The sequence below is a fragment of the Acidobacteriota bacterium genome (assembly GCA_004299485.1).
Lineage (GTDB): Bacteria > Acidobacteriota > Terriglobia > Terriglobales > SCQP01 > SCQP01.
In genome coordinates this window covers 230,687-287,785 of the sequence record SCQP01000008.1, presented here as the reverse complement: position 1 = coordinate 287,785, position 57,099 = coordinate 230,687, and the positions used below count along the sequence as shown (strand labels likewise).

52 protein-coding genes, 1 tRNA gene and 1 pseudogene (2 of these 54 only partly in view) are annotated in these 57,099 nt (G+C 63.4%); 22 read left to right on the top strand and 32 right to left on the bottom strand.

Annotated elements, in window-relative coordinates:
• The 9 genes from EPN33_07690 to EPN33_07650 form a co-directional block, all read right to left on the bottom strand.
• Positions 1-380 carry the 5' portion of a PIN domain-containing protein gene (locus tag EPN33_07690; protein ID TAN22802.1) on the bottom strand. Its footprint begins 25 nt before the window's first position, so only the first 380 of its 405 coding nucleotides appear in the window; its start codon is at positions 378-380; its stop codon lies beyond the left edge, outside the window.
• Positions 370-675 (bottom strand): AbrB/MazE/SpoVT family DNA-binding domain-containing protein, encoded by a 306-nt coding sequence (locus EPN33_07685; protein TAN22801.1) that lies wholly within the window; start codon positions 673-675, stop codon positions 370-372. The genes EPN33_07690 and EPN33_07685 overlap by 11 nt, the downstream gene beginning before the upstream one ends.
• Positions 676-736: 61 nt before the next feature.
• Entirely contained in the window at positions 737-1,213 is a 477-nt protein-coding gene (locus EPN33_07680; GenBank protein TAN22800.1) for a PIN domain-containing protein, read from the bottom strand.
• Entirely contained in the window at positions 1,171-1,404 is a 234-nt protein-coding gene (locus tag EPN33_07675; protein TAN22799.1) for a hypothetical protein, read from the bottom strand. Before EPN33_07675 ends, EPN33_07680 begins: the two co-directional genes overlap by 43 nt.
• A 42-nt stretch (positions 1,405-1,446) precedes the next feature.
• Positions 1,447-3,750, bottom strand: a complete 2,304-nt coding sequence (locus EPN33_07670) for a TonB-dependent receptor (protein ID TAN22798.1) — start codon at positions 3,748-3,750, stop codon at positions 1,447-1,449.
• Positions 3,747-5,639 carry a pyrroloquinoline quinone-dependent dehydrogenase gene (locus tag EPN33_07665; protein ID TAN22797.1) on the bottom strand — a complete coding sequence of 631 codons (1,893 nt, stop codon included), beginning with the start codon at positions 5,637-5,639 and terminating at the stop codon, positions 3,747-3,749. The genes EPN33_07670 and EPN33_07665 overlap by 4 nt, the downstream gene beginning before the upstream one ends.
• Before the next feature lie 55 nt (positions 5,640-5,694).
• Positions 5,695-6,378 carry a response regulator transcription factor gene (locus EPN33_07660; protein ID TAN22796.1) on the bottom strand — a complete coding sequence of 228 codons (684 nt, stop codon included), beginning with the start codon at positions 6,376-6,378 and terminating at the stop codon, positions 5,695-5,697.
• A complete protein-coding gene (locus EPN33_07655; protein ID TAN22795.1) occupies positions 6,375-7,547 on the bottom strand; it encodes a hypothetical protein in 1,173 nt (390 codons plus the stop codon). Before EPN33_07655 ends, EPN33_07660 begins: the two co-directional genes overlap by 4 nt.
• A gap of 6 nt (positions 7,548-7,553) precedes the next feature.
• A complete protein-coding gene (locus EPN33_07650) occupies positions 7,554-8,573 on the bottom strand; it encodes a tetratricopeptide repeat protein (GenBank protein ID TAN22794.1) in 1,020 nt (339 codons plus the stop codon).
• 63 nt (positions 8,574-8,636) lie between these two features.
• Between EPN33_07650 and EPN33_07645 the strand changes: the two genes are divergently transcribed.
• Genes EPN33_07645 through EPN33_07625 form a run of 5 tightly spaced genes read left to right on the top strand, consistent with a single transcriptional unit; the run spans position 8,637 to position 14,084 of the window.
• A complete protein-coding gene (locus EPN33_07645; GenBank protein ID TAN22793.1) occupies positions 8,637-9,320 on the top strand; it encodes a response regulator transcription factor in 684 nt (227 codons plus the stop codon).
• Entirely contained in the window at positions 9,317-10,888 is a 1,572-nt protein-coding gene (locus tag EPN33_07640) for a HAMP domain-containing protein (GenBank protein TAN22792.1), read from the top strand. The genes EPN33_07645 and EPN33_07640 overlap by 4 nt, the downstream gene beginning before the upstream one ends.
• Entirely contained in the window at positions 10,696-11,673 is a 978-nt protein-coding gene (locus EPN33_07635; GenBank protein ID TAN22791.1) for an MBL fold metallo-hydrolase, read from the top strand. The genes EPN33_07640 and EPN33_07635 overlap by 193 nt, the downstream gene beginning before the upstream one ends.
• The gene (locus tag EPN33_07630; protein ID TAN22790.1) at positions 11,670-12,869 is read left to right on the top strand and encodes an aminotransferase class I/II-fold pyridoxal phosphate-dependent enzyme; all 1,200 of its coding nucleotides are present in this window, start codon (positions 11,670-11,672) and stop codon (positions 12,867-12,869) included. The genes EPN33_07635 and EPN33_07630 overlap by 4 nt, the downstream gene beginning before the upstream one ends.
• Before the next feature lie 48 nt (positions 12,870-12,917).
• Positions 12,918-14,084 (top strand): alcohol dehydrogenase, encoded by a 1,167-nt coding sequence (locus tag EPN33_07625; protein ID TAN22789.1) that lies wholly within the window; start codon positions 12,918-12,920, stop codon positions 14,082-14,084.
• A gap of 250 nt (positions 14,085-14,334) precedes the next feature.
• Here the strand turns inward: EPN33_07625 and EPN33_07620 are convergent, their stop codons facing one another.
• From EPN33_07620 to EPN33_07605, 4 genes are all read right to left on the bottom strand, one after another.
• The gene (locus EPN33_07620) at positions 14,335-15,186 is read right to left on the bottom strand and encodes a pantoate--beta-alanine ligase (protein ID TAN22788.1); all 852 of its coding nucleotides are present in this window, start codon (positions 15,184-15,186) and stop codon (positions 14,335-14,337) included.
• A complete protein-coding gene (gene panB, locus EPN33_07615) occupies positions 15,177-16,046 on the bottom strand; it encodes a 3-methyl-2-oxobutanoate hydroxymethyltransferase (GenBank protein ID TAN22787.1) in 870 nt (289 codons plus the stop codon). Before panB ends, EPN33_07620 begins: the two co-directional genes overlap by 10 nt.
• Before the next feature lie 156 nt (positions 16,047-16,202).
• Positions 16,203-16,853 carry a deoxynucleoside kinase gene (locus tag EPN33_07610; protein TAN22786.1) on the bottom strand — a complete coding sequence of 217 codons (651 nt, stop codon included), beginning with the start codon at positions 16,851-16,853 and terminating at the stop codon, positions 16,203-16,205.
• A gap of 36 nt (positions 16,854-16,889) precedes the next feature.
• On the bottom strand, positions 16,890-18,032 hold the full coding sequence (locus EPN33_07605; protein TAN22785.1) for an acyl-CoA dehydrogenase: 1,143 nt from the start codon (positions 18,030-18,032) through the stop codon (positions 16,890-16,892).
• 323 nt (positions 18,033-18,355) lie between these two features.
• Here EPN33_07605 and EPN33_07600 point away from each other — a divergent pair, with 323 nt between their 5' ends.
• On the top strand, positions 18,356-18,589 hold the full coding sequence (locus tag EPN33_07600) for a hypothetical protein (protein TAN22784.1): 234 nt from the start codon (positions 18,356-18,358) through the stop codon (positions 18,587-18,589).
• Between the two features lie 192 nt (positions 18,590-18,781).
• On the top strand, positions 18,782-19,378 hold the full coding sequence (locus tag EPN33_07595) for a hypothetical protein (protein ID TAN22783.1): 597 nt from the start codon (positions 18,782-18,784) through the stop codon (positions 19,376-19,378).
• On the opposite strand, the gene EPN33_07590 is transcribed toward EPN33_07595, so the two are convergent.
• Together EPN33_07590 and EPN33_07585 are read right to left on the bottom strand one after the other, a co-directional pair.
• A complete protein-coding gene (locus EPN33_07590; GenBank protein TAN22782.1) occupies positions 19,375-20,442 on the bottom strand; it encodes an ATP-dependent Clp protease ATP-binding subunit in 1,068 nt (355 codons plus the stop codon). The two genes, EPN33_07595 and EPN33_07590, sit on opposite strands and share 4 nt — an antisense overlap.
• A 134-nt stretch (positions 20,443-20,576) precedes the next feature.
• Complete coding sequence (locus tag EPN33_07585; protein ID TAN22781.1) at positions 20,577-22,994, bottom strand: FtsX-like permease family protein; 2,418 nt, start codon at positions 22,992-22,994, stop codon at positions 20,577-20,579.
• Between the two features lie 92 nt (positions 22,995-23,086).
• Here EPN33_07585 and EPN33_07580 point away from each other — a divergent pair, with 92 nt between their 5' ends.
• A complete protein-coding gene (locus EPN33_07580; GenBank protein TAN22780.1) occupies positions 23,087-24,319 on the top strand; it encodes an ATP-binding protein in 1,233 nt (410 codons plus the stop codon).
• Here EPN33_07580 and EPN33_07575 read toward each other — a convergent pair.
• Complete coding sequence (locus EPN33_07575) at positions 24,316-25,731, bottom strand: M28 family peptidase (GenBank protein TAN22779.1); 1,416 nt, start codon at positions 25,729-25,731, stop codon at positions 24,316-24,318. The two genes, EPN33_07580 and EPN33_07575, sit on opposite strands and share 4 nt — an antisense overlap.
• Positions 25,732-25,766: 35 nt before the next feature.
• A complete protein-coding gene (locus tag EPN33_07570; protein TAN22778.1) occupies positions 25,767-26,774 on the bottom strand; it encodes an acetamidase in 1,008 nt (335 codons plus the stop codon).
• A 31-nt stretch (positions 26,775-26,805) separates the two neighbouring features.
• On the opposite strand from EPN33_07570, the gene EPN33_07565 reads away from it, so the two are divergent.
• The 6 genes and pseudogenes from EPN33_07565 (at position 26,806) to EPN33_07540 (ending at position 31,596) form a co-directional block, all read left to right on the top strand.
• Positions 26,806-28,239: an amidohydrolase gene (locus tag EPN33_07565; GenBank protein TAN22777.1), complete on the top strand. Its 1,434-nt coding sequence runs from the start codon at positions 26,806-26,808 to the stop codon at positions 28,237-28,239.
• A gap of 9 nt (positions 28,240-28,248) precedes the next feature.
• Positions 28,249-28,467, top strand: a complete 219-nt coding sequence (locus EPN33_07560; GenBank protein TAN22776.1) for a hypothetical protein — start codon at positions 28,249-28,251, stop codon at positions 28,465-28,467.
• Positions 28,445-28,686 (top strand): annotated as a pseudogene (locus EPN33_07555) (hypothetical protein). Before EPN33_07560 ends, EPN33_07555 begins: the two are co-directional and overlap by 23 nt.
• A 119-nt stretch (positions 28,687-28,805) precedes the next feature.
• On the top strand, positions 28,806-28,988 hold the full coding sequence (locus EPN33_07550) for a DUF3311 domain-containing protein (protein ID TAN22775.1): 183 nt from the start codon (positions 28,806-28,808) through the stop codon (positions 28,986-28,988).
• A gap of 1 nt (position 28,989) precedes the next feature.
• Positions 28,990-30,525, top strand: coding sequence for a sodium:solute symporter family protein (locus EPN33_07545; GenBank protein TAN22774.1), 1,536 nt, complete (start codon positions 28,990-28,992; stop codon positions 30,523-30,525).
• A 9-nt stretch (positions 30,526-30,534) separates the two neighbouring features.
• Positions 30,535-31,596 carry a DUF4424 domain-containing protein gene (locus EPN33_07540; protein TAN22773.1) on the top strand — a complete coding sequence of 354 codons (1,062 nt, stop codon included), beginning with the start codon at positions 30,535-30,537 and terminating at the stop codon, positions 31,594-31,596.
• Here EPN33_07540 and EPN33_07535 read toward each other — a convergent pair.
• Entirely contained in the window at positions 31,574-31,792 is a 219-nt protein-coding gene (locus EPN33_07535; GenBank protein ID TAN22772.1) for a hypothetical protein, read from the bottom strand. The genes EPN33_07540 and EPN33_07535 overlap by 23 nt on opposite strands.
• Before the next feature lie 154 nt (positions 31,793-31,946).
• Positions 31,947-34,646, bottom strand: a complete 2,700-nt coding sequence (locus EPN33_07530; GenBank protein ID TAN22771.1) for a serine/threonine-protein kinase — start codon at positions 34,644-34,646, stop codon at positions 31,947-31,949.
• A gap of 86 nt (positions 34,647-34,732) precedes the next feature.
• Between EPN33_07530 and EPN33_07525 the strand changes: the two genes are divergently transcribed.
• Complete coding sequence (locus EPN33_07525; protein TAN22770.1) at positions 34,733-35,263, top strand: PIN domain-containing protein; 531 nt, start codon at positions 34,733-34,735, stop codon at positions 35,261-35,263.
• A gap of 5 nt (positions 35,264-35,268) precedes the next feature.
• Here the strand turns inward: EPN33_07525 and EPN33_07520 are convergent, their stop codons facing one another.
• Entirely contained in the window at positions 35,269-35,769 is a 501-nt protein-coding gene (locus EPN33_07520; protein ID TAN22769.1) for a hypothetical protein, read from the bottom strand.
• A 98-nt stretch (positions 35,770-35,867) separates the two neighbouring features.
• Between EPN33_07520 and EPN33_07515 the strand changes: the two genes are divergently transcribed.
• The 6 genes from EPN33_07515 (at position 35,868) to EPN33_07490 (ending at position 44,293) form a co-directional block, all read left to right on the top strand.
• Entirely contained in the window at positions 35,868-36,116 is a 249-nt protein-coding gene (locus EPN33_07515) for a hypothetical protein (protein ID TAN22768.1), read from the top strand.
• Between the two features lie 82 nt (positions 36,117-36,198).
• Positions 36,199-37,515, top strand: coding sequence for an efflux RND transporter periplasmic adaptor subunit (locus EPN33_07510; GenBank protein ID TAN22767.1), 1,317 nt, complete (start codon positions 36,199-36,201; stop codon positions 37,513-37,515).
• Positions 37,516-37,522: 7 nt separating this feature from the next.
• The gene (locus EPN33_07505; protein TAN22766.1) at positions 37,523-40,729 is read left to right on the top strand and encodes an acriflavine resistance protein B; all 3,207 of its coding nucleotides are present in this window, start codon (positions 37,523-37,525) and stop codon (positions 40,727-40,729) included.
• A gap of 4 nt (positions 40,730-40,733) precedes the next feature.
• Positions 40,734-43,850, top strand: coding sequence for a multidrug efflux RND transporter permease subunit (locus tag EPN33_07500; GenBank protein ID TAN22765.1), 3,117 nt, complete (start codon positions 40,734-40,736; stop codon positions 43,848-43,850).
• A gap of 69 nt (positions 43,851-43,919) precedes the next feature.
• Positions 43,920-44,108 carry a hypothetical protein gene (locus EPN33_07495; GenBank protein TAN22764.1) on the top strand — a complete coding sequence of 63 codons (189 nt, stop codon included), beginning with the start codon at positions 43,920-43,922 and terminating at the stop codon, positions 44,106-44,108.
• Positions 44,105-44,293, top strand: a complete 189-nt coding sequence (locus EPN33_07490) for a hypothetical protein (GenBank protein ID TAN22763.1) — start codon at positions 44,105-44,107, stop codon at positions 44,291-44,293. The genes EPN33_07495 and EPN33_07490 overlap by 4 nt, the downstream gene beginning before the upstream one ends.
• Here EPN33_07490 and EPN33_07485 read toward each other — a convergent pair.
• The 6 genes from EPN33_07485 to EPN33_07460 form a co-directional block, all read right to left on the bottom strand.
• On the bottom strand, positions 44,290-45,750 hold the full coding sequence (locus EPN33_07485; protein ID TAN22762.1) for a c-type cytochrome: 1,461 nt from the start codon (positions 45,748-45,750) through the stop codon (positions 44,290-44,292). The two genes, EPN33_07490 and EPN33_07485, sit on opposite strands and share 4 nt — an antisense overlap.
• A gap of 12 nt (positions 45,751-45,762) precedes the next feature.
• The gene (locus EPN33_07480) at positions 45,763-46,308 is read right to left on the bottom strand and encodes a hypothetical protein (GenBank protein ID TAN22761.1); all 546 of its coding nucleotides are present in this window, start codon (positions 46,306-46,308) and stop codon (positions 45,763-45,765) included.
• Between the two features lie 38 nt (positions 46,309-46,346).
• Positions 46,347-46,709 carry a cytochrome c gene (locus EPN33_07475; protein ID TAN22760.1) on the bottom strand — a complete coding sequence of 121 codons (363 nt, stop codon included), beginning with the start codon at positions 46,707-46,709 and terminating at the stop codon, positions 46,347-46,349.
• Positions 46,699-49,167, bottom strand: coding sequence for a hypothetical protein (locus EPN33_07470; protein TAN22759.1), 2,469 nt, complete (start codon positions 49,165-49,167; stop codon positions 46,699-46,701). Before EPN33_07470 ends, EPN33_07475 begins: the two co-directional genes overlap by 11 nt.
• A 12-nt stretch (positions 49,168-49,179) precedes the next feature.
• On the bottom strand, positions 49,180-50,106 hold the full coding sequence (locus EPN33_07465) for a DmsE family decaheme c-type cytochrome (protein TAN22758.1): 927 nt from the start codon (positions 50,104-50,106) through the stop codon (positions 49,180-49,182).
• A gap of 248 nt (positions 50,107-50,354) precedes the next feature.
• Positions 50,355-50,717 carry a nuclear transport factor 2 family protein gene (locus EPN33_07460; protein TAN22757.1) on the bottom strand — a complete coding sequence of 121 codons (363 nt, stop codon included), beginning with the start codon at positions 50,715-50,717 and terminating at the stop codon, positions 50,355-50,357.
• A gap of 451 nt (positions 50,718-51,168) precedes the next feature.
• Here EPN33_07460 and EPN33_07455 point away from each other — a divergent pair.
• Positions 51,169-51,244 (top strand) — tRNA-Met (locus EPN33_07455).
• Position 51,245: 1 nt separating this feature from the next.
• Here the strand turns inward: EPN33_07455 and EPN33_07450 are convergent.
• The 6 genes from EPN33_07450 to EPN33_07425 all read right to left on the bottom strand — a co-directional run.
• Positions 51,246-52,406: a M20 family peptidase gene (locus EPN33_07450; GenBank protein TAN22756.1), complete on the bottom strand. Its 1,161-nt coding sequence runs from the start codon at positions 52,404-52,406 to the stop codon at positions 51,246-51,248.
• Positions 52,403-53,353: a serine hydrolase gene (locus EPN33_07445; protein ID TAN22755.1), complete on the bottom strand. Its 951-nt coding sequence runs from the start codon at positions 53,351-53,353 to the stop codon at positions 52,403-52,405. The genes EPN33_07450 and EPN33_07445 overlap by 4 nt, the downstream gene beginning before the upstream one ends.
• A gap of 34 nt (positions 53,354-53,387) precedes the next feature.
• Entirely contained in the window at positions 53,388-53,774 is a 387-nt protein-coding gene (locus tag EPN33_07440) for a type II toxin-antitoxin system VapC family toxin (GenBank protein TAN22754.1), read from the bottom strand.
• Positions 53,771-54,022 (bottom strand): type II toxin-antitoxin system prevent-host-death family antitoxin, encoded by a 252-nt coding sequence (locus tag EPN33_07435; protein TAN22753.1) that lies wholly within the window; start codon positions 54,020-54,022, stop codon positions 53,771-53,773. The genes EPN33_07440 and EPN33_07435 overlap by 4 nt, the downstream gene beginning before the upstream one ends.
• An 82-nt stretch (positions 54,023-54,104) precedes the next feature.
• Positions 54,105-54,683: a YihA family ribosome biogenesis GTP-binding protein gene (locus EPN33_07430; GenBank protein ID TAN22821.1), complete on the bottom strand. Its 579-nt coding sequence runs from the start codon at positions 54,681-54,683 to the stop codon at positions 54,105-54,107.
• A gap of 64 nt (positions 54,684-54,747) precedes the next feature.
• Positions 54,748-57,099, bottom strand: partial view of an endopeptidase La gene (locus EPN33_07425; GenBank protein ID TAN22752.1) — the 3' portion only. The gene runs 42 nt beyond the window's last position; the window shows 2,352 of its 2,394 coding nt (coding positions 43-2,394); the start codon falls outside the window, past its right edge — the gene reads right to left on this strand; the stop codon is at positions 54,748-54,750.

Below are 57,099 nucleotides of genomic sequence, written 5' to 3'. Positions count from 1 at the left end.
GGGGGCTGCAGCCGCGCGGCAACACTGAGCCAGGCAGTGTCGGCGGTGAGCGCTGTTCGGCCGAGGGCGCGCGCCAGCGTGAGGCAGGCGCGGTCACCCAGCGAAATGCCCGCGGTCCAGGCCAGGGGACTCAGGTCCAGGCCGGCCCAGACGAGATCGTCTGTCCACGGCTCGACCGTGAGCGGCAGCGCCCGCAGGCTGTGCTGGACTTCGACTGCTGAGCTACCGCGGCGGAGCAACACTGTGGCGGCCTCAACCAAATTCACGCTGGAAATTGCCGCGCCTGCCATGCGGCGGCGGACTTCATCTGCCCCCGGCTCTTCCCACATAAGGGCGATGACGGCGGAGCAGTCAAACACGTAGCCAGCCTCAGCCGCCATACTCGAGTTTGGCTTGTTCGTGCCGCTCGCGGATCAGCTCTTCGGATAGCAATTCGCCGGGTTTGTGGAATTGGCGGAAGTAGGCTTGCGCGTCGGCAATGATGGCGTCGAGGGAACGGATGGTCACGTGCTTGCCGTCAGCGGCGCGAAGCACCACGTCCGTTCCGGGCGCCAGGCCAAGTTCTTTGCGAAGGGCCGCGGGGATGAGGACGCGCCCGGCGCTATCCACCTTAGTGTGAAAGCGGCGCTGATCCTCCTCGGGTTGACGGCTTTTGCCCTGCTTGGGTGCTGCCATGACCTCAGGGTGGCATGATCTGACAGATTTTACAACTCTGACAGATTCGATCTCCCTGCACTCAGACTGTGGCGAAGGGGTTGCGGAGTTCGAGGCCGCGGAAGCGGGCGAAGTCGCGGTCGCCGCTGAGGAGTTCAGTCACGCCATGCTCGAGGCAGAGGGTCCAGATGTGGGCGTCGTGGATGAGATTGCCCGAGGCAGCGGACTGCTCGATTACGGCAGCGAGGGTGGCAGCATGGCGCGGAGTTTCGGAAAGGAGCATGAGGCTCGGCGAGGCGAGGAGAGCCTGCACGATGCGCCAGGCGACCACAGGGCGCAGGCGCCAGCGAGGAACTGCCGGATGAGTAGCGACGCGCAGAAATTCATAAACACAGGGCCAGGGCAAGGCCCAGGGAGCGGCTCCCTCGACTAAGGTCCGGAGCTCTTCCCGAGCGCACGCGTGGAACCCGCTTGCGGAATCGTGGGCGTAAATGAGGATGTTGGTATCGACTGCGGTCACTTGCCTTCCATGGCGCGGAACAAGGAGTTGCGGTCGCAGATGTCGACGCCGGGCTGCGGGGTCAGATCAAAGGTCTCCGGTTCCCAGTGGAATGGCTTCGCGGGCTTGGCATGCAGTGCCTGCCGTAGCAAGTGGTTGACTTCGGCTTGCAACGAAGAACCCTTTTTTGCGGCGCGCAGCTTGACTTCACGGAGCACGACGTCATCGATAGCGAGGGTCGTACGTTTCATACACGAAAGTGTAGCATGCAACGCACTTTGATGCGCAGCCGGTCACTCGGCGCCCCAGGTGAGGCGGAGGCCGGCGGTGACGGTGCGGGGGGCGTTGAGGACGGCATCGGGAGTAAGCTCGACCGCGTAGCGGCGGTTCCAGAGATTGGTCGCGGCAAGGTAGGGCGACCAGCGGCCGAAGGTGCGGCTGGCGAAGGCGTCGGTGGTCCAGAAGGAGGGCAGGACGAATTGGTTGCGATCGTTGTCGAAGCTGCGGCCGCCGAAGCGTTCCGTGGCGGAAAGCGTCCAGCCGCGCCAGTTGACCAGGGCGTGGGAGGAGAACGCGTTTTGCGGCACGTGGACGGCGGCGAGACCGACGAGGTTGGTCTGTGCGGCGCTCAGCACACGGGCGGCAATGTGGGTGTATCCGGCCCAGAAGGCGAGCGCGGCGCGTGGACGCCATTGCGCGCCGAGCGTTGCGCCACGCGGGCGGACGCGGCCAAGGTTTTGCCGCTGACGGGTGATCAAAGCAAAATCAGCGTTGGTGTATCCAGCATGGAGCAGGGGCGTGCGACTTTTTGAGATGTCAAAGTCGCAGGCGGTTCGGTCCGCCGGGCCACAGCGATGCTGATTTTGCTTCAGCGCGGATGTGGCGCTGAGGGTGACGCTGGTGACCAGATTGCTGACCGTGCCATCGAAGTAGGTCGCGTGCAGCGAGAGGCTGTGGGTGAGCTGGGCGACTACACCCGCCTGCGCGCCGCGATAACGCTCGGCGGCGAGCAGAGGGTTGGCTTCGGTGACGACGTTGCCGACGCGGAAGGGACGATAAAGCTCGTTGAGCGTGGGCGCGCGGAAGGATTCGTAGCCGGAGAGGCGCAGCGAAAGCCAGGAGCGCGCCTGCCAGACAGTGCCGAGGCTAGGACTCCAGGCGGTTTCGCTGCGATCGGGAAACGGCGTGAGACCGGTGGGGGTGTTCTGGGAGGCATCGTAGTCGGACCAGCCGTCGCGGCGCAGGGTGGCCGTCCAGGACCAGCGCGGGCGCGGCGTCCAGGTGGCTTCGGCGAAACCGCCGCCAAGACGCTGGCGTCCATTTTCCTGGCGCGCGGCGCGGTCGGCGTACCGAGGCGTGGTCTCATTGTCGACAGCGGTGACGTGGGTGTAGGAGCCTCCGGCGACGACGCTCCAGTCCGATCCGGCCTGCGACCAATCGAGCGCCGCGCCTTGGGCGAGGGAGGGGACCTGCTGCTGCAGGACGAGTTTTTCGAAGTTGCGATCGGGAGTGATGGACGAGAAGGTGGAATCGAAATCTTCCGATTGCGTGAAGGCGCTGCCGTTCCAGACGCCGTGATTGTCAATGATGCCGCGCAGGGCGAGCTGGCGCAGGCGCGTGCCGTTGACTTCGAGCATGGTGCCGTTGCGGCGATTTTCGGCGAAGTACTCCGAGGAGAGGCGGAAGAGCGCGTGGGGCGAGGCGGTCCAGGCGAGGACGGGCTGCCAGTCCTGGGCGGCCACGCCGGCATTGCGGTCCACGGCGCCGGGATTGGCCGCAGGTACGTAGCCGCCGACGCGGATACCACGGCCGCGCACGGCGAGGGCGAGCTTCGAGCCCACCACGGCGGCGGCGCCATCGGCGAGTGCGGTGCCCAGCCCGCCGCCGCCGGTGCGCAGGTCGAGATGGGTTGCCGATGCGGTGCGGGTCTGCAGGCCGATGACGCCGGAGAGGGCGTCGTTGCCATAGAGCGCCGAAGCACCGCCGGAGACGACACTGATGGAGGCCAGATCTTCATCGGGCACGCGCAGCCAATCGACCCAGCCGCCGTAGAAATCGTTAAGCGGCAAGCCGTCGAGCAGCACCAGGGCGCGGCTGGCGCCGCTGGTGCCGGTGCCCAGCAGCGAGACGCCCTGAGTGGTGGGGTGGGCGCTCAGCGAGCCGGATTCGCGGAAGGTATCGAGGTCGGTGAACTGGCGCAGCAGCGCATCCACGTTGGGCGGAGCAGCGGCTTGCAAGCGCGCCCGTCCCATGACGACAGTTTGGAGCGGAACCGCGGCCACGGATTGATTGCGCGCGGTCGCCGTCACGGTCACCGACTCGGTCATGGGCGCGGGATGCAGCAGGATGCGCAGTGGCTGTGCTCCGGCGGTTACGGTTGTGGCGGCGTAGCCGGGGGCGGTCACGACCAGCGTGGTGCCCTCGCCCACGGCCAGGGCGAAGCGCCCTTGCGCGCCGGTGCGTGTGTGCGCGGTACCTGCGGTGACGCTCGCGCCGGCAACCGGCAGGCCATTACCCGCTACCACAATACCGGTGGTGCGGGCGGCCTGCGCGGTCAGCGCGAGTGCAAAAGCAGCGAAGAGTGCAGCTAATCTCACCGCTTCAGAGTAGCCGAGGGCAATGCATAGGCGATGACGCTGTCGCCCAGCTTGGTGTGCAGTTTGCCGTGGCCGCCGGCGCAGATGACCACATACTGGCGGCCATCGAGCATAAAGGTCATGGGCGTGGCGTTGCCGCCGGCAGGCAACGCGGTCTGCCAGACGGACTTGCCGGTGGCGGAGTCGTAGGCGTGGAGGGTGTCATCCATAGCGGCGGCGGTGAAGACAAGGCCGCCCGCGGTGACGATGGGGCCGCCGAGGTTGGGCGAGCCAGTGTGCATTCCGGGGATGAGCGTGCCGAGAGGGACGCGCCAGGCGAGCTTGCCGGTGTACAGATCCTCGGCGACGACCATGCCCCAAGGCGGCTGATTGCACGGAACCTTACCTTGCCAAAGCAGGAAACCGCGGACCATGCCGTAGGGCGTTTGGCTTTGGCGGCCGAAGTCACTGTAAATGCGGTTGTGCAGGCCGTGATTGGCTTTGACGTATTCGGCGCGAGGGATCAGGCGCGCATAGGCGATGAGGTTATTGACATCGGCAATGTAGAGATGGCGGACGGGATCGTAGGCGGCGCTACCCCAGTTCACACCACCAACGTTGCCGGGCTCATAGAGCGAGCCTTCGAGACTCGGGGGAGTGTAGATGCCTTGATTGCGCACGCCCTGGAGGCGGGCTTCGCACCAGGCGCGATCCGCCGCGTTGATGGCGAAAATCGTTTTTGGGGTGAGCGGGGTTTGCGGCGCGAGTGGCGGGAGAGCGGAAAACGGCTGCGTGGACGAGGTCTGCTCGCCGGGCACATTGCTTTGCGGGACCGGGTGCTCGGTGACCGGGGTCAGCGGTTTGCCGGTGAGGCGGTTGAGCACGAAGACGTTGCCTGTCTTGTTGGTGACGGCAATCGCCGGCGTGCCATCCTTCCAGGTAAACAGCAGCGGCTCGGCGGCGACATCGTAGTCCCAGAGATCATGATGGGTGAGCTGAAAGGCCCAGATTTTTTTGCCGTCCGATGCACGGAGGGCGACGACGGAGTCAGCATCGGCATCATTGCCCAGGCGTTTGCCGCCGTAGTAGTCGGGGCTGGGGCTGGTACTGGGGACGAAAACGAGGCCATGGGCGGGATCGGCGGCAATGGTGCTCCAGGCGTTGGCCGCGCCGGTGCGGGGGTGCTGGTGCAGTGCCCAGGGGAGCGGGTCCCAGCTCCAGAGGAGTTTGCCGGTGCGGACGTCGTAGCCGCGGACCACGCCCAGCGCCAGCGTGACGGCACGGTTGTCACCCATGGAGGAGCCGACAACCACGCGGTTGCCAATGACGGTGGGCGCGGAGGTGATTTGATACTGGCCGGGATTGACAACCTGCACGCCTTGCGTGAGGTTCACCGCGCCGTCCGTGCCGAAATCGACGCAGGCTTTACCGGTACGCGCATCGAGGGCGATGAGACGGGCGTCGAGGGTGCCGATAAAGATGCGTTCGGAACAGGCGCCGTGGCCGGAGCCCTGCCAGAACGCGACGCCCCGCGAGGACATTTCGGAATAGTCGAGGTGAGAGAGATGAGGGTCGAAGCTCCAGATCTGCCTGCCGGAGCGGGCGTCGATGGCGAAGACCCAATCGAGCGGTGTGGAAAGGTACAGCACGCCGTGATGCAGGATGGGCGTGGCCTCGAACGCAGCCTTGGACTTCACGAATGCCTGCGCATTGGGATCGAGCTGGGCGACGCGCGCCAGCTCGCCGGTGTGAAACGTCCAGGCCACTTGGAGATGGGTGACGTTGGCCGGCGTGATCTGTTTGGCGGACGAGTAGCGGGTGCCGGCGACGGTGCCGCCGTAGGCGGGCCACCCTGCGGCTTGTGCCAGCGCGGTCAGCGAGAACAACAGGCAAGCGAGTAGGGTTCGCATAGGTTGATGATTACGGGAATAACGCCCGGGAGTTGGCCTTTTGGGACAGACAGGCTCAGGCTTGGGACGAACGAGGCCGGTAGCGGCGAGTCCAGACGTGCTCACTGCCGTCAACGAGGCGAATGCACGCTTCTCCGTGGCCGCGGGTGCGGGTTTCCGCGATAGCGGACTGGCGGACCAGGACCGAGCGGTTAATGCGGAAGAAAGTTTCGGCGCTGAGGCGCGCTGCGAAGGCATCGAGCGTGGTGCGGGTGAGGAGGGTTTTACCTTCGGTATGGATTTCGACGTAGTTGCGCGCGGCCTGGGCCCAGTCGAGCGCGTCGAGGGGGATGAAGACACGGCGATTGCCTAAATCGACCTCGAGGCGCTGGGGAGTGGCGGCGACGCGCTCGCGGGCGTGGGCGATTACGTCGTTAAGGCGGGCCTGATCGTAGGGTTTGAGCAGGTAGTCGCAGGCGTGGAGCTCGAACGCCTGCAGTGCGTGCTCGGCATGGGCAGTGACGAAAACGATTTGCGTGGGCTTGGGCGTAGCGCGGGCGACCTCGAGGCCGTTGAGACCGGGCATATCGATGTCCAGCAACGCGAGATCGGGACAGAGCGAAGCCAGTGCCTGGAGGGCGGCAGGCCCGTCAGGCGCTTCGCCGACCAGATCGACGCCGCCGAGGGCGGCGAGCATGCGGACGAGCTTGCGCCGCGCGGGCGCTTCATCCTCGGCGACCAGCACGCGTAGAGACTTCATGCAGACAGGGGCAGGAGCATGCGCACGGCAAAGCCGCCGCCAGGCTCAGGGCCGAAGCGAAAAGTATGAGCCGGGCCATAGGTTTGCTGCAGCCGCTGGGTGGTGCTGGAAAGGCCCAGGCCATGGCCAGCGGCGGCGGCGGCGGCGCGGGCCGAGTTGGATACCTCCAGCGCGAGGCGGCCGTGGTCGATGGAGGCGCGAACGAGGATTTGGCCGCCGCCGTGACGGACGGCGTTCTCCACGAGAGGTTGCAAGAGGAATTGCGGCACGCTGCTGGCCTCCGCCGCCGGTTCGACCTCGTAGCGAACGGCTAAGCCATGCTCGAAGCGGGCTTGCATGATTTCGGTGTAGAGGCGGCAGGTTTCAATCTCGTGGGCGAGGCTGACTTCACCAGAGCCTTCGGTTGGCGCCTCGAGCGTATGCCGCAGCAGCGCGCTCAGACGAGTGAGCATGGCATCGGCGCGGTCCACATCTTCGTACATGGCGGCAGAGATGGTGTTGAGGGTGTTGAAGAGAAAGTGCGGTTGCAGGCGCAGGCGCAGTTGCTCCAGTTGGGCCTGCGCCAGCTTTTCGCGCAACTCGGCGGAGACCAGCTCGCGCCGGCGGTTCTCACGGTAGAGATCGAACAGGCAAACGGCGCCCACCATGGTGAGGTAGATCGAAATCTGGTTGGCGAACTCCATCAGGTAGCGGAGTCCAAGCTCGCCGTTTTGGTAGGGGCCCATTCCCAGAATCGGCGACAACAGGTCGCGCGATTGCAGCATGAGGGTGGTGAACACCGCGCCGAAAAACGGCAGCGCGAGGAAGTAGACCGCCAGCGATTTGCGCCAACGGTGGCGGATCGTTGATGGGCGCGGGGCCTGGCGTGGCTGCGCCCGTAAACGACGCACTGTGTCGTTTACCCCGGCTTGACGCTCGGCCGGGCCGGGGGCCCCAGGATCCTCAGCGCGGCCCTCGCGTAGGGGCCAGCGCCGCACCATCCAGACCACGGCAAGGAACAGCAGCGCGGCGGTATAGGCGCCGGTGAATTCTTCCAGCGCGCGCACGCCAGCGGTTCCGGTGACGCCGCTTTTCAGATCATCCAGGTAGTGATAGAAGAAGCTCAACGTGCCGATCAGCGTGAAGGCTGCGAAGCCGGCGATCCATCGCGCTTGCGCCCAGCGCCGCATTCCGCCTTAGCTCCCGCTTTGGCTGAGGCTGGCCAGAAGTTTGCGTGCGTCGGCCGCGGTGGCCTGCTCGGGTTCGGGCGGGACTGCCAGGTAGCGAGCGAGCAATTGCTTCGCCCAGGCGAAGTTCTGGCCGGTATCCGCCAGCGCCTGCGCCGTGAGGAAATCGCCGAGCCGGCTGTCGGGATGCTGCTGCTGCGCGGTCTGGAGCACCGCCTGGGCCTGTTGCGACTGTCCCAGCCGCACCAGATCGGCGGCGTGATAGGCGCCATAAAAGGCCGAGGCGGGATCCAGTTTCCAAGCCCGGTCGAGCAAGCCGGCAGCGGCGGAGTAGTCTCCCTGTTGGTACAGGGCCTTGCCCAGTGCGAACAACGCTTGAGGATCATTCGGGTACTCCTGCGCGGCGGCACGATATTCGGCGAGGGCTTCCTGCGACTTGCCTTGGGAAGTGAATATCGAAGCGCGCGCCAGGTGGCCATCCACGGGATCAATTCGGCTTAGCACCGCGGCGTGCTTGAGAGCGTCTCCGCTGCCGCCGCCAAGAGAAGCCGGAACCGCGAGATCAAACCGGATCCAGCCCCACTGAACGTCGCCCATATGGGGGTCCAGTTGCTCCGCTTTTTGCAATTGCTTCTTGATGGCGTGCAATTTGAGCAGAGCGCGAAACTGACTGAGTGTTTCGGCATGACGCGCGAGGGCCTCGAAGCGGTACAAATGGCAACTGGCGCAGGCCTGGTCGAGCTTCAGCGCTTTATCCGTCAGCGCACGTGCCGCTTGCAAATTCCCGAACCGCGCCTCAATGTGGCCCAGATAGGCGAGCAGAGGCGCGTTACTCTGATTGCCGGCATCGTTGGTGGCCGTCTGCAAGAGAGATCGTGCCTGTTTCAGCCGCCCCCAGTCTACCAACCGCTCCGCTTGTGCCAACGTCGAGGTCTGCGCTGTGGGGTGGTTCGCCGCCCATGCTGCTAATCCCAGAACCAACACCGCTACAGCCACTCGCAGCCACCCTGTTCGTTCACCCTTTCGCATCTGGGTTGATTCTATACTGAGAACAGCGAAGCTGAGGGTTTCGGCTCAGGTTCAGGCAAGGCGATGCGCATTTTGCTGGTCGAGGACGAGCACAAGGTTGCTCAGTTCATCAAACGCGGGCTCCAACAGGAACAGTTTGCTGTCGATCTAGCGTCGGATGGCGAGGAGGGCCTGTTTCTGGCCGAGAGCAACGTCTACGACCTGATCATTTTGGATCTGATGTTGCCCAAAGTGAGCGGCTTCTCGGTGCTGGCGACGGTGCGGAAGAAAAACCCGAATGTCCCGATTTTGATTCTTACAGCCAGGGCCTCGGTGGAAGACCGGGTGCGCGGCCTGGAGATCGGGAGTGATGACTATCTCATTAAACCCTTTGCTTTCGCGGAGTTACGAGCTCGGGTGTGGGCTCTATTGCGGCGCGAGTGGCGGGAACTGAAGCTGCAACTCCAGGTGGCGGACCTGGTGCTCGACCCCGTCAAGCACAAGGCCTGGCGTGCGAATAGTGACTTGGAGCTGTCACCCAAGGAGTTTATGCTTCTTGAGTACCTCATGCGCAACGCCAACCAGGTGGTCACGCGGACCATGATTGCCGAGCACGTCTGGGATGCCAGCTTTGACAGCTTCACCAACGTGATCGACGTCTACATCAGCTTTTTGCGCAACAAGATTGATAAGGATCGCAACCAGAAGCTGCTGCACAGCGTACGCGGCGTGGGTTATATGCTCAAGGACGAGGTAGCGCCGGCATGAAGTGGAGGCATCTGCGGCTGGCGCGCCGGTTGATCTGGCGCCCGAGTTCCACGCGTGGCCAGCTTACGTTCCAATACACCGTAGTGTTCAGCCTGCTGCTGTTCCTCGCCGCCGGTCTGCTGTACTTCACGCTCAACTGGATTCTGTTCTGGAACGTGGACAACGAACTCCAGAACGAGGCCGCGCTCGTCAAGCAATATATCCACTTCGATCAGGGCAAGCCGGTGTTCGATGCCGGAGCCGCGAGCGAGAGCCAGAGCTACGATCCGCGCACGATTTTTAATGTCTCGGAGATTCTGAATAATGAGGGCATTCCGGTCAAGTCTTCGCCGGAGCTGACCGCGTTCGGTTACTCAGTCGAGCCCGGCGTGCTCAAATCGCTGCTGGCCATGAAGCCGCCGCCGGCGTTCACCACGGAAGGCCGGCGTGACGAACAGATGCGCTTCATCAACACGGTGCTGCGCGGCCCGGCCGATCACCGCTACCTGATGCGCATCGGCACGCGCCTCAAGCCCATCAACGATGCCCAGGACACGTTTTTGTGGGTCATGTTGATGCTGTTGCCGGTTACCGTGGTGTTTAGCGCCATCTTCGGTTCGGTGATGGCGAAGCGCACGCTGAAGCCGGTGACGGACATGACGCACGCGGCGCGGGCGATCTCGGCCTCCAACCTGAGCCGGCGGCTGCCCACGCGCGGGCGCCGCGACGAGCTGGATGAGCTGGCCGAGACCTTCAACGCCATGATTGCACGCTTGCAGCAATCCTTCGCTAAAATGAACGAGTTCGCCGCGAACGTGAGTCACGAGCTACGCACGCCCTTGCAGGCCATGCAGGGGGAGACGGAGCTGGCATTGATTGCGCGCGCGCCGCTGGGGGAATGCCGCCGCGTGCTGGAGAGCAATTTGGAGGAGATTGAACGGCTGAATCGGATGATTCGTAATCTGCTGGTGCTGGCGCAAGCCGATGCCGGCGAGATGCGGCCGCGGCTGGAGGCGATGGACTTGAACGAACTGGTGCGCGATCTGGTGGAGCAGATGCGCGCAGTGGCGCAGGCGCGCAACGTCGACCTGCGCGCCGAAACTTCCAATCCCGTGCCGCTGCGGGCGGATAGTCTGCGGCTGCGGCAGATGGTGCTGAACCTCATCGATAACGCCGTAAAATACACGCCGCCGGGTGGCCGCATAGAAGTGCGCGTCGAGCGCGCGGCGCTAGCGCATGGGCGTAGTGAAGCGCGGCTGCTGGTGCGCGACACCGGCATCGGCATCGCCGCCGAGGATCTGCCCTTTATTTTTGACCGCTTCTATCGCGCCGATAAGTCGCGCACGCGCAGCGCTGCGGGCGTCGAAGGCTGCGGGCTGGGACTGCCGATCGTGAAATGGGTGGCCGAAACCCACGGCGGATCGGTGGAAGTCTCCAGCCATCCCAATCAGGGAAGCAGCTTTGTGGTGCACCTGCCACTGGCGCCGGTGCTGGCGAAAACGAAAACCACGCAACGGAGTCCGGAGGCCGACCCGCGGGAGGCCGGCACTGCCGCGAAAGGCGGCGCGAGCCGCGTAGGGGTGGCATGAGCAATACTCGCTGGCAGGTGCGCGTGCTGGTGCCAGGCTTGCCCTTACAAGCCTGCTCGGTGCTGCTCAGCAGTGTCACCGAAAACGGCGACAAACCCCGGCAAATCATCGTCGACACCTGCTTTCCGCAGCATGACACCTTGTTGCTCGACGGCTTGCAGCGCCTGCGCGTGGACAAGTCGGATATCACCGGCATCATCAATACGCACTATCATCTCGATCATTGCGGCGGCAATTTCCTGTTTCCGCAGGCGTGGGTCTATGGGTCCAAGCTCGATTTCGACTGGGCGATCTCGATCTACGAAAGTGTCAGCGGCGGAGAAACGCGGCGCGATGTCTTCCGCACGTTTTATCCGGAAGCCACCGACGAAGAATTTGATCACATGGACGAGGCGCGCGTACTACAATTGCTGACCTGGATGTGGGATCCAGCGATTATGGGCGATCATGGCCGCTATCGCTGGTGGGAAGACGGCGATCTTGATATCGATGGTCTGCGCATTCTCGCCACCCCGGGCCACTCCCCCGGCCACATTTCGGTGCACGTCCACGGCGCGGAAGGTCCTTACCTGATCGCCGGTGATGCGCGAGCCTTTGCCGACGAGATTGCGGTAGGTTACGACATGCCGCCCCACAATCGGGAACTCTTCCAGCGCTCGCGTCAACATCTCGATCACTTTAGCGGGGTGGTTATCCCCGGCCACGATGATCCGTTTACCCAAAACCATAACTTGTCCGCCTCCGCCCGTAGGTCGGCCAGGCCTCTGGAGAAAAAACATTCATGAGTACCAAAGCCGTCGTGCCGGCCTCGCGCCGGGGTGTGTCGCATCGCGTCGAAGGCTTCACTGAAAGTGTTATCCGCGAGATGACCCGCCTGGCGATGGAGCACAACGCAGTCAATCTGGCACAGGGATTTCCCGACTTTCCCGCGCCGGACTTCATCAAGGACGCCGCCATTCAGGCGATCCGCGACAACATTAACCAGTACGCCGTCACTTGGGGCGATCCGCTGCTGCGGAAGGCGATTGCCGCCAAATATCAGCGCTGGTACGGCATGGACGTGGGCGATCAGCATGTCACCGTCTGTTGCGGTTCGACCGAGGCGATGATTTCGACGCTGATCGCGGTGCTCAATCCCGGAGATGAAACGGTCATCTTCGAACCCTATTATGAGAACTACGGCCCCGATTCGATTTTGAGCGGCGCCGTGCCGCGCTTTGTAACGCTGCGGCCCTCGGGCGATAGCTGGAGCTTCGACCGCGGCGAGCTGGCCGCGGCCTTCAACGCCAAAACCCGCGCCATTATTCTGAACTCGCCCAACAATCCCACGGGCAAGGTTTTTAGCCGCGAGGAGCTGGAGTTCATCCGCGATTTGTGCGTCGAGTGGGACTGCCTGGCGATCACCGATGAAATTTACGAGCACATCATCTATGATGGCCGTCCGCATATTCCGCTGGCTACGCTGCCCGGCATGGAAGATCGCGCGATCACAGTCAGCGGTATTTCCAAAACCTTCAGCGTCACCGGCTGGCGCGTGGGTTGGGTGCTGTCGCCCGAGCGGCTGGCGGGAGGCATTCGCAAGGTGCATGACTTTCTGACCGTCGGCGCCCCGGCGCCGCTGCAAATCGGCGCCGCACATGCGCTCAATCAGGGCGATGAGTATTGCCGCAATCTCGCCGCCGATTACACCGCCCGCCGCGCCCGCTTCGTGCCCGCCCTGCAGGCGGCCGGCCTGCGCTGTGGCCTGCCGGAAGGCGCCTATTACGTCATGTGCGATGTGTCGCCCTTCCGCGACCGCTGCCCGGGCGAAGAATTTGCCCGCTGGATGGTTCGGGCCGTGGGTTTGGCCACGGTGCCCGGCTCCAGCTTTTATCACGACGCAAAATTGGGAGCGGATCAAATCCGCTTCTGCTTCTCCAAGGTCGACGCCACACTCGATGCCGCGGTGCGCCGCCTGCAATTCCTCCAGTCGGCCAAGTGACGACTGATAAACTGAAAAACTGAAATACTGAAATACTAAGAAACTTCTATGAAAGCTGCCATCATTTCGGCGGAGTGGTCTCCGCGTCCCGATTACGCTGTCACCCCCGAGGAAAACCGCACCCATATGGCCCGCGTGGGCAGCTCCTGCTGGAAGCACCCCTCCGCCGCCGTGGCTACGTTGCCCGACCCCACGCCGGGTCCCGACGACGTCATCCTCAAAGTCGCCGCTGCCGGTTTGTGCGGCAGCGATTTGCATTTCTTCGAGACCGACGGCGACGGCTACATGCAGTACCCGGGCATGGCGCGCTTTCCCAGCGTGCCCGGTCACGAAGTGTCGGGTGAAGTCGTTGCTACCGGCGCCGGCGTGAAATACCTCAAGCCGGGCGATCTGGTCTGCCTCGACGATATGGTCTGCTGCCACAAGTGCGAGGCCTGCCGGCGCGGATTTCCGAATCAGTGCGAAAACCTGGATGATGTTGGTTTCACGATGAACGGGGGTTGCGCCGAGCTGCTGAAGGTGCCGGAGAGCAACTGCTGGAAGATCAACCACCTTGTCGCCCGCTTCGGCTCCAAGGCAAAGACACTGGAAGCCGGCGCGGTGATTGAGCCGTTCACGGTTGGTTACAACGCGCTGTTTGAGTGCGCGGCGCGCATCAAGCCCGGCGCTTACGCGACGGTGTTTGGCGCAGGCTCGATCGGCTTAGCGGTGATTCAGCTTCTGCGCGCCACCGGCGCCACCAAGGTACTGTGCTTTGAGCGCAATCCTGGCCGCCGCGCGCTGGCCACGAAGGTGGGCGCCCATGCCGTTCATGATGCCAATGCCGATCCGGCGGCCACAGCGGCTATCGTGATGGCAGCCACCGAAGGTGCAGGTGCTGACGTGCAGGTCGAGTGTGCCGGCGCCTTCAACTCCAGCCTGCCGGCGATGGAAGCCTGTGCCGCCAATGGCAGTCAGGTCGTCGTGATCGGACGCGACCCCGCGCGCGTGCCGGTGTTTCTCGAATCGTATCAGGTCAAAAAAGCCAACATCGTTGGCGCCATGGGCAACACCGGCCACGGCACTTATCCTAATGTGCTGCGCATGATGGCCGCCGGGCTGCTCGACCCGACCCTTTTCATTACTGACCGCTTTCCGCTCGACGACTTCAATGGCGCCCTGAAAACAGCGCAAAGCCGCCAGGGCGGCAAAGTGCTGCTCAAGATTGGCGGCTAGGGTTCGCGGTGGGCGCGGAGCGGGTCGACGCGAGCGGCGAGTGCGCCGCTTGTTTTGCTGGGGCAGGTAGACTGCTAAAGCAGTTTTAGCGTTGGTGTACCCTGTTCCGGCGGAGCGCGTGCGGCTTTTCCTGATGTCAAAGCCGCATGCGATATGGTTGACACGGGCTATAGCGATGCTAAAACTGCTTTAGCGTCGCCGCGCGGTCAAGCCGGATTCGCGGACGCGATTCACCATGCCCAGGCTACCGCTAGAGAAGGAACTGGCCGGAGGAATCAATATGGCCATTGTCGATCAAGCGAACGTGGCCATCGAACGCTGCGACCGCAAACAGCGTGCCGGGAACTGCTTGCTCAACCGGCAGCAGCGTGTTCTCGTCGACGGCGCTGAAGTAGTCCAGCCGGAGGAGGGGCTCACGGGCAATTTCTGCACGGCCGGATTCGAGCAGCTTCGCCGTAGAACGTTCACCAGCGGCGTACACTTCGGCGATGGCGCGCAAGCCGCCCGAGAGGCCACGCGCGGCGGTGCGGCCCTCAGGCGAGAGCAGCAAGTTGCGCGAGCTGAGTGCCAGGCCGTCGGGTTCGCGGACGATCGGGCAGACAACCATTGCGACCGGTAAGAAGCAATCCTGTACCATGCGCCGCAACACGGCGACCTGGGCGGCGTCTTTCTGTCCGAAGTAGGCGCGCGTGGGTCGTGCCAGCTCGAACAGCTTCAGCACCACGGTGGCGACGCCCCGGAAATGCCCAGGGCGGCTGGCGCCGCACAAACGGCGGCTCAATCCTTCGACCTCGACGAAGGTTGCCGCGTCCGACGGATACATGGCCGCAGCGTCAGGCGCGAAGACTGCCTGCACGCCCCCGGCTTCGAGCAAAGCGCAGTCCTGCTCCAGCATGCGCGGATAGCGGGCGAAATCTTCGTTCGGGCCAAACTGCGTCGGGTTCACGAAGATGCTGACGGCGGTGACGGCATCGTGCGTGCGCGAGGCGCGGACCAGCGCCAGATGTCCGGCGTGCAGTGCGCCCATGGTGGGCACAAGGCCCAACCTATGCTGGGTCGCGCACCATGACTGAAACTGCCGCGGTTCGCGGATTACTTCCACGCGCCCTGCACCTTGGTCGCCTGCGGCATGTGGTAGCTTTCGCCATCGGCAGGGAACTGGCCGGCTTCGACATCCTGCCGGTAGGCTTCGGCGGCGGTGCGTACGGCGGTCGCCAAATCGGCGTAAGGCCGCACAAACTTGGGTCGGGGCCGGAAGCTGAGGCCCAGCAGGTCGTGAACTACCAGCACCTGACCGTCGCAATCCGGTCCGGCGCCGATGCCGATGGTGGGAATCGCCGCGCGTTCGGTAATTTTGGCCGCGAGCTCGCGCGGTACTCCCTCCAGCACCAGCGCGAACGCACCCGCGGTTTCGATTGCGGCGGCGTCGCGCAGCAGTCGCTCAGCGCCTTCTGCCGTCGTCCCCTGCACGTGATAACCGCTCTGGCGGTTCACCGATTGCGGCGTCAGCCCGATATGGCCCATCACCGGAACTTCGGCTGCCACAATGGCGCACACAATGTCGGCGCGTGCGGCGCCGCCTTCCAGCTTGACCGCTTCCGCGCCCGCTTCCTTGACCATACGGATGGCGTTGCGCACCGCCTGGCGTTGGCTGAGATGGTAGCTGCCAAAGGGCATGTCGGCGACCACCAGGGCACGCTTGACCGCGCGCCGCACCGAGCGCGTGGCGACCAGCATCTCGTCCATGGTCACCGGCAGCGTGCTCTCTTCGCCGGCGCTGGCCATGGCCCAGGAGTCACCTACCAGCAGAATGTCGATGCCGGCTTCGTCCAGCAGCCGTGCAAAGGGGTAATCGTAGGCGGTTAAACAGGTGATCTTTTCGTGGCGCTGCTTCTTGGCCGCGCAAGAGGCGAGGGTGACCTTGAGGTCGACCGTCGCCGAGGCAGATGGGTAAGGACTCATAGCGGGGTGCCTGTTCTGGATGCCCAGAATCAAGCCTCCTTCTGCTTGAATTTTTGGAGGGTGAGGTGAGCGGTGGTTAACGCACCATGCCCTGACGATATCCGCCACGTAGGGTCGGATTCCGGGCGTCTGTCCGTCCTCAGGTAGATTTTATCGCTATTCGCCCAGTGGCAGGTAGTACTGAGTGCCTGCAACGGGTTCTTCGAGGCGCTTCAGCAACTCACGCATGTCCGCGTCGCGCTCGATAAAATCAATCTCGCTGGTGTTCACCACCAGCAGATCGGTCTGGTTGTAGCGGAAAAAGAAGTGGTCGTACGCCTTGACCACTTCGGCCAGGTATTCGTCCGAGACGCGCTGTTCGCGGGGAATATTTTTGCGTTCCAGCCGCTCGCGCAGAACTGCGGGCGTGGCCTGCAGATAAATCACCAGATCAGGCAGGGCGATTTGGGGTTGCAGGAACTCGTAGTATTGGTTGTACACGGCCAACTCGGCGTCGCTCAGGTTGATGTAGGCGAAAATCTTGTCTTTCTCAAAAATGTAATCTGCCACCAGCGGCATGAAGGGCCGCCCGGGTCCCAACGGCGCGAGCTGCTGATAGCGTTGCAACAGGAAATGCATTTGTGTCCGGAAGGCCGCACCCGGCTCGCCCGCGTAAAAGGCCTCCAAATGCGGGTTTTCTTCCGGTTCCAGCAGTAGCCGGGCACCGCTTTTTTGCGCCAGGATGCGTGCCAAGCTCGACTTGCCCACGCGGATGGGACCCTCGATGGCGATGTAGCGGGGAGTTGGCCCCGACGGCGCAGAGGACATTTCAGGATTGTAGCCCGTCGCCGCGAAATGAGTGGCCTACAGCACGAGCTTGGCGATGGTCTGCAACTGCAGGTTCGAGGTGCCCTCGTAGATCTTACCGATCTTCGCATCCCGGTAGTATTTCTCGACCGGATAATCCTTGACGAAGCCGTAGCCACCATAGACCTCGACGGCGAGCGAGGCTACATGCTCGGCCACTTGGGAGGCGTAATATTTGGCCATCGCCGCCTGCTTGACGAATTCGGCACCGGCATCCTTCAGCCGGGCGGCATTGTAGACCAGCAGCCGCGCCGCTTCCACCTCGATATGCATTTGCGCCAACTGGAACTGCACGCCCTGAAATTCGCTGATCGCCTTGCCGAATTGCTTGCGTTCCTTGGCGTAGCGGGTGGCGTGATCGAGCGCACCTTGCGCCAGGCCCAGCATCTGGGCGGCGATGCCGATGCGGCCTTCATTCAGCGTCTCAATGGCGATCTTGTAGCCTTTGCCCACCTCGCCCAGCACGTTCGCTGCGGGCACCTGGCAGTCCTCCAGGATCAGCTCACAGGTGCTGGAGGCGCGGATGCCCAGCTTGTCTTCTTTCTTCCCGACGCTGAATCCTTTGAAGTCGCGCTCGATCAGGAAGCCGGTGATGCCGCGATAGCCCGCCTCCGGGTTGGCGTTAGCGAACAGCACGAACAGGTTCGCCTCCTGCCCATTGGTGATCCATAGCTTCCGGCCGTTAAGCCGAAAACCGCCGGCGGATTTTTCGGCCCGCGTCTGCATGGCAAAAGCATCGCTGCCCGAAGCTGGCTCCGACAAGGCGTAGGCCCCGAGCCATTCGCTGGCCATACGCGGCAGGTATTTCTTTTTCTGGTCTTCGTTGGCCCAGCGCAGCAGGGCATTGTTGACCAGCGTGTTTTGTACATCCACCACCACCCCGGCGGAGGCGTCCACCCGCGACAGCTCTTCCACCACCAGAACGGCGTCGAAGAAAGTTCCGGCGCTGCCACCGTAGGCCTCAGGGAGTTGCACGGCCATCCATCCCTGCTGAAAAAAATCCCGCAGCAACCCGGCATCAAAGTGGGCGGTTTCGTCCATTTCCCGCACCAGCGGCTGCAAGCGGGTTTCAGCCCAGTCGCGCACTGACTGGCGCAACAGTTGTTCTTCTTCGGTCAACAAGGTTAGTGGTGAGCTCATTGAATTTTCATTTTCACCGATCTGGGCCTTGCTGTAGCAAATTCCCCGTCCGCGGCCGCAACTGACCGACCGCTCGGTTCAAGTGCTTGCAATCCCAAGCCGATAGGCGTATAGTCTTGAGCTTTGGTGAGCCGTTTTGGGGCGGCGAGCCGCGGTTAATTTTCCAGGTTCACTTGAAAAATAATTTTTCCGGGAGCCCGTTTGGGGCTGAAACTTTTGGTGTGCCCACGGCGTCCAATGGGCCAGTTGAGAGTTTTGGACGCAACGAATCGCAATTTTAACGTTCTATACATAACAACGCTTCCAGGAGGGAGGTGGGCCGTATGCCAGCAGCAACATTAGAAGGTTTGAAAGCCAGAATTCATTGCCCCATGTGCACCCGCACGGTGGAGGGTTTGGCAATCCCGGAGGTCCGCTTGGGCCGTTCGCGTCTGCGCGTGATGCCGGGACAGAAGTGTAGCCGCTGCGCGGCGTCGCTGGATGCCGGTTTCGTGTTGGAGCTGTTGCCCGAAACCGAACAACCAGCAGCCGCCAAGGGCAAACACCGCGCCGCCTGAGCGGAGCGGGCAGGCGCTTTCACTCATTGTCTTTCAGCTTCTTGCCAGTTGTGACCCGCTGCTTTGGGTCACAACTGGCAAGTGCATTTTTGTGACTCGCCACTTTTTGCCCGGGTCGCTCCCGTTGGCCGCTTGGAATCGGGCTTCGGTTCCCGGCAGGGTCCGCCCGCTGGCGCTCAGGGCTCCTCCTAGCTGCCGTCAACTGTGAACTCCCCCGCCATTCAGACTGTCATATTTGATCTGGGGAAGACGCTGATCCCCTTCAGCCTGGCTCCGCTGCATGCGCGCCTCGATGGGCAGCCCGGCAGCCGCGAGGCCGCCAAACACCTGTTCCAGCGCTTCGAATGCGGAGACCTCGAGCCGGAAGCGTTTCAGGACGCGGTTTGTGGCCTCACGAACTTATCGGCCCCTGAGTTTGGCCCCTGGTGGAACTCGATTTTCGAGCCGCATCTGTTGGTTCCCGAATCCTGGCTGCGGTTTCTCCTGCGCCGTTATCGTTGCGGCCTGCTCTCCAACACCAATGCATTGCACTTCGCCTTTCTGCTGAGTGAGCAGCCGGTGCTAGCCGAGTTTGCCTTCCGCATCCTGTCGCACGAGGTGGGTGCGGCTAAGCCGGATCCGTTGATCTTCGAGGCGGCGGAAGCGGCTGCACGTTGCCGCCCGGAATCCATTCTGTATTTTGACGATATTCCGGAATTTGTAGCGGCGGCCCGCCGTCGGGGCTGGCAAGCGCACCAGTTCACCGCGGCGCAGGCAGTGTCGTCCGTCTTGCCCGAGCTGTCGTCCTAGCGCCGGGCGACCGCTTCACGCAAGAACGATAGCCCTTCGACACCAGCGATAGAGTCCACCACGATGCGGTCGCAATTGCCGACCTGGTGGGTAGCCAATAGGCTGGCCAGCGGCGTCACCAGCCGCCGCTCGATAGCGCGCTTCAGGTGCCGGGCGCCAAACTTCAGGTCCGTACCTTCGCCCAGCAGCGCCGCGCGCGCCGCCGGCGTGCAGCGGAATTGCACCGGCTCCTGCTTGCCATCGGCTTGCGTCTCCGCCAAACGGGCCTGGACAGCGTTGAGCTCCAGGTCCAACACCTGTTCAAGCTGCGCCGCATCCAGAGGCTGAAAGACGACCACGTGGTCGAGCCGGTTGAAAAACTCCGGCGAGAACTTGCGCTTGGCAGCCGCTACCGCAGCGGCCTCCAGCCGGTGCCGTACCGAACCGGTCAACGTGGCTTCCTGGCCTGCTCCGGCGGGAGCGAAGCCGAGTCCCGCCTGCATGAGGCTCTGCATTTCGCCGGCGCCCAGGTTGCTGGTAAGAAAGATCATGCAGCGCGCAAAACTGACGTGCCGGTTGTCCCCCAGCGTGAGCGTGGCCTTGTCCAGAATGCCCAGCAGAAGCTGCCAGAGCGCATCGGAAGCCTTCTCGATTTCGTCGAACAGTACCAGGCTCATCGGCACTTCTGGCGTCTGATGCTGATCAATCGCCTCCTGCGTCAGCACCGGATGCGTCTCGCGATGCCCGAGGTAACCCGGAGGCGAACCTACCAGCTTGGCGATCTCATGGCTGTGCTGGAACTCCGCACAGTCCACTTTGATCAGCGCCTGTGGGCTGTGAAACAGCGCTTCCGCCAGGGTTTCGACGACATGCGTCTTGCCCGAACCGGTCGGACCCAGAAACAGAAAATTGGCCAGCGGCCGTTGCCGCGAATTCAAACCCGCCAGCAGGGTCTGGTAGGTATCCACCACGCGCTCCAGCGCTTGCCTCTGGCCGATCACTCGCGCCTGTAACGTTTCCAGCAACGCCGCCGCCTGAGGACTACGGCGCTGGGGATTGAGCACTACGCGCACTGCCGTTGCCATAACCCACCCCCTTGATACTTCTCTTAGCAAAGGGATGACCAAGCCCGATCCGACGATGCAAAACCTTCGGCGCCCCCGCCGATGGGTGGGATTCGCAGACGCTGGGCATCTCCAGCTTGCACGGCGAAGCGGCTTTATTCGTAGCGGAGGACATCGGCAGGTTCGATGCGTGCAGCGCGCCGCGCCGGGATCGCGGCTGCGGCCAACCCCACCAGACAGACGAGCGTAGCCGCGCCGGCCCATAGCCGGGCATCGAGCGCGCTTACGCCCACCAGCAGGTGACCGACAACGTCTTTTTCCAGTGGGCTGAAAGTCAGTCCGAGAGCGATAGCGGCCGCCAGCATCCCGCCCACGCGCAGCAGCACCGTGCGTGCCATGGCTCGCGGTGATGCGCCCAGTGCCAGCCGGATGGCAATCTCATGCCGCCGTCCGGCGACCCAGTGCGCCAACAGACCGACGACCGCCAGCCAGATCAACAGCAGCGCCAGCGCCGCAGACATCTCCATCACGCGCAAGCTGAACCGCTGCGGCGCCAGGATCCGGGCCGCGGCAGCATCGAGGGTGGTGCTGAACAGCAATTCGACGCCGGCAACGCCGCCGACAGCCCGCAGTAACGCCGCCACGTTCGTTCCGCGCGCCACGACGGTCATGGCGATTGCCGGACCCCGCGACGGCTGCGCGGCCGGGAAGTAAACCTGACCCTTGGCAAAGGTATCGTCTATTGCCCCGCCGGCGAGAATATCCGCGGTTTCGCCCACGACGGTGATCGGCCCGGTCTTATTCCCCATGTAGAGCAAGCGCCCGATCGGATCGCGGTTGCCCCAGAGGGATTGTGTCGCACCCTGGCTGATGATCGCCACCTTGGGCGCGCTCGCGTTATCGGCGGAGTTGAAGGCGCGCCCGCGCAGCAAGGGCAGGCCCAGCACCTGCAAGTAGGGACCGGAAATCAGATTCGGCTCCAGCCCGGCGGAATGATGCCAGTCGCCGGCTGCGGGCAGAAAATAAACGACGCCAGTTCCCATTTTGCTGAACGGCGCATTCTCGATTAGCGCCGCACAACCTAGCGCGACCAGTTGCGCGGCAGCGAGGGCTGCGGCGTTGCCCACCTGCGCGCCGGTTGCCATTTTCGCCAGGATCGCTTTCCGTTCCGTCGACGATGCCGCCCGTGCCTGAGCGGCCAGCGATAATAGTTCGGGTGCAGTCGTATAAGTTACGGCCGCCACGCCGTGCGGCTGAAATCCAAGATTGACGTGCATCAGACCGACGTAGCTTGCCAGCAGCAACGCGGCGCCGGCCGTCAGCACCAGAGCCACCGTAAGCTCCGCCACCACCAGAACCGGCCACAACACCGATGTCCGCACTCTGCCATAAAAGGCCGACTGCAGCATTTCCGCAGGCAGCGGCTGGCGCAACGTGCTGAGCATCGGAGGAATGGCCACCACGAGTACGGTCAGCAGCGCCAGGCCCACGAGCGTTAGCGCGTCGATCCATTCCGGGCGCAGCAGGTCGATGCCAAGCATGCTCGCTGGCGCGCCGCGGCGTAGCGCGGCCATTAATCCGGAGGCCACGGCCGCACCGGCGATTGTTGCGGGCGCCACTACCACCAGCGCCTCACTGAGCCATTGCAGCGCCAGGCGCAGGCGCCCTCCGCCCAGCGCCATGCGCGTAGCAATCTCTTTTTGGTCGCCCAGCGCCCGCGCCAGCAGTACGCCTCCGAACCCAAAACAGGCCACCAGCCAGAGCAGTCCTGCAGCGCCCAGCAACAGATCGACGGTCGGCTGCGAGCCGTGCGACCAGCTTTTCACAAGCGAGGCTGCAAACGCAGAACTCATCCCGTATTTCTGTCCTGGATTCGCGGCCTCCTCTACGGCGACTTCGCGCTCCATTTCCGCCTTCACCTGCGCATCCGCCTGCTGCAAGCTCGACTCGGGCCGCAGGCGCGCAATCAAGCCGCCGTAAAGCGGCCCATTCTGCAGCACCAGATAACGCTGCGCGGCGTGGTAGGGGATCCAAACCGCGGTTCCGTCCGGGAAGCCGAATCGCGGCGGCATTACTCCGATCACGGTGAACGGCGTTCCTCCGAGCGAGACGCTCTGGCCGATGGCCGCGCCGTGGAACGCACCGGCGAGCGTGTCGCTGATGATCGCAACCCGCTCACCCGCCTGCAACTCCTGCGTGCTGAACTCTCGACCTTCGAGCGGCGCGATGCCGGCCATGCGAAAAAACCCGCGAGTCACGGAGGCGATAATTTCGTGGGACTGCAACCCGACGGCAGTGATCGTCAATCCGCCGGGGTGGTATCCCGTCACGGCGGCAAACGCGGGCAGTTTGGCGTAGTCGGCAACGGTTGCCGGGTCGCCGCCCGCGTAAATATGAACGACCTGCTGGGGTTGTGGCAAACCCAGCGGATTGAGTAATACATGGCGGGCCAGTGCTGTGATGGCAGTAGCACCGCCCAGCCCGAGCGCGAGTGCCACAATCAGGACGACACCGAGGCCGCGCTGCTTCGCCGCTCGCCGCCAGGCGTAGTGCAGGCTTGTGCCAAGGCACATGCGCCCACTATACTCCAGTGTTCAAAGCCTCGCCAGCGTTTGTAAAATATAGTATGATAATTATTCGAATAGGCTATAATAATTATTAAGCCATGGCTTCAGAAGTTCTTAGCTTCGTCTCTTGCCGTCAAGCACTGCTGGCGCGCGTGCGCGCTGCACAGCCGGCATTCTTGCAGTTGCTGACCGGACCACGCCAAGTGGGCAAGACAACGCTGCTGCTGGAGCTGGCCGGACAGTTTCCGCAACGCGCGGTTTACGCGGCAGGCGACGACCCCGATGCGTCACTGCCGGGCTTTTGGGAGCGCAAGTGGGCCGAGGCGGAGCGCCTGGCTGCCGCGGCGCCGGCGATCCTGCTGCTCGATGAAGTGCACCAGTTTCCCGATTGGGCGGCGCAACTGAAAAGCTTCTGGGATCGTGCCCGGCGGCAGAAGCTGCGCTTGCATGTCATCGCCACCGGTTCATCGGCGTTGCGCGTTCTGACCGGTTCCCGTGAAAGTCTGGCTGGCCGCTTCGAGCGGTTGGAGCTGACGCACTGGCCCGCAGCGGCGCTGGCAGAGGTTTTCGATCTGACGCCTGTGCAAGCGATCCAGGAAGTGGTGGCGCATGGGGGCTATCCCGGCGCGGTTCGCCTGGCCGCGGACGAGGCGCGCTGGCGGGCGTACGTCCTCGACGCCATCATCGAGCCGGCGATTGGGCGCGATGTGCTGGCGCTCGGCAGTGTGCGGCGTCCGGCGCTATTGCGCCAGGTGTTTGCGCTGGCTGCGTCTGCACCGGCGCAGATTGTCTCGCTGCAGAAGCTGCAGGGGAAACTTCAGGACAAAGGAGCGCTGGCGACGGTGGCCAACTACCTGCGCCTGCTGCAGGATGCCTATCTGGTCGCCCCGCTGGAGCGCTACTCGCCGCAGCTCCGCCGGCGCCGCGCGGCGCCGCCCAAGCTCGTGGTCCTGAACAACGCGCTGATCACCGCGATCCATGCCGGCGGCGCGCCCGATCGGGCCCACGATCCGGCTCTGTACGGCCAATGGGTCGAGAACGCGTGCCTGGCGTTTGCCGTCAACCAGGGCCAGCGCGTCAGCTACTGGCGCGAAGAGCCGAGGGAAATCGACGCCGTTTTCGAAGGGAGCTGGGGCAACTGGGCGGTGGAAGTCAAGACCGGCGGTTTTGAGTCGCAGGATCTCATCGCGCTGTTCGAGTTCTGCCGGCGTTATCGCAAATTTCAGCCGCTGGTGCTGACTGCGCCCGGCCGCGAGCAAGACGCCCGCAACCGTGGCGCCGCCGCGCTGAGCTGGGAAGCATTTCTGCTTTCCGGCCCGCCAGAGGGTTAGTGAACCGGCGGGAACGGGGAGGTGCCGGTGCTGGGACGGGCCTGGGGAATCGAGGGCAGGCTTTCGGTGCCGTCCTTGCCGACCGCGACCACACCCATTATGTAGTCGTCCAGGGTTGCTTCCATGTTGACCGAGGTGCCGCTGACTGCATACCGTTTCGTCCATTGAGCCGCCGCCGTCGGGCGCAGCAAGACGCGATAGCTGACCGCCCCAGGTACGGCATTCCACGAAAGGTGTGTGCCCCAGCCATGGCGGCGTTGTTCGACCGGCGCCGGCGTCGGCGGCGCCAGTGCCAGCCCCGCCAGCGTCAGAACGTTCACGCGCGCCACGTTGGCGGTGTAACTGGGATTGGTGAATTGCAACAGGTCACCAAACAACACGCCGTTGTACATGCGCTTCCACTGATGCTGGTGATCGTAGTTTTCGTAGTAGTCGGTCATGCGGACGGCGGTGAAGCCGGCCTGCACATAAGCGATGTCGTCGCCGCCGCGGCCGAAGCGGTCGCGCCGGTACTCCTGCACGACCTGAAAGTCCGGCAGGTAGAGAGCCGCGATCCCTGACGCGTAACGGCCCAGCTCGCGGGACAGGGAATCGTTTTCGCCGCCGATGGTGGCCAGGCGGAGCACCTGGAGAGGCGAGGCGTCTTCCGGCACACCTTCGCTGTAGACGCGCATTTTATTGGTATTGACGTGGCCGGGCGTATTGTCGCCGCCGACGATGTCGTCATCGAGCATGGCCGCGACCTGCTGATGATCGGCCTGGGCCGCACGCGCGTTCCAGTAGGCGCCGTACAGCCCCTCCTCTTCGCCATCGAAGGCGATGAACTCGAGGGTGGCGGGGAAATGGTACTGGCTCATCACCCGCGCGCACTCCAGCGCCACGGCTACGCCGCTGGCGTCATCGTTCGCGCCCGGACCTACGGTGGGCGTGCGCGTGTCGGTACCGCCGCCAAAGCCGCCGATGGTGTCGTAATCGCCGCCCATCACGAACACGCGGTGATCGTTGGGGTTATCGCCGGGCAGCGTCGCCACGACGTTGGTCATCGGCACCGCCGTGCGGATGCGGAAGCCCGGTGGCACCATAAAATGCTGCTCGGCGACCTGCAAACGGCCGCCCGAGGCGGCGCTGTATTGCTTGAATTGCGCTACGATCCAGGCGCGAGCGGCGCGCGTACCGGTGGTGGTCGAATCGGTTTCTTCCGTCGCCAGCCGCGTGCCGAAGCTCACCAGCTTCACCTGATCTTCGTGAATGTTCGCCGCACTGATCTCACGAATGATTTGGCGCAGTGTCGCATTGCTGGCGCTCGGGGTCACCGCGGGCGGATGGTCGAAGGTCGCTTTGGAGGTTTGCGCGCCCAGCGCGGTAGCGAACAGCAGGGCGGCGGCAGCCGCCAGACAGGATCGTGATGTCATTTCCCGGTTTCTCCTCAGGCGCAGTGTAGCAAAGATCAGTGACTGAACAGCCGCTTGGGCAAGCTCACACTCACGCCCAGATTGTCATCCACCAGCTCGCAGTCATGCACGTTACCAGCCACACTGATGAGCATGTAGGCGTCCGCGCGCGTCATGTGCCGGTGCTTGACCAGAAACGACACCATGTGCTCGAGGGCCTGCGTGGTGGCGGCGCGCAGATCGCGGCTGAAGCCGAAGGTCATGAAGTTCGAAGCGGTCTCCGCGTGCGGCCAGCTCTGGCCGGTGTGCTTGCGTAGCGTGAACGTAAATGTCCCCTGCAGCGAGGTTTCAATCGCGGTAATATCCACCTCGCCGTCGCCCTGGCCGGCGTGGCCGTCACCCACGTAGAAGAGCGCGCCCGGCACAAACACGGGGAAGTAGATGGTGCTGCCGGCCACTAGATCCTTGCAGTCCATGTTGCCGCCCATCAGATCGGGAGGCACCGAGCTGTGCTTGCCATAACTGGCCGGCGGGGCCACACCGATGCTGCCGAAAAACGGATGCATGGGGATGGTGATGCCGGGGGCGAACTGTGCCGTCATCGTTTTCCAGTCCAGGGGAATGATGCGCATTTTGTGCAGGCCGGGCATGATCAGGAAACCGCTGCGCGGCCCAAACGAGTTGTAGGCATAGGGAATCATGCCCGTGATCCTGTCAATGTGCACCGCCAGGGTGTCGCCCGGCTCGGCGCCGCGAACGTAGATCGGGCCGGTGAGAATATGCCCGCCTGGCCCGCGATCGGCGCGCGGCACGTCTTCGAACACTTCCTTGAGGCTGGCTTGGATCTGGCTCTCCGGCACGCCCGCGCGGCGCAGACCTTGCGGACTATTGGTGAGCAGCGTATCGACAGAGACGGTCTGACCGGGGTTGATGGTCAATACCGGTTTGTCTCCTGCCGAGTAATGGCCCCAGGTCACGGTTTTCGAGGTCGCAGCCAGGTGGAGGGGCGCTTGCGCGGCCAGCGGCAGGGCGGCGGCGAGCGTCCACAGCAGGATGGTTTTCATGCCGCCTAGTATAGGCGCTAAACTCACTGCTATGAGACTTCTGGTCATGCTTTTGCTCTCTTGCGGGTTGGCGGCGCAGTCACTGTCTCCGGTTCTGCGGCAGTTTGTTAGCGTGGACGCGCCCGTGGTGGCACTGGAGCACGTGCGCGTGATCGACGGTACCGGCGCTGCTGCAGTAGCCGATCAGACCGTACTGCTCGAGCACGGCCGCATCGCCGCCATCGGCGCCAACGTCATCGTTCCCGCAGACGCCAAAGTGCTCGACTTGAGCGGCGACACTGTTTTTCCTGGCCTGGTGGGCATGCACGACCACTTGTTCTATCCCGACCCCTCGGGCGTCGGTTTTTTGCCGGGCGCGCCGCCGCTTTACCACGATATGGGGTTCAGCTTTCCGCGCCTGTATCTGGCGAGCGGCGTCACCACCCTGCGCACCACGGGAGCGGTCATGCCCTACACCGACTTGAATCTCAAACAGGAAATTGATGCGGGCCTGATGATCGGGCCGTCGATGAACATCACCGGCCCGTATCTGAACGGCCCCGGCGGCTTCACACCCAATATGCACGGCCTGAGCGGGCCGGCCGACGCCACGCGCACCGTAAAGTACTGGCAGAGCGAGGGCGTCACTACTTTCAAGGCCTACATGCAGATCACCCGCGCCGAGCTGGCTGCGGCCGTCCAGCAGGTTCATTCCGTTCCCGGCGACACCATCACCGGCCACCTGTGTTCGATTGGCTTTAAGGAAGCCGCTTCCCTCGGCATCGATGACTTGGAACATGGGCTGGAGGTTGACACCGAATTCGACCCCGGCAAGCCACCCGATGTTTGTCCCCCCGGCGCGCTGACTGCAAAAACGCTGGCAGCGATCGATGTCGAGGGCCCCGAAGTGCAGGCCACCCTCCATGATCTGATTGCGCGTCACGTGGCGCTGACCTCGACGCTGCCGGTATTTGAGGCGATGGTGCCCGGCCGCCCGCCGTTGCGCGAGTTGCCGCGACTCTTGCAGGTGCTCTCGCCCGCGTCGCGTGTGCATTACCTGCTGTCGCGCGTCCGAGGTGACGAGCGTCCGGGTCCAGCGGCCAGCATTTTCAAAAAAGAAATGCAGTTCGAGTATGACTTCTATAAAGATGGCGGACTGCTCCTGGCCGGCCTCGATCCGACTGGCAATGGCGGCGTGGTCGCCGGCTTCGGCGATCAGCGCGAGGTCGAGCTCCTGGTCGAGGAGGGCCTCACGCCCGAGCAGGCGATTCACGTCGCCACCCAAAACGGCGCCAAGTTTCTGCATCTCGACAACGAGATCGGCACTCTCGCCAAAGGCAAGCGTGCCGATCTGGTCGTGGTCAAAGGCAACCTGGCGCAAGACATCCACGACATCGAAAACGTGCAAATCGTCTTTAAGCATGGCGTCGGCTATGACAGCGCGGCCCTGATCCGCTCCGTTGCCGGCCAGGTCGGCCTGCATTAAAATAGACATATGGCGGAAGCGCGCAAAACGCGGCCAGGCTGGACGGTAAGGCGGTTCTCAAGCCACGCCGAAGCCGACCAGCACGATGCAGAATATTGGATGCGCCTCACGCCCGAAGCGCGCGTGGAACTGGCTTGGCAGTTGAGTCTGGAACAGCACCAACTCGCAGGACTGTGTTCCGATGCACCCCGGCTTGATCGCTCTTTTGAGCGAATTATCCGCCGCTGAGGTCAAATTTCTCGTCGTCGGCGCCTATGCGTTGGCGTGGTACGGTCTGCCGCGCGGCACCAAGGATTTGGATCTTTGGGTCGAACCGTCGTCGGCCAACGCGGAGCGCGTACTTGGCGCGCTCGCACGGTTCGGCCGGGCGAGCTAGGGGGCGTGAAGGTTCAGTACCTCAGCCGGGAAGACTTCCTGATTAACAAGCGAGCTGCCGGGAGGCCTTAGGATCTTGCCGACGTTGCGCGTCTGGAACAGGCTATTTCCCGCAGGTGAGCCCACCCGGTTCGCAACTCGTCCGGTGCCGCGCTTGACCGCCGTGCCGGTTGCGGGTACCGTCAAGCAACATGACCTTCCGCAGGGCCATTCTCTGGCTGCTGCTGGTGCCCTATGTGGCGCTGCTCTGGGTGCCGCTCTACGCGCGCCAGCAGCCTGAGCTTTGGGGCTTCCCCTTCTTTTACTGGTACCTGTTCCTGTGGGTCATTCTGACCGCGGTGCTGACCGGCATCGTGTATAAGGTGAGGCGCTGACATGCAGGCGAGCGCCGTCATTGTGTTTGCCGCCTGTTTGCTGGGCGTAACGGTGCTGGGCTTATGGGCGGCGCGCTGGCGCCAGGGCGACCTGCAGTCGATTGAGGAATGGGCGCTGGGCGGGCGCCGTTTCGGCGCGGTCCTCACCTGGTTTTTGATCGGCGGCGATTTCTACTCCGCCTACACCATCATCGCGGTGCCGGCGCTGGTGTATGGCGTCGGCGCGAATGGCTTTTTTGCGCTGGTCTATACCGTCCTGGTCTACCCCTTTGTGTTTCTGGTGATGCCGCGCCTGTGGCGGGTGTCGCGGCGGCGCAACTACTCGACGCTGGCCGATTTTGTGCGCGGCCGCTACGGCAGCCGTCCGCTGGCGCTGGCCATCGCCGTCACCGGCATCGTCGCCACCCTGCCCTATCTCGCCTTGCAATTGCTCGGAATGCAGGTCGCGATTGCCGCGCTCGGCTTCCGCAGTCCTGCCGAAGCCAGCAATATCGGTCTGATCGTGGCGTTTTTGATTCTGGTCGCCTACGACTACGTGAGCGGTTTGCGCGCGCCCGCGATTGTCGCCATCGCGAAAGACGCGATGGTTTACATCGTGATTCTGGTCGCGGTGATCTGGATTCCCATGCGCCTTGGCGGCTACGGGCGCATTTTTCATCTCGCCGCGCAGGCGCTGGCCGCGCATCACCCTGCGGGATCGATGATTCTGCGGCCCGAGCAGTTTCTCGCATTTGCCACCCTCGCGGTCGGCTCCGGGCTAGCGGCTTTTTTGTATCCCCACACCGCGACCAGCATTCTCAGCGCCGCGAGCGACCGCGCCATCGAACGCAACGCCGTGTTTCTGCCGGCGTATACATTTCTGCTGGGCTTAATTGCCCTGCTTGGTTACGTGGCCTTGGCGGCGAATGTGCATACGGCCGATCCCAACAGCATTGTTCCGGTGCTGTTCACCAGCATGTTTCCCGCCTGGTTTGCCGGTTTCGCCATGGCCGCCATCGCCATCGGCGCGCTGGTGCCGGCCGCGATCATGGCGATTGCCTGCGGCACGCTGTTTACCCGCAACATCTGGCGCGAGTATGTGAACCCGCAGTTGAGCGCGCGCCGGGAATCGGGCCTGGCGAAGCTCATCTCGCTGCTGCTCAAGCTCGGAGCGGTGGTGTTCGTGATTTTTGGTGACCACACCTACGCCATCAACCTGCAACTGCTCGGCGGCATCTGGATATTGCAAACCTTCCCGGCGGTCATCTTCGGCCTGTATCGTCGCTGGCTGCATCCGGCGGCGCTGCTGATCGGCTGGGCCGCCGGAATGGCCACGGGCACAGCGATGGGTTGGGCGATGGGGCTGCGCACCTCGGTCTATCCGCTGCACCTCGGCAGCTTGCATATTGCCGCCTACGCCGCCATCGATGCGCTGGTGGTGAACCTGGTGCTGGCGGTGGTGCTTACGCCCGTGTTCCGGCGCTTGCGTCGGCCCGCTGTGGCGGATGAAACCGAGCCTGCCGATTACGAACCTGCCGCGGCAGCCGCGTCGGCCTAACGTCCGAACGTGAGCATGCCGCTGTGCGCCTGGGTGAGCGCGGCTTATAGTAGCCGCATGCGTTTCCGCGCCAGGTGCTGGTTCCGCGCAGCCCTTGTCTTCACCCTAACCCTCGTCCTGTTCACAGCCGCTTTGGGCGACGATACCACGGCCACGATTGGCATCGGCGGCTTGCAATTTCAGCACTCGCGCCAGATCCGCATGCTCAGCGAAGATTTGTACATTAGCCCGACGCGAGTGCGCATTCATTTCACGTTCATGAACGTGTCCACGAGCCCGATTGAGACCGTGATTGCATTTCCGCTGCCGAACCTGGACCAGGCGGAGTGGTACAACACCACGATTGGATCGACGACCGGCGATCCTGTGAATTTTATCGGCTTCAAAACCATCGTCGATGGCGAGCCGGTGGGTTTGAAGGTCGAGCGGAGGGCTGCTAACCGTCGCGGGTGCGATGTCACGCGACTGCTGCGACGCTACCATGTACCGCTCAATCCTATGGTGCGCGCCGGTGGCGATCCCCTCAAAGCTTTGCCAACCTTGACAGTTCGCGCTTTGGTGGACGCTCACTTGCTCAGCGATTCATCCGAGAAAATGCCGATGTGGACGGTAAGCACGCGGTTTTGGTGGCGCCAGAAATTCGAGCCGGGCAAAACGGTCACAATTGACCAGAGCTATCAGCCGATCACCGGCGAATATTATGACTATCGCGTCGGGAATGAGGTCCAGGCGTTGTCTGCGCTGAAAAATGACATTCACGCGGACGTGTGCCCCAATGCGAGCACGTTTGCTGCGCTAAAGAGAAAGTTTGCGGCAACGCCGGTTTGCAAGACAGGCCTTTGCAAAGACTCGTATATTCACTTCTACACGACTGAATACGTGCTCACTACCGGCAACAATTGGGATGGTCCGATTGGCACATTCCATCTGATTCTGGACAAGCTCAAACCCGCCAACATCCTTTCGACGTGTTGGCACGGACCATTGGCGCAGACTGGGCCGACCACATTCGAATCGACGCTCCGCAATTTTTCTCCGCGAAACGACATTAAAATCCTGGTCGTCCAGTAAAACGGCTGCTTGCCGGCTTAATGCCCAACGTCAGCATCCTGATGTTGGGCTGCGCATCATCGTCGTAGCCGAAGATCATGTGCTCGCCATCCGGCGCGATGCTGATGCGTGATGGCGCCTCTATACACCAGTCGGCATAGTTCAAAGGCACGGTCGAGATACCGGCGTTAGAATTGCCGTCTTTGTGCGCTTTCACGCTGATAGTCACGCCCTGGCTGCGGGCCCTTAAGCGCCGTCTCGCGCTTCAACCGCGTGTCGAGAGCGCGATACACTTCGCCCATACTGCCTGCACCCAAGGGGACAAGGACTTCGTAGGGTCCGATGTGCGTTCCCGCTGCTAGGGGCATGGCCTATTTTCCAAACTCGATCATTCCGAGGTTGGCCTGCAGGGCGTCATCGTAGAGGAAGGCGAGATCGCGGCCGTTGGGTGAGAGGGATATTACGTTCCAGGCGTCGAAAAAATAATCGTAAAGCAATGGCACGTTTTGCGGCAGCCGCTTTAGATGTTGCCCGTTCCAGTCCGCTGTCCAGAGCGAACCTTGCAGATCGGAGCTGCCGGCGAGGATGGCGAGCTTGCCTCCCGGCGCACGCGCCAGATAGCAGACCCAACCGCGAAAAACCTGCTGTGGCGGCTGGTGCAAGTCGTCGATCCAGACCCCGGCCTCCGGGTCGCCGTCGAAACGTGGCGGCATGTCGTAGGCGATGGCCGTGCCCTGCGGCGACCAGCGCACCCAGCTTGTTTGCCGCGGCAAGGGCAGCACGCGCCGCGTAGCACCGGTGGAGGGATCGTAAGTACTGATGCCGTGCGGGCCGGGATAGGCGACTACGCCGCGGGAGCTGACATCGGACAACCAAGGCTTGGCGCCCTGGTGCGAGTGCCACATAATCTTGGGTTCGCCTCCGTCGGCGGGAACCGCAGCCAGGTCAGTGGCGCCAGTCGCAGTGTTCCATTGGGTAAATAGAACGGACTGCCCATCGGCGGACCACTCGGGAAAAATATTGCTCAAGGGGCCGGCTACCAGCGGCGCGGCGTGACCGCCGTCGGCATTGGAGGTCCAGATCTGTTCGAGTTCAACGCCCTTGAGCCAGCAGAAAAACGCCAGGCGCTTGCCATCCGGCGAGTAGGCGGGAGCGTTCTGATTGCGCACCGGATCGCTGGAGAGCACGTGAATCGCATGGGGACCCGCCATAGCGGTCAGATCGAGCTGGGCCAGGCGCGTATTGGTGCGGAAGGTTGCGAAAACCAGGCGGTTGCCCATGACGCTCAGGCCCGCGTCATCCCCCTGCCCGGCGGTGATCTGCACCGGTGTACCGCCCGCCGCAGGCAGCTTCCAGATATTGACCGTGCCGCCCCGGCTGGAGGCGAAGTAAATGGACTGGCCATCGGATGACCACGCCGGCGAAAGAACTTCGGGACCAGCCGTGGGGGTGAGCGCACGCACGGATGCGTCGGCGAGGTCGGCCACCTCCAGCGAGCCGTAAGGACCGCCGACTTTGTTGACGTCGAAGGCGAGCTGCTTGCCGTCGGGAGAGAAGCGTGGCTGCTGTCCCTTGATGCCCCTGCCGAGTTCCTGCGGCGGTTGGCCGGGCGTGCTCAGCCAGAGCGTCCCGGTCGAGGCCTGGGTATAAGCGAGCTGCTTGCCATCGGGCGACCATGCCGGATCTTCGGCGTTGCGCAACAGCAGGTGAGGGGTGCCGCCCAGCGCCGAGACTTCCCAGATATCCCAGAGACCCGAGGGATTGAGCTGCTGATACGCGAGCGAGGCGCCGTCGGGCGTCCAGGCCGGATGACCCTTGGCGTCGCTGCCGCGAGTAATTTCGAGTAGGTTGCCGCCATCGATCAGGCCGACGTAAAGGTTGTAGTTGCCGTCCTGATTGGAGGCGAAGGCCACCGAGCGGCCGTCAGGGGAGAGCGCGGGGTCACGCTGCACGCCCGCGAGCGCCGTCACCGCCTGAAAGCGCATGGCCACCGGCTTGGCAGGCCGGGGCATGAGCCAGTACGCCGCCAGTGCTGCCAACACCACGCCCGCGAAGCCGGGCGCCGCCCAGCCGTACCAGGCGCGTTGCGCCAGCGCCGCGGGGCGTTGGGCGGCAGCCGCTGCCGCGGGTGGGCTGGGTTTTTCCTCCAGCGTAATGCGCGCATCGCCGATGGATTGCAGACGGCGGCGCGCATCTTTGCGCAGGCAGCGCTCGACGAGATCGCGCAGGTACGCGGGCGTTGCCGGCGGTAGCGCGCTCCAGTCGGGCTCGGCGCGCACCACGGCAGCAATAACATCGGTTGCGTTGTCGCCATGGAAGGCGCGCTGGCCGGTGAGCATTTCATACAGCACGGCGCCGAAGGCCCAGATGTCAGCGCGGCGGTCGACGGCCTTGCCGCGCGCCTGCTCGGGCGCCATGTATGCGGCCGTACCCAGAATGCTGCCTGCCAGCGTCGCCGGCGTCGTCAGGGTCGGCGAATCGGCCAGCTCGGCTGCGCTCAGCTCGGGTGTGAGCGCTTTCGCCAAACCGAAATCGAGTACCTTGACCTGATCGTCGGCCGTCACCTTGGTGTTCGCGGGCTTGAGATCGCGGTGAATGATGCCGCGCTCGTGGGCGTACTCGAGTGCCTGGGCGATCTGCAAGGCTATAGCCGCGGCTTCTTCGGGCGGCAACGGCCCGCGCTGCAGGCGGTCAGCGAGCGTCTCGCCGCCGACCATCTCCATCGCCAGCACCGCTCCGCCGTCGCTGCCGATCTCCAGGCCGTAGACCGCGGCAATATGCGGGTGACTCATGCCGGCCAGCAGTTGCGCCTCGCGCCGGAAGCGTTCGAGGGCAATGGAGTTGGCGGCCAGCCGGTCGGGCAGACATTTGAGCGCCGCCTCGCGCTTCAGCCGCGTGTCGAGCGCGCGGTACACCTCGCCCATGCCGCCTGCGCCCAGAGGCGCGAGGATTTCGTACGGTCCGAGGCGGCCTCCGGGGGTGAGGGGCATGGTGCCAATTATATGCCCGGCTCCGCTCAGGCCATAGCCATAAATATGGTAGCCTGAGGGCGTGCGGACAACCGTGGACATCCCGGACCCGATTTATCGCCGGCTCAAGGCCAAGGCCGCAAACGAGGGCCGGAGCGTCAAGTCGCTGGTGCTCGAGGCGGTGCAGCGTGACCTCAATGGCGGACCGCCCCGGCAGCGGCGGCAGGTCAAGCTGCCGATCATCCACTCCAAGCGACCCGGCACGCTCAAGATCGACAATGCCCGAATCTACGAGATTCTATTTTCCTGACATCAACGTCTGGTTGGCGCTGGCGTACGGACAGCATCAGCATCATACCGCGGCAGAGCGATGGTACACATCCTTGCCGCAAGCCGCACAACTTTACTTTTGCCGATTCACGCAGCTCGGGTTTCTTCGCCTGCTGACCACCCAAGCTGTGCTTGGGGATGATGCACTCGATCAACCGGGCGCGTGGAGCGCTTACGACCAGCTCATGCGCGATGGACGCGTGGGGTTTGCCGTGGAGATGCCGGGACTCGACGCTACCTTCCGCCGCATGGCATCGCTACGGCAGCCAGCCTCCAAGGACTGGGTTGACTCATATCTGGCTGCCTTCGCTGAGAGTGCGGGCTTCGCGCTGGTAACCTTCGACCGGGGGCTGGCACGAAAAGCCCCTGGATCGATACAACCCGATTAAGACACCTAGGGCTGCTTGACGCCAGTACCCTGGTCGACGGTGGTCCAGTGGGTGCCGTCGCGCATCGCCTCGATCTTTACGTTTACCTGGTGCGGCGAGGACCATACATACACGATTTTCTCGTGCGGCGTCAGCTCGGTCCAGACGTTGCCGGCGATGGTCATTTTGGAGACGAACGGGTGCTCGCTGTTGCTGGTGAAGATCTCGTAATGCCAGTAATTGTGATCGTTGGGGTTGTAGGTGTCGACCACCAGCGATTCAGTCGGCTTGCCTGACCACACGTTGCTGAAACTGCACTCCAGGAACTGGCGGTTGGTGGACCAGCGGCAGTGTTCGTTCCAGGTCCAGTTGCCGGTCTTGCCGGTGCGCAGGTTCCGGCTGGTGCCATGGAACACCCAATGGCCGGTCGAGATGTCCAGCTTCTGCAGCGGGGCGGAAAGCGGGCGTTGCGCGGCGAGCGGCAGCGCCAGCGCGGCGGCGAGAGCGACAATCACGGACAGTCTCATTAGGACCTCTGCGGACATATTATCATCGGGGTAGGCGAAGGCGTGAATATGAGTATCGGCGCGCCGTAAGCGTCCCGAATGTGACTCAAAATGCTCTTATGCCTCTCTCCCAGATTCTGCATCCCGAGTTCGAGCGTGAAATGGCCGTAACCCGCAAATATCTCGAGCGGCTGCCGGAAGCCCAGTTTGGCTGGCGTCCGCATGCCAAGCAGCAAGCCGCCGTGCTGCGCTTCACGGTCTTCAGCCACACGATTCACCACCGCGCCCAACTCGGCGTCTACCTGCGCATGCACGATGTCGCGCTACCCTCCACCTACGGCCCTTCCGCCGACGAGCAGCCCTTCTAAAGGGAGATCCGGGTCGCCCAGCAAATATATATAAGACTGTAACCGTCATCCTGCGCGCGGCGTTGTAGAACTAGATGGCCGTATGGGCATCGAGACTCCACCATCGCCCCCGCTTCCCCCCGCTGCCGCGAGCCGCCATCATCGCCGGGGCCTGATCTGGCTGTTGGTCATCCTGGGGGTGGTCTACGCCGGCTTTCGCTACCGGCAAGTGGCATTGCCGCCACCTAAAGCCGCCGGTCCCGGTCGTACCGGCGCCGCCGCGCGTGGTGGTCCCGCCGTTCCCGTGGTCGCCGTAGCCGCGGCCAGTGGCAGCGTGCCGGTCTATTTGCGCGGCATCGGCAGCGTCACGCCCAACAACACGGTGACGGTGCATCCGCAGGTGGGTGGCGAAATCCTGCACGTCCTCTATAGAGAAGGCCAGTTTGTCCGCGCCGGCGAGGCACTGCTCGATATTGACCCGCGGCCCTACGAGGCAACGCTCGCCCAAGCCGAGGGCCAGCTCGCCCACGATACCGCGCTCTATAAAGATGATGAGATCGACTACCAGCGCTATCTGACCCTGTACCAGCAAAACATCGTGGCCAAGCAGCAGGTCGATGCTCAGCAGGCGCTGGTGAGCGAATACAAGGGCGCCATGGCCACAGATCAGGCCGCCATCAAGGCCGCCCAGCTCAATATCACCTACAGCCACATCACCGCGCCCATCGCCGGCCGCCTCGGTCTGCGTCTGGTCGATCCCGGCAATGTGGTGCAAGCCGGTGCGCAAACCAGCCTGGTGGTGATCACCCAGATCCAGCCGATTGCCGTGCTGTTCAACCTGCCGCAGGAGGATTTGCCCCAGGTCTATCCCGCGCTGCTCGCCGGCCAGCACCCGGCAGTCGATGCTTTTGACAGCAACAATACCCAACTGCTCGCCCGTGGCCGGCTCGAGACCATCGACAACAGCATCGACCCGACCACCGGCACCTTCCGCTGCAAAGCCTTGTTTGACAACGCCGACAACAAGCTGTTTCCCAGCGAGTTCGTCAACGCCCGCATGCGTGTCGGCAGCGAGAGCGGCCTGACCGTCGTCCCGCCGGCGGCCATCCAGCGCGGCCCCAACGGCTCCTACGTTTTTGCCGTGGATGCCCAGCACGCGGTTCACGTCGTGCCCGTGACTGAGAAGATCACCGAGGGCAACCAGGTTGGCCTGGCTGCGGGCCTTGCGCCCGGCACGGAAGTCGTGATTGACGGCGCTGACCGCTTGCAGGACGGCACGCACGTGCGCGCCCGCGTGCAGCCGCTGCCGCCTCCGCTGACCGCCGAAGCCCTGCGCGCGGCCGCACCCGCCGTGGCGGGCGCGCGCACCGCCGCGCCGGCCGCGAAACAACCACGCCGGCAATCTCCGATCAAGCACTGAGGGTGTCGTGAATCCGTCGCGTCCCTTTATTCTTCGACCGATTGCGACCAGCCTCTTGATGGTCGCGGTGCTGCTGGCAGGGCTGGTGGCCTACAAGCAACTTCCGGTTTCCGCGCTGCCGGAAGTCGACTATCCCACCATGCAGGTGCAGACGTTTCTGCCCGGCGCCAGCCCGGAAGTCATGACCTCGTCGGTCACGGCGCCGCTCGAGCGTCAACTGGGCCAGATTCCCGGCCTGAATCAGATGACCTCGATCAGCTCCTACGGCAGCTCGATCATCACCCTGCAGTTCGTCCTCAACCTCAACATCGATGTCGCTGAGCAGGAAGTGCAAGCCGCCATCAACGGCGCTGGAACCTTCCTGCCGCCCAACCTCCCCAATCCGCCCATCTACAGCAAGAGCAATCCCGCGGATGCGCCCATCCTGACCATCGCGCTTACCAGCGACACGCTGCCGCTGGCGCAGGTCGAGGATTTTGCCGACACCATGATGGCGCAGAAGATCTCGCAGCTCAGCGGCGTCGGCCTGGTGAGCATCTCTGGCGGCCAGCGCCCGGCGGTGCGCGTGCAAGCCAACCCCAGCGAGCTGGCCAGCTACGGCATGAGTCTTGAGGATCTGCGCACCGCCCTCAGTCAGGCCAATGTCGATCAGGCCAAGGGCTTCTTCGACGGTGCGCATCAGGCCTACACCATCGGCGATAACGACCAGCTCACCACCAGCGCCGACTACAAACCGCTGATCGTCGCCTACCGCAACGGCAACCCCGTGCGGCTGCAGGATGTGGCTACCGTCGTGGACGGCGCGGAGAACGTCGATCAGGCGGCCTGGGCCAATACCCGGCCGGCGGTGATCCTGAATATTCAGCGCCAGCCTGGCGCCAACATCATTTCCGTGGTGAACGAGGTCAAAGAGCTGCTGCCGCGCCTGGAGTCTTCGCTACCGAGCGCCGTTCACGTCACCGTTCTCACCGACCGCACCACCACCATCCGCGCTTCCGTCGCCGACGTGCAGCTCGAGCTCATGCTCACCGTGCTACTGGTGGTGCTGGTGATCTTCGCCTTTCTGCGCAGCATCTCGGCCACCATTATCCCTTCCATCGTTGTTCCGCTGGCGCTGGTCGGCACCTTCGCCTTCATGTACCTGCTGGGCTTCTCGCTCGACAACCTGTCGCTGATGGCGCTCACTATCTCGACCGGCTTCGTCGTCGATGACGCCATCGTGATGATCGAGAACATCAGCCGCTACATTGAAGAGGGCGTGCCCCCATTGCAGGCGGCGCTGCGCGGCAGCGAGCAGATCGGCTTCACCATCATCTCCATCACCTTCTCGCTTATTGCCGTTCTCATCCCGCTGCTGTTCATGGGCGATGTCGTCGGGCGGCTGTTCCGCGAGTTTGCACTCACGCTGACCGTGACTATCGTCATGTCGGCCTTCGTGTCGCTCACGCTGACGCCCATGATGTGTGCGCGACTGCTGCGCCGGCGCGCCTCCGCCGGCACGAGCTGGCTCTACCGTACCTCGGAGCGTGGCTTGCAGGCCATGGTGCACTTCTATCAGCGCACGCTCGACGTGGTGCTCAATCATCAGTTCGCCACGCTGGTGGTCACCGTGGGCACGCTGGTGCTGACCGTCGTGCTGTATATCGTCATTCCCAAGGGTTTCTTCCCGGTGCAGGACACTGGCGAAATTCTGGGTATTTCCGAAGGTCCGCAGAACGTCAGCTTTGCGGCCATGTCGCAGCGTCAGCAGGCGCTGGCGAAAGTGATTCTGCAGGATCCCGCCGTTGCCAACCTGTCTTCGTTCATTGGCATTGACGGCACCAACACCACCCTCAACAACGGCCGCCTCCAGATCAACCTCAAGCCGCTTGGCAACGGGCCGGGCGAGCGCGGTTACGTCAATGCGAGCGAGGTCATCCGGCGGCTGGAGCCTGCGGTGGCCAAGGTGCCGGGCATCGCGCTCTACCTGCAGCCGGTCCAGGACCTGAGCGTCGAAGACCGCATCAGCCGCACCCAGTTCCAGTACAGCGTCGAAGACGCCGATGCCGCCGAGCTGGCGCAATGGGTGCCCAAGCTGCTCGATAAAATGCGTGCCATGCCGGAGCTGCGCGACGTGGCCAGCGACAGTCAGGACAACGGTCTGCAGACCATGGTGACCGTCAACCGCGATGAGGCTTCGCGCCTTGGGCTGATTCCTTCGACGATTGATAACACCCTTTACGACGCCTTCGGCCAGCGCCAGGTCTCGACCATCTTCACCCAGCAGAATCAGTATCACGTCATCCTCGAAGTCGATCCCAAGTACCAGCTCGACCCGCAGTCACTCAAAGAGATCTACGTCGATGCCGGCTCGAGCGGCGCCTTCGGCTCAAGCGCCATCGGCACCACTGCCGCGGGCTCGGTTTCCAGCACAGCAACGCTGAGCGGCGTGTCCACCGCCCGCGGCAACGAAGTGCCGCTGAGTGCATTTACGACCGTGCAGACCAAGAGCGCTCCCCTGACCATCAACCACCAAGGCCAATTTCCGGTGGTCACGCTGTCGTTCAACCTCGCGCCCGGCGCCTCACTCGGTCAGGCCGTGAACGCCATCCACGCGGCGGAGCAGGAAATCGGCCTGCCGCCCAGCGTGCAGCCCAGCTTTCAGGGCACCGCCGCAGCCTTCATCAACTCGCTCGCCAACGAACCCATCCTCATCCTCGCGGCGCTGATTGCCGTCTACATCGTTCTTGGGGTGCTGTATGAAAGCTACATCCATCCCATCACGATTCTGTCTACGCTGCCCTCCGCTGGCGTCGGCGCCCTGCTCGCGCTGATGCTGTTCCACATCGAGTTCAGCATCATCGCCCTCATCGGCCTGATCCTGCTCATCGGCATTGTCCAGAAGAACGCCATTCTGATGATCGACTTTGCGCTCGAGGCCGAGCGCAAGGAACACCGGCCGCCGCTTGAAGCCATCCGCGAAGCCTGCTTGCTGCGCTTCCGGCCCATCTTAATGACCACCCTGGCAGCGATGATGGGCGGCATTCCGCTGGCGCTCGGCCGCGGCACCGGCTCGGAATTGCGCCGCCCGCTGGGTATCGCCATCGTCGGCGGCCTGCTGCTCAGCCAGGTCCTGACGCTGTACACCACGCCGGTCGTCTATTTGGCGTTCGACTGGCTTAGCCGCAAGCTCCGCCGCCCCGCAATTGCAGCTTCCCTCGAGCCTTCCACGTGAAGCCATGGACTTCGGCGTCAAATCCGTCTCCGCTCCCTTCATCCGCCGCCCGGTGGCGACCTCGCTGCTGACGGCCGCGCTACTGCTGGCCGGCATTGTGGGCTACCGGCAACTGCCCGTCGCGCCGCTGCCGGAAATCGACTTTCCGACCATCTCCGTTTTCGCCGGACTGCCGGGCGCCAGTCCGGCGACCATGGCCTCGGCGGTCGCCACCCCGCTCGAACGCCAGTTTGGCCGCATTGCCGGGCTGACGGAGATGACCTCGACCAGCGCGCTCGGTTCCACCTTCGTCACGCTCCAGTTCAGTCTCAATCGCGACATCAACGCCGCCGGCCGCGACGTGCAGGCCGCTATCGACGCCGCCTCCGGCCAGTTGCCGGCGAACATGCCCACGCGCCCGCATTGGCGCAAGAGCAACCCGGCCGACGCGCCCATTCTGAACCTGGCGATGAGCTCGACAACGGTGCCACTCGCCGATGTCTACGACGTCGCCGATTCCATCGTGGCGCAGAAAATTGCCCAGGTGCAGGGCGTGGGGCAGGTGTTCATCTACGGCAGCGGCCAGCCCGCGGTGCGCGTGGAGGTCGATCTGCAGAAGCTGAACAGCTACGGCATCAGCCTCGAGCAGGTGCGCACTGTCCTCAACAACGCCAACGCCAACCTGCCCAAGGGGCGCTTTGAGAACGGCACGCAGGCCGCCGAGATCAACAACAATGACCAGTTGCTCGAGTCAGACCGCTACGGCCCGCTGCTGGTCGCCTGGCGCAACGGCGCTGCCGTGCGCCTGAGCGACATCGCGCGCGTGCATGAGGGCACCTCCGATTACCGCAATGCCGGCAGCGCCAACGGCGAACCCGCCATCACCATCGCCGTCTTCCGCCAGCCCGGTGCGAACATTCTTGAAGCCGTCGACCGCGTGCGGGCCGCGCTGCCCGAGCTGCGCGCCTCCATTCCGCCCACCATGCACCTGGTTGTCTCGCAGGACCGCTCGCCCACGATTCGCGCTTCGATTCAAGATGTCGAAGGCACGCTGCTGGTTTCGATTCTGCTGGTGGTGCTGGTGGTCTTTGCCTTCTTGCGTGACTGGCGCTCCACCGCCATCCCCTCCGTCGCTGTGCCGCTGTCGCTGGTGGGCACATTCGGCGTGATGTACCTGCTGGGTTACAGCATTGACAATCTCTCGCTGATGGCGCTGACCATCGCTACTGGCTTCGTGGTCGATGACGCCATCGTAGTGATCGAGAACATCGCCCGTCATATTGAAGCCGGCATGAAGCCCATGGCGGCAGCGCTGCTAGGCTCGCGCGAGATGGGCTTTACCGTGCTCTCCATGAGCACCTCGCTCATCGCCGTCTTCACGCCTATCCTGCTGATGGGCGGCATCATCGGCCGTCTGTTCCGTGAGTTTGCGGTTACGCTGAGCGTGGCGATTGCGCTTTCGCTCATCATCTCGCTCACCACTACGCCCATGCTTTGCTCGCGCTTTTTGCGGCATGAGTCGGGGCGCCACGGCCGCCTCTATCGCTGGTTCGAGGCGGGCTTTGAGACCATGAAGCGCGACTACGATCATGGCCTGCAATGGGTGCTGCGCCATCAGGCATTGGTACTCGGGGTCCTGCTGGCCACGGTTGCGCTTACGGGCTGGCTGTTCTGGACCATCCCCAAGGGCTTTTTCCCACAGCAGGATACCGGCCGGCTGAATGGCAGCATCGTCGGCGATCAGGATTTGTCGTTTGCCGCCATGCGCGCCAAGCTCGACCAATTTGTCGCTATCGTGCGTAAGGACCCGGCGGTTGATACCATGACCGCCTACACCGGCGGCAGCGCCACCAACACCGCCCGCCTCAACATCCAGCTCAAGCCGATTGCCGTGCGCAAGGTCAGCGCCGATCAGGTGATCGCCCGGCTGCGGCGCGCGGCCGGCGTCGTGCCCGGGGCGCAATTGTTCCTGAAGTCATTGCAGGATGTCTCCGTTGGCGGCCGCTTCAGCAGCGCCGCGTATCAGTACACGCTGGAATCGGACAACCTCACGGACCTTGACCATTGGGCGCCGCTGTTGATGAACCGCATGCGCTCGCTCCCCGAGCTGCGCGATGTCAACAGCGATCAACAAACGCACGGCCTCGAAGCCTCGCTGGTCATTGACCGCGACGCCGCCAGCCGCCTCGGCGTATCCATGCAGGCGATTGACGCGACGCTCAACGACGCCTTCGGTCAGCGCGAAGTCTCAACCATTTATAAAGGCATTAATCAGTACTTCGTGGTGCTTTCCGTCAACCCGCAGTTTCAGGACAATCCCGGCGGGCTGAAAGATATTTACGTCGCTTCGGTGCGTGGCGGCCTGGTGCCCATGAGCGCCTTCGCCCATTACGCACCCGACGAACTGACGCTGTCGGTCAACCACCAGGGTCAGTTGCCTGCTATCACGCTCTCGTTCAACCTGGCGCAAGGCGTCGCGCTGGGCGATGCGGTCAACGCCATCACCCAGGCGGAAAGCCAGATCGGCATGCCCTCCGACGTTCACGGCGGCTTTCAGGGCACCGCGCAGGCGTTTCAGTCTTCGCTCCGCTCCGAGCCGCTGCTGATCGCCTTTGCGCTGGCCGCCGTCTACATCGTCCTGGGCATGCTTTACGAGAGCTACATCCACCCCATCACGATTCTGTCGACGCTGCCCTCCGCCGCCGTGGGCGCGCTGCTGGCGCTGCTCTACTTCCGCAGCGACCTCAACTTCATGGCGCTCATCGGCATCATCCTGCTGATCGGCATCGTTAAGAAGAACGCCATCATGATGATCGACTTCGCTCTGCATGCCGAGCGCGTCGAAGGCCTGGCGCCGCGCGAGGCCATCCATAAAGCCGCGCTGCTGCGCTTCCGCCCCATCATGATGACCACCATGGCGGCCATGCTGGGCGCCGTGCCGCTGGCGGTGGCGGGCGGCACCGGCGCCGAGCTCCGTCAGCCCCTGGGCATCACCATCGTCGGCGGCCTCATTCTCTCCCAATCGCTCACCCTCTTCACCACTCCTGTGGTCTACCTCTACATGGACCGCCTGCAAGCCTCCGTCCGCGCGCTGTTTGGCCACCCCCGCCCTGCGTTGCAACCGGCGCCGGCGGGGGAGTAGCGGGCAACGGAACCGGCTTCGCCTGCATCTAAGCAGCCGCGGAACGGAATGCCGCACCTGGAGGGCGCGATGCAGCGATTCGGATGGGTGGTGGGATTGGGTCTACTGCTGGCAATTGGTGTGGCGGCGCAGGGCCCGAATCCGTTCGGGTTCCAGGGCAAGATTGAGCGCACGCCCCTGGGCACCGGCACCGTGGATGGCCATCCGGTAAAGATCGAGCAGGTTACGGTGACACTCACGGCGAGCCGGCGACGATGAAGGTGTGGGAGGCAACCGACCTGCACGGCTTTCCGGTGCGGGTGGAAATGGCCACGCCGCACGGGCCGATGACGATCGAATATAAAGATGTCAGTCTCGCGCCGCCGCCCGCGTCTCTGTTCACCAAGCCGGAAAACTGCATGACCATGCCGGGCATGTCTGGCGGAGGCCGGCTGCAGAACTAATGCTTCAAGCTTTTGATATAGGCGATCAGGCTGTCGAGATCTGCGGGGCTGAGATTGTACTGCGGCATGCCGCCCGACGTCATAGCCGGCGTGTAGTGTTGCAAATGCACTCGTAATGTGGCCTCGAGCTCAGTAGTCGCAACCTTCGCCAGACTCACGGCAATGGGAGTGCCGGCGCCATCGGCGCCGTGGCAGGCGATGCAGCCGTCGGAAGAGTACAGCTTGAGGCCCGCTACAACCTTGGGATCCGGAACCTCGTTTGCGGGCGCGGAAGTGGTCAGTGGCAGCCCGAACTGCTGCGGCTGGAAAGGCGCCTTCATGTACATGGCTTCGGCTTCGTCCTGCGCGTGCAGTTGCGTGCGCACCATTGCCGAGTTCTGGTCCTGGACATGGCTGAGCATCCCCAGGTAGGTCATCCCCAGAACCACGATGACCAGCGCCCCCATCACAACCGGACGGCGCCAGGGACGGCGTTCGGCCCGGCGATCCAGGAAGGGCAAGAGCAGAAACAGGGCGATCAGGATGGGAGGAATCACCACAATGCCCAGCGTGGCGTGGTTCTGCCAGACCTTGAGCCACTCAAACATAGGCAGGAAATACCACTCCGGGCGGGGAAGGAATTGCGTATCGGAGGGGTCGGCTCGGGCACCGAGTGGCGCCGGAGCGAAGTGCGCCAGCAGGCCCAGCGCGCAAATCACCAGCGCGGCAAAAGCCATGTCGTAGATGACCTGGCGGGGATAGAACGGTTCGGTGCGCAACGGCCGGACATCCTCGGGAGCACGAATTGGCCCGGCGGCGCCGGCGCGCCGGAAAAGAAAGATATGGGCGCCGATAAAGGCGAAAATCAGACCGGGCAACAGGAACACATGGGCGAAGTAGAAGCGGGACAAGGTCATCGTGCCCAGGACTTCGCCGCCGCGGACAAACCGCTCCAGGGCGCTGCCAATGAACGGCAACTCGCCGATGATGTTGGTGCCCACCGAGGTGGCGAAATAGGCGCGCTCATCCCAGGGCAGAAGGTAACCGGTAAATGCCATGCCCAGAACCAGCGCTGCCAGCACCGCTCCGGATAGCCATAGCAGCTCGCGGCGGCGCTTGTAGGCGCCGTAGGAGGTGGTCTGGATGAGATGCAGCGCGAGGACGACAATCATGGCGCTGGCGCCGTAGACATGCAGGCTGCGGATGAACTCGCCCGCCGCCACCTGCTTGCTGATGTAGGCGACCGAGCTGTGCGCGCTCGACGCCGAAGGCACGTAGTAGAGGGCCAGGCAGAGACCAGTGATGACTTGCGAAAGGAACAGGAACAGCAGCCCGGAGCCGAAGACGTAGGCAAAGCGTGCGCCTCCGGGGATCGGCTCGTCCAGCGCAACACGCAGGAGTTGATCGAGGCCGGTGCGCTGATCGATCCAGGCGCGCAGGCCGGGACGGGAATTGGCGGGTTGAGGCGAAGCAGGCATGGCGGTTCCCCGTTAGTCCATCGGCACGCGGCGCGACAATTGCGGCTGGAAGAGCGCAAAGCGCACCCGCAGACGGCCGTCCTCGATCGAGGTCTCCAGCGAGTCCATGCCGCGGCGCGACGCGCCCGAGACATACTTGCCGAGGGGCGTGAAGACGCTGTTGTGGCAGGGGCAGAAGAAGTAGTCGCGCGACTTTTCCCAGCCGATGGCGCAGCCGAGGTGTGGACAGATGGAGGAAAGAACCTGCAGCTTGCCGGAGCTGTCGCGGATTACGTAGACCGTTTCCGGCAGCGCCGCCTGCCGCCAACCGTCGGTGCGGGTCACCTGGATAGCCTTGGTGGCCGGAGCGATGAGGTTTTCGTAATCGCTTACCGGCCCGAGATCGGACCATCCGAAGCCGCCACCCCGCTCCAGGACCGGCGAGAGCACCATGCGGACGACGGGCACCGACAGTAGAACGCCGACTCCCGCCACGCCGATGCCCAGCAAAGCAGTGAAAAACCGCCGCCGTGGCAGTTGCGGCTCGCCCGTTCCGGCGGGTTCCGACGAGTCAGACATAACCGTGTGCCCCCTTTACTTCGATGGACGCTGGCCGGCTACTTCTTTTTGACCAGCGTCCGCAGATAGCCCACCAGTTCCTTGATCTGCGCTTCGCTCAGCTTGTCTTTGTAGGAGGGCATGGTATGGCCGACACCGTTGCTGATCTCATGGATGAGTTCGGCGTCGGTCTGCTTCTGCACTTCCTCGGAGCGCAGGTTAACTATGCCCATCTTCTTGCCCACGGCGCTGCCGCTGCCGTCGGGTCCATGGCAGACGGCGCATTTCGAGTTGAACAGACTCTGGGCGCTCTGCGCGCCGGCTCGCACCGGCAGAAACAGCAGGACCGCTGCCGCCAACGCCATCAATACTGTCCACTGCATCCGGACTTTCATCGTTGGTTCTCCTTGTTTAAAACGCATACTGCACCGATAACGTGAAGTTACTGCCGTTGAAATTCTGGAGCGGCAACGGCGCCAGGCCCACCGGATTGGCGATGCCTTCGTCGTGATACTGATAGTAGTTCCAGGCAAAAATGCCGGCAATTCCCTGCGCCAAATCCACTTTGAGGCGCGCCGAGGGGCGGAGGTAGTTGAAATCCAGCGGGCCGGTCGGCTGCAGCGGATTCAAAAACAGCGTGGTCCCACGCGCGATGCTGCCGGCGTAGCCGAACGAGGCAGTCACCCGCTTCTGCGGCTTCCACATCACGTCGCTGTAGGTGTAATGGTCCTTGTTGGAGTAAAAGGCCAGCGCCCCCAGCGGGCCGGTAGCGCCCACGACAGGGCAGGGCGTGGTGAAGGCCGTGGGGCTGGCAGCAAAGCAGATGTCGGCCTGGGTGTAGACGTTGAATTCGTTGTAGCCGAAATCAAAATAGAAGTCGCCGCCGGGCGCCAGCGTAATGCCGCCGCCGTAGTTGCGGTCGTGCTCGAGGTGATTGACGGTGTACACGTTGTCCCGGTTTTGCGCGATATCGACCGCGCCGTTCACCGTCAGCCAGGAGCGGGGGCTGTAGGTGCCGCGCACCTTGTACTCCTGCACCTGCCGCGGGCTGATGCGTGTAAAGGCATTGTCGCGGTAGCCAAACAGGAAGTCCGAGTACAGCCGCAGGTCGTTGCCCGGCCGCGCATCGGCGCCCAGCAGCAGATCGTGCTCGTGAATCAGGTAGAGGTTGCGGCTGCTGTCATTGCCCCCATCGGGCAGCGGATTGGAGGGTGAACCTTCCGTAATCGAGCCGTCCGCATTTTGGCTGCAGCCATCCGGCAGCACGCCGCTTGCCAGGGCGCAGTCGCCCCGCGCCGCAAGAAAAAGGTTGGCGGCGCTGGCGGTCGCACCTCCGGGAAAGAAGATGTCGCCGGTCTCAAACGTGGCGCTGTAATCGGCAATGGTGCGGGCGGTATAGGCGTAACCGATGCGGGTCGTCAACCGCGGATTGAGCTGATAGCGGATTTCCAGTTCGTCCGACGTCAGCTTCTGGGCCAGAAATTGCGACACAAACTGCGAAACCACGTCGGCCGGCGAGGAAGCATTGTGCTGCGGGCATTGCGGGCCGTTGAATGGCGCCGGGCATAGGCTGGCAAAGTTGCCCGGGTTTACCGGGGAAATCGGCAGCAACAGGCCGGTCTGCCCGGCCGCCGGCGGCTTCGTTCCGAACAGATTCACTTGCGCCGTGTCCCAGAGCGAGGGCTCGCGCCAGTTGTCGTAGTGAAAGGCATCAAAGATGTCCAGCTTGGCGTTGAGCTGATAATCGCCCGACCAGTCGGCCCGCGCCGCCACACGCGCGGCGTTGGCCGGCCCTGAGGTATTGCTGCCGCGGCTCAGCGTGCGCGTGGTCCAGCCGTTGATGGCTTCCAGGTAATCGGTCGTGCTATTGCGGTCGCTGCTGTAGCTGGCGGAGCCGTCCATGGTGAGGTGGGCAATGTCGCTCGACTGGAAGCTGAAGCGCTCGGTCGGAAACGAGCCCCGCGGCCGTCCGACGCGGCTGTAGGCGAGGTAGCCGTTGCAGTTGGGATTGGCCGTTGGAGGGTTGGTGCCGGGGTTCGCGACCGGCGCCGCGCATGGACTGCCCCCTTTGGTATTGAACACAATTCCCAAATCCGCAGGCGTACCGTTGGTCAGCACGTAGCCGAAGCTCTGATCCGTGATGGTGTTGTCCTGCTTGAAATAGCTCAGCAGTTCATCAAACGACAGCGTCGTCTTGGGCGTCAGCCGGTAGTCCACGCCCATGCGGTAGTCGTTGGTGGTGTAGTGAAAGTTCTCCGCCAACAGCGGTTCGGTCCCGCCCTCGACAGTCGTGAAGCCCGGCCCCTCATCCACGTTGTGCCCAAAGCCGAGCCGGAAGCGCACGCGCGAGTCGGGAAACAGCGTCAGGTCATAGCCCTGCATCATCCGCGTCCGGTCCAACGAGTGCGGCGAACTGGCGATGGCGACCGCCGGGTTCGAGCTTGCCGGATTCAGCGGATTGGCGAGCAGATTGTAATCCCAGAAATCCACGTCCCGCCGGAAAACCGCCCGGAAGTCGTAGACTTTCGCTTTGCTGATCCGCAGCCGGCTGACGTCGTTCGGGTCGCCGCCGTAGCCGGAATTGGCAAAGCTCAGGGTGTCAAGCAACGGTTCGTTATGATCGAGCGCCTGCATCATCAGATTGAAGTTGAACAACCGCAGGCCGGATTGCAGATTTTCGAAGGTATCGTAGTTGTTGAGATTGCCGCTGATCTGGCTGTCGCGGCCGCCCAGCTCGGTGGTCTGGTGCAGACTGAAGCCGCTCACTGGCGCTGGGGGCGCCGCGGTTGCCGCCTGGCTCTGCTGGCCGGCAAGTCCCACCCCGCCTGCCAGCGCGAGCACCCAGGCACAACAGTAAAGGGTCCGGATCTGGCGCTTCATGGCGTGTTGCTCCTATCGGAAGAACGTCGCGCTGAAATTGGAACCGTGGATCTGGGTATGGCACATCGTGCAGGCCTGGTACTGCGCCGACTGGTTGTGGAACGACGGCGCTCCCGGTGCATTTGCGAACGAGGTGGTGTGGCACTGCAGGCAGAGGATGTTGACGTTGCTCACCTTGAGCAAGTGCGGATTGGGTGAGCCGTGGGGCGAATGGCAGCCGGTGCAGCCCACCAGATTCACCGCCTCGTGCTCGAAGACGAAGGGCCCGCGCTTGTCCACATGGCAGGTGAAGCAGACCGCATCCTGGCTCGAGGCCGTGCACAACTGATGCGGCTGGCTGGTGCCGTGCGGGTTGTGACAGTCAGTGCACTGCACCAGCCCTTCGTTCACGCGGTGATGGAAGGGCATCTGGAACTGCGCCTGCTGCTGCACGTGGCAGGAATAGCACAGTACCGGCTGTTCCTTCGCCAGCAGAAAATTGGGCGTTGCGGGATGGTGAATCGAGTGGCACGACGTGCAGGCGACGCCATTCTTGCCGTGCAGGGACTCGACCACCTGCATGTGCTGCGCTCCCGATGCGTGGCAACTGAGGCAGGCGCTCATGACCGCGGCTGGCGTGGCGCGCGTGAAGACGAAGAGCTTGCTGAAATCGGTGGGATCGGCGATGTGGCTGGCGCCCGGTCCGTGGCAGGCCTCGCAGCCTTGCACCGGCGCGCCTCCCTTGGGGTGCGTGGTCACCTGCCAGTGCGGCGCGTGCTGCCAGAGCGCATACTCCTCTTCATGGCAGGGCTGGCAGGCCTGCGCGCCCATGTAGCCGGTGGCCCTGGCTTGCGCGGCGGGAGCCGGATGCGCTGCTGCCTGCTGCGCCGCGGCGCGCGCCTGCCGCTGCGCCCGGCCTGCCAGTCGGAACCCCGCTACCGCAATCGTTGCCGCCAGCAACGCGGCAACGGCCAGTCCTGGCCGCTTCCCTCCTCGTCGTGCCGGTGCCAGGTTGCACCTCCCGCCCGCAGCTCACACCCTGAAAAAAGTATATCTCTCGCGGGACGTAGATTGTCAAGCGTGTTCGCAGAAAAATGTGGTTGCTCGACCGGTCATCGTTTCAATTCGGGCGCCGCTCTTCTGCAACCGCTGTCGCATTTGGGTCGTCAGCTAATTCCGCGGGTTCCGATTGTTTCTGCCGAGGATCACTACTTATTTTCGACGGTGTAATGGATAGTCTGCGATACTATCCAGCCGTTTTCGATCACGAACGAGTCGGCGCCGTCCCGAACACGCGCATGTTCGGCTTCGGCCGCCCACTCCAGGAATGCCACGCGGCCCTCGATCAGGCGGTTCGCGTAGACGTAAGGTGCTTTCGGCAGCTCCTGTTCGAGCAGGCGCGCAAGCTCCCGTGCACCCTCGCGGCCGCGGAAGATGCCTCGGCGCTCCAGGATGACGATGTCGGGCGAAACGTTGCGCTCGATATCATTCTCGAACTCATGCTCGCCGGTGAGGCGGAGATGATCCTCAAATACCTCCACGGCGGAACGGCGTCTCAGATCATCGATCATGGAGTCCTCCTGCATCGGATAGTAGTCCTCGCCAGGTTCGTGCGTTCCCTGCGGTTATCCAGGCATCCCCGGAACCGGCGGTGGGTACTGCGGTGATTTTAGTTGCGACCCCGATGCCCCTGGTTGCTCCGCGGAAATCGGCGCAGGGAAATAGCTGTCCCTAGGAGAGAACAGTTCCTCGGTCGGATGGCATCTCAAAACCAGGCGCAGGCTCCGCGCGGGTGGGTTACCGGACGGTCTGGTAGCCCATTCCTACTGCCACACTCTTTGCACGCGGTTGGGTGAGACTGGGGCCGACGCCTTTACGATCATGAAGGGAGCCGCAGCCTGCCGCTGCCGCGACGACGTGACTTGCTGCCGCGCAATTCCGATTGCGATTGCTACAATGCTGCTACCGTCTTCAAAAATCGTATCGTGGAAGTAGGCGGCAACGGTTCTATTCTAAACACCCGGGGCTATAGCTCAACGGTTAGAGCAGCGGACTCATAATCCGTTGGTTGCAGGTTCGAATCCTGCTGGCCCCACCAGCTAGGTCTGCAGCAGGCGCGCGCGCAGGGCCGGTTCGGACGCGCAGTCAATGGCCGTCCAGGCCAGTGCCAGTGCGCCTTCGACTACCGCGCGGTCGGCCTTGGGCGTAATGCAGTGGGCCGTAAACTCCGGCTGATGATTGCCCGCGGGCAACGAGTCCAGGCCGATCATGGGATGAATCGAGGGAATCGCGCGGCTGACGTTACCCATGTCGGTTGAGGCCGCCAGCCGCTCCATACCCGGCGGCAGCGGCGGGAATTTCCGCCCTGCGGCTTCGGCGTTGCGCCGGTAGCAGGCGCCCAGCTCGTGGTCGAAATGCATGTCCGCGTAAGGCTTCGAGCCGCCGCGAATTTCGATGCCGGCGCCAGTCGCCAGCGCCCCGGCTTTGAAGCAGCGTTGCACTTTCTCCCGCACATCTTCCAACTGCTCCAGCGTCTGCGCCCGCACGATATAGCGCGCCGCGGTGTGCGCGGGAATCACATTGGGCGCGCCGCCGCCGTGGGTGATGATGCCATGCACGCGGTCGGTCGGCCGCAACTGCTGCCGCAACAGCCCGATCGCGGTCTGCGCCACCGTCAATGCGTCGGCGGCATTGATGCCCTGCTCGGGAAAGGCCGAGGCGTGCGCCTCCTTGCCGGTGTAATGCACCTCGAACATGCTGGCGGCAATGATCCCCATCTCGACTATCTCGATCGGCGCCGGGTGCGCCATCATCGCCGCATGAACACCCTCGAACAGGCCCGCTTGCAGCAGCCGGATCTTGCCGCTGTCATCACCCACTTCCTCCGCGGGCGTGCCAATCACGCTCACGGTCAGGCCCACGTCATCGGCGACCGCGGCGGCCGCCAGCCCTGCTCCCAGCGACATCGCCGCGATGAGGTTGTGCCCGCAAGCGTGGCCGATTTCCGGCAACGCGTCATATTCCGCGCACAGCGCCACATGCACCGGCCCGCTGCCCACTCGCGCCAAAAACGCCGTCGGCAGCCCGCCCACCCCACGCGTCACCCGGAAACCGGCGCCATCCAGCTCCTCGCACAGCCACGCGCAGGCTTTTTCTTCCTCAAATCCCAGCTCGGGATGCGCGTGAATGCGGTGGCTGAGGTCGACCAGATTCTTTTCTGCCTGGCGCATGCGCGCCTGCGCTTGCTGTTTTGCGTTCATCGGATTCCTTTCGCCGGAGCCAGCAGATGCGGGATCGAGGTTGCCAAACCCTCGGGCGACCAGGCGTGGACAATCGTCTGCGCCACGCGGCCGATGAACAACTCGGCTTTGTTGTCCGGCGTCCAGGACTGGTCCGGGTTGTTGTAGGTGAACATCGAGATCACCACCTGCCCGCTCCGCGTGTACACCAGCGCCACGTCGTTGCGCACCGCGTCGAGCTCGCCCACCTTGTCGGCGATGGGCGACAGCCCGTCGCTCGCATCGGCATCGTCGAGATAGCGGGGAATCATCTCCCGGTCCTGCTGGTCGCGCATGATGTTGATCATCTCACGGCACAGACTGCGATTCCCGAGGTCGCAGCGATAGATCCGCTCCAGCATCTCGCCCATTTCGCGCGCCGTCGTCTTGCCCAGCCCAAACTGTTTTTGATCGGCCGGCTGCGGTCCCGCCGCCGGCATAAACACTTTCTTGTAGAAATAGGTGTTCTTCATGCCGATCTGCGCCAGAAACGCATTGGTTGGCTTGAGTCCCACCGCATCGATGACCATATTGGTGGCGGTGTTGTCGCTCAGCGTCATCATCAGCGCAATCGTGTCGCGCAGGCTCAGCCGCTCGCCCGGCGTCAGAATCCGCAAAATGCCGCTGCCCTCGACCTGGTTCGCTTTCGTCAGCGTCAACGGCTGTGCCAGCGATAAGCGCACGGCTTTTACCTGCCGGAACGCTTCCAGCATCAGCGAGACCTTAATGACGGATGCCGTCGGCACCGGCCGGTTGGCATCGATTGCGACCACCGCCCCAGTCCGGAGGTTTTTGGCATACAGAGCTACGTGTCCAGGATACGTGCGGGTTATCGCCTCCAGCCGCGATTGCAGCCCCGCTTGCGCCGCGGCGCCCAGCGCCATCGCCGCCATCAGACCGCTTAGAACCAGCATCTTCGGTGTGTGCATGGCCTCCAAGATACACCTGTCAATGCTGGCTTGCCTATACTTGTCGTACCGGCCCCGGATAGCGCGCCAACAGGGTGTCGGCAGTGAGGAGCAGCATGCCTTCCACGATGGCTTGTGCGAGCAGGATGCGATCGAAGGGGTCGCGGTGCAGCCATGGAAGCGCGGCGCTGGCGATTCCATGGCGCCCGTCGATCGAGATCTCGCTGTATCCGCTGTCCAGCAGGTCCGCCCTTAATCCGGCAGCATCCAAGTCGAAGCCCCGCTTTCGACGGCTACTTTTAACCGCGAGCTCCCAGATGCTTGCGGCGCTGAACCAAAGCTCGTGATTTCCATCCTCCAGGAGCCGCGCCGCGGCTTCCGGGAGGTATGCAGGTGTAGAGGCGCCCCACACCAGCAACTGTGAGTCCAGAAGCAGCTTCACCGCTTCCGCCGTTTTGGGCCATAGAACATCTCTTCGATCTCGTCCGCCATCATGGTATTAAAGTCGTCGGGTATCTTGTACCGTCCGAGGGCAAACCCGACGCGGGGCTTTTTCGGGTTCGACTCGAGGCGCTTTACCTCGACCAGCGGCTTGCCTGCCTTGGCGATGATAAAGGGCTCGCCGGCGACCGCCTCCTCGATCAGGCGCGACAGATTGGTTTTCGCGGCGTGGATATTGACAACTTTCACGGTGCACTCCTAGACTAAACTTAGTCTAGCTAGTTTAGTTTATCTGGCCGCGCGCAACAACAACACCGCGCCCGAGAGCAAGTCATCGGGACTGATCGCAGTGCACCACAGCCTGGCGGAGTGCCTCGCGGCCTTCTGCGTTGACGCTGGAAAAGCCAAGCGGCGTCGCGGCAAAAGCCGCCTCCAGTTCGCGGCGTGCGACCGGGCGCTCATTCCCGCTCAGCCGGTCCCATTTTGTGGCTACAAGCTGGAGCGCCCGGCCGCGGCGGCGCAGCCACCCCGCCATATCCCGGTCCGGCGCCTGGGGCTTCAGCCGCGCGTCCACCAACAGCAGCACGAGCCGCAGCGCTTCCCGCTCGCTCAGATACGCCTCCACCAACTCTCCCCAGCCTGCGCGCTCGTGGCGCGCCGCTTTGGCATATCCGTACCCAGGGCAATCCACCAGCCGCACCAATCCGCCGTTTACCGTGAACAGGTTCAGCAGCCGCGTCCGCCCCGGCGTCCGGCTGGTTCGTGCCAGGTTGTGTTGGCCGGCAAGTGTGTTCAGCAGGCTCGATTTGCCAACGTTCGAGCGCCCCACCAGGGCGATCTCCGGCACCCCATCCTGCGGCAGATCGCCCAACGATGCGCACGACTTCTCGAATGTGACTTGAAACTCCAGCGAGAACTCAAGCGCCCTCGGGCGCCTCCTCCCGACTGACAACCGACAACGGATGACTGACGTTCTACTGGTGCAGTTCCGCCGCGGGCGCGGTGGCCGCGACTGCCGCGTCCGCGTTGAGCTTCTGGATCGGCCGCTCCAGCGCCGTTTCCAGCACCTGGTCCATGGTCTCGACGGGATGAATGGTCAGCAGCGCCCGGATGTTGTCCGGCAGCTCGGCCAGGTCTTTCTCATTGTCGCGCGGCAGGATGATGTGGGTGATGCCGTGCCGGTGCGCCGCCATGAGCTTCTCTTTCACCCCGCCAATGGGCAGCACCTTGCCCCGCAGCGTGATTTCCCCGGTCATGGCGATATCGTTGCGCACCGCAATCCGCGTCAGCGCGCTGGTGATTGCCGTCGCCATGGTGATGCCGGCCGAGGGACCGTCTTTCGGGATCGCGCCTTCGGGTACGTGCACATGAATATCGAGATTGCGGTAAAAGTCTCGCGGCAATCCCAGCAGGTGCGCCCGGCTGCGGATGTAACTCATGGCCGCCTGTGCCGACTCCTGCATCACATCGCCCAGCTTGCCCGTCAGCATGAGCTTGCCCTTGCCGTCCATCAGGGTGACTTCGGTGGACAGCATCTGGCCGCCCACTTCCGTCCACGCCAGCCCCGTAGCCAGGCCGACTTCGCTCGACTCGAGTTCATGCGGATCGCGGAACTTCAACACGCCCAGATACTCGCCCAGGTTGACCGGCGTGATCGTCTCGCTGACCTTCCGCCCTTCTTTCACCACCCGCCGCGCGACTTTACGGCAGACGTTGCCGATCTCGCGCTCGAGATTGCGCACGCCGGCCTCGCGCGTGTAGCCGTTGATCAGCGCCGCCAGGCCCGCTTCGCTGAAGCTCAGATTCCTGGCCGTCAGTCCGGCCGCCTTGAGCTGCTTGGGAATCAGAAACCGGGTGGCAATTTCCGCTTTTTCCAGCTCCGTGTAGCCCGACAGCCGGATCACTTCCATGCGGTCCTGCAAGGCCTGCGGAATGGTGTGCAGCACGTTCGCCGTGGTGATGAACATCACCTGCGACAGGTCGTAGTCAATGTCGAGATAGTGATCGTTGAAGGCGTTGTTCTGCTCCGGATCGAGCACTTCCAGCAGCGCCGCCGAAGGATCGCCACGGAAATCGGCGCTCATCTTGTCCACTTCATCGAGCAGGAAGACCGGATTCACGGTCCCCGCCTTCTTCATCATCTGCAGAATCTGGCCCGGGAGCGCGCCAATGTAGGTGCGCCGATGCCCGCGGACCTCAGCTTCGTCGCGCACGCCGCCCAGTGACAGCCGCACGAACTTGCGCCCCGTCGCCCGCGCAATCGACATGCCCAGCGAGGTCTTGCCCACGCCGGGAGGGCCGACAAAGCACAGGATCGAGCCTTTCGGGTTCTTGACCAACTGCCGCACGGCCAAAAACTCCAGGATCCGTTCCTTGATCTTTTCCAGGCCGTAGTGATCCTGATTCAGGACTTTCTCGGCTTTGCCGATGTCGCGGATGTCTTTGCTGCGTGCAGTCCAGGGCACCGCCAGCATCCAGTCGAGATAATTCCGCGAAACCGTCGATTCTGCCGACATGGGCGGCATAAGTTCCAGCCGCTTCAGTTCCTGCAGCGCCTTTTCCTTCACTGGCTTGGGCATGCCGGAGGTGTCGATTTTTTTCTTCAGCTCGTCAAACTCGCTCTTTTCCCCGCGCCCCAGTTCCTTCTGGATGGCTTTGATCTTCTCGCCCAGGTAGTACTCGCGCTGCGCTTTCTCCATCTGCCGCTTCACCCGGCTCTGGATGGCACGGTCCACGTTGAGCTTCTCCATTTCGATTTCGAGCAGCTCGGCCAGCCGCAGCAGCCGTTCGGTTGGTTCGAACATCTCCAGCAGCGGTTGCTTGTCGCTCACCGGCAGTGTCAGATGCGCTGCCATGGTGTCGCTCATCTGCTCCGGGTCGTCCGAGCGCACCGCGCTCAGCATGGCCTCGTAGTTAAGCGACTGGTTCTGCTTTACGAACTGCTCGAACAGTCCGGTCACTTTCTGCATGAGCTGTTCGACTTGCGGTGTGACCACGCTGGTGCGGGGCGCATCCGCCCGCAGCGCGGCGCGAAAAAAACCTTCGGCTTCGTCGACCGTCGCTACGCGCCCGCGTTCGACACCCTCCACCAGCACGCGTACGTTCCCGTCCGGCAGCCGCACGCTCTGCACAATGGTCGCAATCGTGCCCACGCTGTGGATTTGCTCCGGCCGCGGCTCGTCCTGCGAGGCGTCGTGCTGTGTCGCCAGGAAGATCTTCTTGTCCTCCAGCAGCGCCGCTTCCAGCGCCTTGACCGAGGCCGGCCGGCCCACCACAAACGGGGTCATCTGATGCGGAAAAATGACCATGTCCCGGATGGGCATCAT

Excerpts from the sequence above, each read along its gene's own strand:
- EPN33_07675 (TAN22799.1), bottom strand. The coding sequence starts at position 1,404 with ATGAAACGTACGACCCTCGCTATCGATGACGTCGTGCTCCGTGAAGTC.
- EPN33_07630 (TAN22790.1), top strand. The coding sequence starts at position 11,670 with ATGAGTACCAAAGCCGTCGTGCCGGCCTCGCGCCGGGGTGTGTCGCAT.
- EPN33_07545 (TAN22774.1), top strand. The coding sequence starts at position 28,990 with ATGCAGGCGAGCGCCGTCATTGTGTTTGCCGCCTGTTTGCTGGGCGTA.
- EPN33_07485 (TAN22762.1), bottom strand. The coding sequence starts at position 45,750 with ATGCCTGCTTCGCCTCAACCCGCCAATTCCCGTCCCGGCCTGCGCGCC.
- EPN33_07470 (TAN22759.1), bottom strand. The coding sequence starts at position 49,167 with ATGAAGCGCCAGATCCGGACCCTTTACTGTTGTGCCTGGGTGCTCGCG.
- EPN33_07450 (TAN22756.1), bottom strand. The coding sequence starts at position 52,406 with ATGAACGCAAAACAGCAAGCGCAGGCGCGCATGCGCCAGGCAGAAAAG.
- EPN33_07685 (TAN22801.1), bottom strand. The coding sequence starts at position 675 with ATGGCAGCACCCAAGCAGGGCAAAAGCCGTCAACCCGAGGAGGATCAG.
- EPN33_07600 (TAN22784.1), top strand. The coding sequence starts at position 18,356 with ATGCCAGCAGCAACATTAGAAGGTTTGAAAGCCAGAATTCATTGCCCC.
- EPN33_07520 (TAN22769.1), bottom strand. The coding sequence starts at position 35,769 with ATGAGACTGTCCGTGATTGTCGCTCTCGCCGCCGCGCTGGCGCTGCCG.
- EPN33_07445 (TAN22755.1), bottom strand. The coding sequence starts at position 53,353 with ATGCACACACCGAAGATGCTGGTTCTAAGCGGTCTGATGGCGGCGATG.
- EPN33_07650 (TAN22794.1), bottom strand. The coding sequence starts at position 8,573 with ATGCGAAAGGGTGAACGAACAGGGTGGCTGCGAGTGGCTGTAGCGGTG.
- EPN33_07495 (TAN22764.1), top strand. The coding sequence starts at position 43,920 with ATGCAGCGATTCGGATGGGTGGTGGGATTGGGTCTACTGCTGGCAATT.
- EPN33_07580 (TAN22780.1), top strand. The coding sequence starts at position 23,087 with ATGGCTTCAGAAGTTCTTAGCTTCGTCTCTTGCCGTCAAGCACTGCTG.
- EPN33_07590 (TAN22782.1), bottom strand. The coding sequence starts at position 20,442 with ATGGCAACGGCAGTGCGCGTAGTGCTCAATCCCCAGCGCCGTAGTCCT.
- EPN33_07610 (TAN22786.1), bottom strand. The coding sequence starts at position 16,853 with ATGTCCTCTGCGCCGTCGGGGCCAACTCCCCGCTACATCGCCATCGAG.
- EPN33_07550 (TAN22775.1), top strand. The coding sequence starts at position 28,806 with ATGACCTTCCGCAGGGCCATTCTCTGGCTGCTGCTGGTGCCCTATGTG.
- EPN33_07575 (TAN22779.1), bottom strand. The coding sequence starts at position 25,731 with ATGACATCACGATCCTGTCTGGCGGCTGCCGCCGCCCTGCTGTTCGCT.
- EPN33_07605 (TAN22785.1), bottom strand. The coding sequence starts at position 18,032 with ATGAGCTCACCACTAACCTTGTTGACCGAAGAAGAACAACTGTTGCGC.
- EPN33_07640 (TAN22792.1), top strand. The coding sequence starts at position 9,317 with ATGAAGTGGAGGCATCTGCGGCTGGCGCGCCGGTTGATCTGGCGCCCG.
- EPN33_07500 (TAN22765.1), top strand. The coding sequence starts at position 40,734 with ATGGACTTCGGCGTCAAATCCGTCTCCGCTCCCTTCATCCGCCGCCCG.
- EPN33_07475 (TAN22760.1), bottom strand. The coding sequence starts at position 46,709 with ATGCGTTTTAAACAAGGAGAACCAACGATGAAAGTCCGGATGCAGTGG.
- EPN33_07645 (TAN22793.1), top strand. The coding sequence starts at position 8,637 with ATGCGCATTTTGCTGGTCGAGGACGAGCACAAGGTTGCTCAGTTCATC.
- EPN33_07480 (TAN22761.1), bottom strand. The coding sequence starts at position 46,308 with ATGTCTGACTCGTCGGAACCCGCCGGAACGGGCGAGCCGCAACTGCCA.
- EPN33_07635 (TAN22791.1), top strand. The coding sequence starts at position 10,696 with ATGGGTGGCCGAAACCCACGGCGGATCGGTGGAAGTCTCCAGCCATCC.
- EPN33_07655 (TAN22795.1), bottom strand. The coding sequence starts at position 7,547 with ATGCGGCGCTGGGCGCAAGCGCGATGGATCGCCGGCTTCGCAGCCTTC.
- EPN33_07515 (TAN22768.1), top strand. The coding sequence starts at position 35,868 with ATGCCTCTCTCCCAGATTCTGCATCCCGAGTTCGAGCGTGAAATGGCC.
- EPN33_07565 (TAN22777.1), top strand. The coding sequence starts at position 26,806 with ATGAGACTTCTGGTCATGCTTTTGCTCTCTTGCGGGTTGGCGGCGCAG.
- EPN33_07660 (TAN22796.1), bottom strand. The coding sequence starts at position 6,378 with ATGAAGTCTCTACGCGTGCTGGTCGCCGAGGATGAAGCGCCCGCGCGG.
- EPN33_07570 (TAN22778.1), bottom strand. The coding sequence starts at position 26,774 with ATGAAAACCATCCTGCTGTGGACGCTCGCCGCCGCCCTGCCGCTGGCC.
- EPN33_07530 (TAN22771.1), bottom strand. The coding sequence starts at position 34,646 with ATGTCCACGGTTGTCCGCACGCCCTCAGGCTACCATATTTATGGCTAT.
- EPN33_07510 (TAN22767.1), top strand. The coding sequence starts at position 36,199 with ATGGGCATCGAGACTCCACCATCGCCCCCGCTTCCCCCCGCTGCCGCG.
- EPN33_07625 (TAN22789.1), top strand. The coding sequence starts at position 12,918 with ATGAAAGCTGCCATCATTTCGGCGGAGTGGTCTCCGCGTCCCGATTAC.
- EPN33_07460 (TAN22757.1), bottom strand. The coding sequence starts at position 50,717 with ATGATCGATGATCTGAGACGCCGTTCCGCCGTGGAGGTATTTGAGGAT.
- panB (TAN22787.1), bottom strand. The coding sequence starts at position 16,046 with ATGAGTCCTTACCCATCTGCCTCGGCGACGGTCGACCTCAAGGTCACC.
- EPN33_07490 (TAN22763.1), top strand. The coding sequence starts at position 44,105 with ATGAAGGTGTGGGAGGCAACCGACCTGCACGGCTTTCCGGTGCGGGTG.
- EPN33_07560 (TAN22776.1), top strand. The coding sequence starts at position 28,249 with ATGGCGGAAGCGCGCAAAACGCGGCCAGGCTGGACGGTAAGGCGGTTC.
- EPN33_07585 (TAN22781.1), bottom strand. The coding sequence starts at position 22,994 with ATGTGCCTTGGCACAAGCCTGCACTACGCCTGGCGGCGAGCGGCGAAG.
- EPN33_07665 (TAN22797.1), bottom strand. The coding sequence starts at position 5,639 with ATGCGAACCCTACTCGCTTGCCTGTTGTTCTCGCTGACCGCGCTGGCA.